Source organism: Bacteroides sp. Marseille-P3684 (genome assembly GCF_900291465.1).
GTDB lineage: Bacteria > Bacteroidota > Bacteroidia > Bacteroidales > Bacteroidaceae > Phocaeicola_A.
Genome location: NZ_LT985808.1, coordinates 3,649,494 through 3,706,277 on the forward strand (window position 1 = coordinate 3,649,494; position 56,784 = coordinate 3,706,277).

At 51.1% G+C, this 56,784-nt stretch carries 42 protein-coding genes and 1 tRNA gene; 5 read left to right on the forward strand and 38 right to left on the reverse strand.

The window, feature by feature from the left end; genetic code table 11:
* Window positions 1-92: 92 nt before the first annotated feature.
* The 6 genes from ltrA to C8275_RS14320 all read right to left on the reverse strand — a co-directional run bounded on the left by ltrA (window position 93) and on the right by C8275_RS14320 (window position 11,929).
* Complete coding sequence (gene ltrA / locus C8275_RS14295; RefSeq protein ID WP_106484112.1) at window positions 93-1,499, reverse strand: group II intron reverse transcriptase/maturase; 1,407 nt, start codon at window positions 1,497-1,499, stop codon at window positions 93-95.
* 516 nt (window positions 1,500-2,015) lie between these two features.
* Window positions 2,016-3,692 carry a RagB/SusD family nutrient uptake outer membrane protein gene (locus C8275_RS14300; protein WP_106625854.1) on the reverse strand — a complete coding sequence of 559 codons (1,677 nt, stop codon included), beginning with the start codon at window positions 3,690-3,692 and terminating at the stop codon, window positions 2,016-2,018.
* Between the two features lie 42 nt (window positions 3,693-3,734).
* Window positions 3,735-6,872, reverse strand: a complete 3,138-nt coding sequence (locus tag C8275_RS14305) for a TonB-dependent receptor (RefSeq protein ID WP_255413996.1) — start codon at window positions 6,870-6,872, stop codon at window positions 3,735-3,737.
* A 65-nt stretch (window positions 6,873-6,937) separates the two neighbouring features.
* Complete coding sequence (locus C8275_RS14310) at window positions 6,938-7,942, reverse strand: glycoside hydrolase family 43 protein (RefSeq protein ID WP_106625855.1); 1,005 nt, start codon at window positions 7,940-7,942, stop codon at window positions 6,938-6,940.
* Between the two features lie 116 nt (window positions 7,943-8,058).
* Window positions 8,059-10,545, reverse strand: a complete 2,487-nt coding sequence (locus tag C8275_RS14315; RefSeq protein WP_106625655.1) for a glycoside hydrolase family 9 protein — start codon at window positions 10,543-10,545, stop codon at window positions 8,059-8,061.
* A gap of 55 nt (window positions 10,546-10,600) precedes the next feature.
* A complete protein-coding gene (locus C8275_RS14320) occupies window positions 10,601-11,929 on the reverse strand; it encodes a family 43 glycosylhydrolase (protein WP_106625656.1) in 1,329 nt (442 codons plus the stop codon).
* Window positions 11,930-12,189: 260 nt separating this feature from the next.
* On the opposite strand from C8275_RS14320, the gene C8275_RS14325 reads away from it, so the two are divergent.
* Window positions 12,190-12,262: transfer RNA gene (locus tag C8275_RS14325), tRNA-Lys, on the forward strand.
* Window positions 12,263-12,408: 146 nt separating this feature from the next.
* On the opposite strand, the gene asnS is transcribed toward C8275_RS14325, so the two are convergent.
* The 3 genes from asnS to purB form a co-directional block, all read right to left on the reverse strand.
* Complete coding sequence (asnS, locus tag C8275_RS14330; protein ID WP_022384060.1) at window positions 12,409-13,812, reverse strand: asparagine--tRNA ligase; 1,404 nt, start codon at window positions 13,810-13,812, stop codon at window positions 12,409-12,411.
* A 107-nt stretch (window positions 13,813-13,919) separates the two neighbouring features.
* Complete coding sequence (locus C8275_RS14335; protein ID WP_022384059.1) at window positions 13,920-15,446, reverse strand: pseudouridine synthase; 1,527 nt, start codon at window positions 15,444-15,446, stop codon at window positions 13,920-13,922.
* Window positions 15,447-15,501: 55 nt separating this feature from the next.
* Window positions 15,502-16,848, reverse strand: coding sequence for an adenylosuccinate lyase (gene purB, locus C8275_RS14340; protein ID WP_106625657.1), 1,347 nt, complete (start codon window positions 16,846-16,848; stop codon window positions 15,502-15,504).
* A gap of 891 nt (window positions 16,849-17,739) precedes the next feature.
* On the opposite strand from purB, the gene C8275_RS14350 reads away from it, so the two are divergent.
* Window positions 17,740-18,873 (forward strand): Fic family protein, encoded by a 1,134-nt coding sequence (locus C8275_RS14350; RefSeq protein WP_106625659.1) that lies wholly within the window; start codon window positions 17,740-17,742, stop codon window positions 18,871-18,873.
* A gap of 4 nt (window positions 18,874-18,877) precedes the next feature.
* On the opposite strand, the gene menA is transcribed toward C8275_RS14350, so the two are convergent.
* From menA to C8275_RS14415, 13 genes are all read right to left on the reverse strand, one after another.
* Window positions 18,878-19,780, reverse strand: a complete 903-nt coding sequence (gene menA / locus C8275_RS14355; RefSeq protein WP_106625660.1) for a 1,4-dihydroxy-2-naphthoate octaprenyltransferase — start codon at window positions 19,778-19,780, stop codon at window positions 18,878-18,880.
* A 174-nt stretch (window positions 19,781-19,954) separates the two neighbouring features.
* Entirely contained in the window at window positions 19,955-21,433 is a 1,479-nt protein-coding gene (locus tag C8275_RS14360) for a DUF4876 domain-containing protein (RefSeq protein WP_106625661.1), read from the reverse strand.
* Window positions 21,434-21,495: 62 nt separating this feature from the next.
* Window positions 21,496-23,034, reverse strand: coding sequence for a DUF6850 family outer membrane beta-barrel protein (locus C8275_RS14365; protein WP_157948297.1), 1,539 nt, complete (start codon window positions 23,032-23,034; stop codon window positions 21,496-21,498).
* Between the two features lie 13 nt (window positions 23,035-23,047).
* Complete coding sequence (locus C8275_RS14370; protein ID WP_106625663.1) at window positions 23,048-23,455, reverse strand: hypothetical protein; 408 nt, start codon at window positions 23,453-23,455, stop codon at window positions 23,048-23,050.
* Between the two features lie 9 nt (window positions 23,456-23,464).
* On the reverse strand, window positions 23,465-26,266 hold the full coding sequence (locus tag C8275_RS14375; protein WP_234395785.1) for a TonB-dependent receptor plug domain-containing protein: 2,802 nt from the start codon (window positions 26,264-26,266) through the stop codon (window positions 23,465-23,467).
* A gap of 139 nt (window positions 26,267-26,405) precedes the next feature.
* Complete coding sequence (locus C8275_RS14380) at window positions 26,406-27,434, reverse strand: DUF4857 domain-containing protein (protein ID WP_022383382.1); 1,029 nt, start codon at window positions 27,432-27,434, stop codon at window positions 26,406-26,408.
* Window positions 27,435-27,462: 28 nt separating this feature from the next.
* The gene (locus C8275_RS14385) at window positions 27,463-28,131 is read right to left on the reverse strand and encodes a hypothetical protein (protein WP_022383383.1); all 669 of its coding nucleotides are present in this window, start codon (window positions 28,129-28,131) and stop codon (window positions 27,463-27,465) included.
* Between the two features lie 23 nt (window positions 28,132-28,154).
* A complete protein-coding gene (locus tag C8275_RS14390; RefSeq protein ID WP_106625664.1) occupies window positions 28,155-29,042 on the reverse strand; it encodes an ABC transporter ATP-binding protein in 888 nt (295 codons plus the stop codon).
* Between the two features lie 94 nt (window positions 29,043-29,136).
* The gene (locus C8275_RS14395; RefSeq protein WP_022383385.1) at window positions 29,137-29,706 is read right to left on the reverse strand and encodes a PepSY-associated TM helix domain-containing protein; all 570 of its coding nucleotides are present in this window, start codon (window positions 29,704-29,706) and stop codon (window positions 29,137-29,139) included.
* A complete protein-coding gene (locus tag C8275_RS14400; RefSeq protein ID WP_106625665.1) occupies window positions 29,693-30,277 on the reverse strand; it encodes a hypothetical protein in 585 nt (194 codons plus the stop codon). The genes C8275_RS14395 and C8275_RS14400 overlap by 14 nt, the downstream gene beginning before the upstream one ends.
* A 208-nt stretch (window positions 30,278-30,485) precedes the next feature.
* Window positions 30,486-32,243, reverse strand: a complete 1,758-nt coding sequence (locus C8275_RS14405; protein WP_106625666.1) for a RagB/SusD family nutrient uptake outer membrane protein — start codon at window positions 32,241-32,243, stop codon at window positions 30,486-30,488.
* Window positions 32,244-32,262: 19 nt separating this feature from the next.
* On the reverse strand, window positions 32,263-35,346 hold the full coding sequence (locus C8275_RS14410; RefSeq protein WP_106625667.1) for a TonB-dependent receptor: 3,084 nt from the start codon (window positions 35,344-35,346) through the stop codon (window positions 32,263-32,265).
* Between the two features lie 14 nt (window positions 35,347-35,360).
* Window positions 35,361-37,907, reverse strand: a complete 2,547-nt coding sequence (locus C8275_RS14415) for a zinc-dependent metalloprotease (protein WP_106625857.1) — start codon at window positions 37,905-37,907, stop codon at window positions 35,361-35,363.
* Window positions 37,908-38,066: 159 nt separating this feature from the next.
* On the opposite strand from C8275_RS14415, the gene C8275_RS14420 reads away from it, so the two are divergent.
* Entirely contained in the window at window positions 38,067-38,903 is an 837-nt protein-coding gene (locus C8275_RS14420) for a metallophosphoesterase (RefSeq protein ID WP_022383387.1), read from the forward strand.
* Between the two features lie 338 nt (window positions 38,904-39,241).
* On the opposite strand, the gene C8275_RS14430 is transcribed toward C8275_RS14420, so the two are convergent.
* From C8275_RS14430 to C8275_RS14500, 15 genes are all read right to left on the reverse strand, one after another.
* Window positions 39,242-39,871 carry a hypothetical protein gene (locus C8275_RS14430; RefSeq protein ID WP_106625669.1) on the reverse strand — a complete coding sequence of 210 codons (630 nt, stop codon included), beginning with the start codon at window positions 39,869-39,871 and terminating at the stop codon, window positions 39,242-39,244.
* Window positions 39,868-40,455 (reverse strand): nicotinate (nicotinamide) nucleotide adenylyltransferase, encoded by a 588-nt coding sequence (gene nadD / locus C8275_RS14435; RefSeq protein WP_106625670.1) that lies wholly within the window; start codon window positions 40,453-40,455, stop codon window positions 39,868-39,870. The genes C8275_RS14430 and nadD overlap by 4 nt, the downstream gene beginning before the upstream one ends.
* Window positions 40,455-40,610 (reverse strand): hypothetical protein, encoded by a 156-nt coding sequence (locus C8275_RS14690; protein ID WP_022383391.1) that lies wholly within the window; start codon window positions 40,608-40,610, stop codon window positions 40,455-40,457. Before C8275_RS14690 ends, nadD begins: the two co-directional genes overlap by 1 nt.
* A 7-nt stretch (window positions 40,611-40,617) precedes the next feature.
* Window positions 40,618-41,181 (reverse strand): guanylate kinase, encoded by a 564-nt coding sequence (gmk, locus tag C8275_RS14440; RefSeq protein ID WP_106625671.1) that lies wholly within the window; start codon window positions 41,179-41,181, stop codon window positions 40,618-40,620.
* Window positions 41,182-41,206: 25 nt separating this feature from the next.
* The gene (locus tag C8275_RS14445; RefSeq protein WP_022383393.1) at window positions 41,207-42,082 is read right to left on the reverse strand and encodes a YicC/YloC family endoribonuclease; all 876 of its coding nucleotides are present in this window, start codon (window positions 42,080-42,082) and stop codon (window positions 41,207-41,209) included.
* A gap of 101 nt (window positions 42,083-42,183) precedes the next feature.
* On the reverse strand, window positions 42,184-42,732 hold the full coding sequence (locus C8275_RS14450) for a DUF4240 domain-containing protein (RefSeq protein ID WP_106625672.1): 549 nt from the start codon (window positions 42,730-42,732) through the stop codon (window positions 42,184-42,186).
* Between the two features lie 797 nt (window positions 42,733-43,529).
* Window positions 43,530-44,615, reverse strand: a complete 1,086-nt coding sequence (gene buk / locus C8275_RS14455) for a butyrate kinase (RefSeq protein WP_106625673.1) — start codon at window positions 44,613-44,615, stop codon at window positions 43,530-43,532.
* Window positions 44,596-45,549, reverse strand: coding sequence for a phosphate acyltransferase (locus C8275_RS14460; protein ID WP_106625674.1), 954 nt, complete (start codon window positions 45,547-45,549; stop codon window positions 44,596-44,598). Before C8275_RS14460 ends, buk begins: the two co-directional genes overlap by 20 nt.
* 781 nt (window positions 45,550-46,330) lie before the next feature.
* Entirely contained in the window at window positions 46,331-47,764 is a 1,434-nt protein-coding gene (locus C8275_RS14470; RefSeq protein WP_106625676.1) for a lipopolysaccharide assembly protein LapB, read from the reverse strand.
* Between the two features lie 34 nt (window positions 47,765-47,798).
* Window positions 47,799-48,749, reverse strand: coding sequence for a PstS family phosphate ABC transporter substrate-binding protein (locus tag C8275_RS14475; protein WP_106625677.1), 951 nt, complete (start codon window positions 48,747-48,749; stop codon window positions 47,799-47,801).
* Window positions 48,750-48,917: 168 nt separating this feature from the next.
* A complete protein-coding gene (locus C8275_RS14480; protein WP_106625678.1) occupies window positions 48,918-49,739 on the reverse strand; it encodes an energy transducer TonB in 822 nt (273 codons plus the stop codon).
* A gap of 26 nt (window positions 49,740-49,765) precedes the next feature.
* Window positions 49,766-50,419 carry a biopolymer transporter ExbD gene (locus C8275_RS14485; RefSeq protein ID WP_022383401.1) on the reverse strand — a complete coding sequence of 218 codons (654 nt, stop codon included), beginning with the start codon at window positions 50,417-50,419 and terminating at the stop codon, window positions 49,766-49,768.
* A 17-nt stretch (window positions 50,420-50,436) separates the two neighbouring features.
* Entirely contained in the window at window positions 50,437-51,039 is a 603-nt protein-coding gene (locus tag C8275_RS14490; protein ID WP_022383402.1) for a biopolymer transporter ExbD, read from the reverse strand.
* 30 nt (window positions 51,040-51,069) lie between these two features.
* Window positions 51,070-51,876 carry a MotA/TolQ/ExbB proton channel family protein gene (locus C8275_RS14495; protein WP_022383403.1) on the reverse strand — a complete coding sequence of 269 codons (807 nt, stop codon included), beginning with the start codon at window positions 51,874-51,876 and terminating at the stop codon, window positions 51,070-51,072.
* Between the two features lie 609 nt (window positions 51,877-52,485).
* On the reverse strand, window positions 52,486-54,309 hold the full coding sequence (locus C8275_RS14500) for a fimbrillin family protein (protein ID WP_106625679.1): 1,824 nt from the start codon (window positions 54,307-54,309) through the stop codon (window positions 52,486-52,488).
* Between C8275_RS14500 and C8275_RS14505 the strand changes: the two genes are divergently transcribed.
* Together C8275_RS14505 and C8275_RS14510 are read left to right on the forward strand one after the other, a co-directional pair.
* On the forward strand, window positions 54,295-54,681 hold the full coding sequence (locus C8275_RS14505; RefSeq protein WP_106484096.1) for a hypothetical protein: 387 nt from the start codon (window positions 54,295-54,297) through the stop codon (window positions 54,679-54,681). The two genes, C8275_RS14500 and C8275_RS14505, sit on opposite strands and share 15 nt — an antisense overlap.
* Window positions 54,647-55,639, forward strand: a complete 993-nt coding sequence (locus C8275_RS14510; protein ID WP_199881879.1) for a transposase — start codon at window positions 54,647-54,649, stop codon at window positions 55,637-55,639. The genes C8275_RS14505 and C8275_RS14510 overlap by 35 nt, the downstream gene beginning before the upstream one ends.
* Here the strand turns inward: C8275_RS14510 and C8275_RS14515 are convergent.
* On the reverse strand, window positions 55,627-56,082 hold the full coding sequence (locus C8275_RS14515; RefSeq protein WP_106625680.1) for a fimbrillin family protein: 456 nt from the start codon (window positions 56,080-56,082) through the stop codon (window positions 55,627-55,629). The two genes, C8275_RS14510 and C8275_RS14515, sit on opposite strands and share 13 nt — an antisense overlap.
* Window positions 56,083-56,784: the final 702 nt, after the last annotated feature.

Consider the following 56,784-nt stretch of genomic DNA (forward strand, 5'->3'; position numbering starts at 1 on the left):
ATCGAGTAGGAGGAAAACGACGTAGTTTTCTTCCTACTTTCGTTTTCCGTCCTCTCACACCACCGTACATGCGGTTCCGCATACGGCGGTTCCTATTTTGGGTACCATTCGAGATATTCACCCATTAAAGTAGCATACCCTGCTTTGCGCAAGTTCTCATTTGTGATTGCCCTGTGCATTATGTGGCTGTCTGCTATGCGCCAGCAGCCCTTGCGAGTATTACCCCATTCATATGCCTTGTACTTATCGATACCGCATCTAATGAGGTTTGCCACTTTTGTCTTGACTTTCTTCCATGCTTTCCATATACACATACGTATTCTACGCCTTAACCATTCGTCAGTGGTAAGTAGAAGACGTTTCATATTGGCAAGATGATAATAGCCGACCCATCCTCTTATGTATTCTTTGAGCTTTTGCTTTCTCTTGGAATATCCCCATCCATTGCTGCGACTTGTCAGTTCTTTTAGTCTTGACTTCATCTTGGCTTTGGATGTCGGGTGTACCGTAAGTTGGCATTTACCTTTCATTACATTAAAGGAATAGCCGAGATATTTCACTCCGCGCACATACGACACTACGGTCTTCTCCTGGTTGACTTTGAGATATAGATTGTTCTCTATAAATCGGGTTATGCTCTCCTTCACTCGCATTGCTGCCCTTCGGGACCTGCAGAATATCATCGAGTCATCCGCATAGCGCACAAAAGGGAGGCCTCTGAGTTCCAGCTCTTTGTCCAGTTCATTGAGCATAATGTTGCTCAACAAGGGACTTAGCGGACCTCCTTGGGGAGTTCCTTCCTCGCTCGCTTCAAACAAGCCTTTATTCATTACACCGCTACGGAGATACTTATGTATAAGACTGACCACTCTGCCGTCTTTTATGGTACGGCTGAGGATTTCTATGAGCTTGCTGTGGCACACCGTGTCGAAGAAGAGTTCAAGGTCAAGGTCTACAACATATACGTAGCCTTCATTGATTATCCTCTGCGCTTCACGTAGTGCGTCATGGCATCCTCTTCTCGGACGGAAGCCGTAGCTTGTCTTGGAGAATTGGTTCTCATAGATGGGAGTCAACACTTGGTTTATGGCTTGTTGCACCAATCGGTCTATCACGGTGGGGATACCTAAAAGGCGCATCTTGCCATTGTCTTTGGGGATTTCTACCCTTCTTACCGGGTTCGGACGGTAAGAGCCGTCCATCAAGGAACTAAGGAGCATTTCCCTATTGGTCAGGAGCCATGGGAGCAATTGCTCGCACGACATCTTGTCGATACCACCACATCCCTTGTTTCTCACCACTGTTTTGTAGGCTCTGTTGAGATTTGACGGACTGAGAATTTGCTCGAAAAGGTGTTCCTTGTCGAATGGTACTTCCACGATGTTGTCTTCACACATCCACATAAAGGTCTGCACTCCCCCATATCTTTCGGTTTCCGACCTATTCCTTTGAGGGCAGCCATTAAAACGTGATAATGTTTTCTGCATTCTGTCCTTCATATGGTATGTTTCAATTACTATCGTTTAATTGTTAGGTTCTGCCCTTCATGCAACTCTATCGACAGCTGCACTACTATGGCGTCTGCTGACTTCTCACGACAAGCTTTACTCCACTTCTTTCGTAAAAAAAAAAAACTATTCGAAGTGTCCGTGAGACCTCCTCGGATAAGGGCGTTGTCTTTCCATCTTATACCTACTTCATCTACACCGACCGTTCCGAATAGCTATAGGGCTTCGATTTGTTTAGCAATCTTACCCACGGTCATATGCCTTGTATGAAGTTTCTGTTCGTTAGGCCAGATGTTTGCCGACGGCTTCCTTCAGATTTCACCTCGCGATGAACACCCTTGCCTGGGGCTATGTAATTCCCGCTATTAGGGCTTACTCGGGACTTGCACCCGTTAGACAACACTCATGCCGAGCGTACTAAGACAAGGAGGGTGCGTCGTAATTGACACACCCTCCAGACATTTGTGTTTGGCAATTCAAACACTTGTGCTTCATCCGTTCTACAACTTATTTATCTCCTCCACTCGGGTTCTGTTTCAGATTGATATTCACGGAGGTGGCATCATAGGGGAAGGCGAAATATTCATGCTTTCCCTTCACGAATCCGGTCGGACCATTGTTAGGGTTGGAATATTCCACATAGATGCGGTGCTTTGCTTCTCCCTTTGTGAAAAAGGCATCGTAAGTTGTCGGTATGTTCTTCCCGTTATCTTTGACGTTCTCCGTGTCTCCCCAGCGCACCATGTCCGGGAAGCGGACTCCTTCCAGCCACATTTCGAAACCTTTCTCATTCTTAACTTCCTCCAAGGTGAGTCTCTCAGAGATGTGTTTTGAACCGGCACGCCGCTGGATATCCTGAAGACATTGCAATCCGAGCCCGTCCGCATCATCCGTCTGTGCACAAGCCTCAGCATACATCAAAAGGACTTCGGCATAACGGAATATAGTGAGATTCTTGAATCCCCAACTGCCTTTCACGTTATCCTCCTTCCAAGCAATGAACTTCTTCCCGAAATATCCTCCAAATCCATAAAGCCCGGTCTTGTTCTTGATTCCAATCTGATCGGATGTCTCCAGCTGCTCCCGGGTCATCCCCTTGCCTTTAGTCCCGTTCCACTCCATTTCATAGAGGAACTCGTCACCGGTCAGGAACGTCGCCTTACGACGGGGAGAATCACCATCGTTGGCCAGCATGCGTTTGGCAAAGTCCGCACGGATAGCATGACCGCCCCAACCATCAGCCCCGATAAAGGAAGGCATGGAAGCCAGTTTGTCTGTCCTCCAGTTCCAGAACTGAATGAACATCCATCCTGTACGCTGGATATAGTTGCTCCATTCCCCGATATTGGGATTCTCCACTACGTTTGCCTGGAAAATCATTTCCTCACAGAGGTCACCTGACGTATGGAAGAGATTTGCCCAACGTTCAGTCGGAACCAATTCATACTTTTTAGAATCAATCACCTGTCTGAGGTCTTTCCTGGCACCGGCATAATCGCCCATAAAGAGGCGGGCTTTCCCTGCAAGTGTGAGAGCAAACCCCTTGGTGACCTTGGAAGCGCCTACCTTGTCAGCAGGACTGGTGCGTTCATCCAGGTCACTCACCGCAGCTTCGGCTTCCGATGCACACCATTCGAGGAGTTTGTCATGCCCGCCTTCATAGTTCGCCGGTTTGGCATCTCCCGGAAGGATATGGTCCACCAAAGGAGGGCAATTCCATCCGATAGTCAACATAAAGTGTGCCCAAGCACGGAGTGCACGCGCTTCGGCGCATACACGTTTCTTGACATTCGTTTCAGGTTCTACGTTATCAAGAATGAGATTGGTATCATAAATGACACCGTACAGTCCCCAATAGGCATTTTTAATCACTTCGTTCTGCGAGTCATAACGGAACTCATTCAGTTGTGCGCCAAAATCATTGTCACCGTATTGACTGCCTGCCGCCAACATGTCGTCTCCCGGTTCATTGAAAAGCACCGGGAGTGCAATATAGATGCCTTCATTGCCTGCTATGTTCAGACAGAAGGACTGATAAAGATTGTTGAGCGCATTCTGCGCATCATCGTCCGTACGGTAGAAATTTTCAAATGGGATGACACCCTTCTGCTCGATGTCAAGGCAATCCTCGCAAGCACCGAAAAGGAAAGCGGCACCCAAGAGTGAATATAGAATCTTTTTCATAATGAACATACTTTTGAGGTTTTCAAGTAATACGTTACCCGACTAGAATGAGAGGCTTGCACCAAAGGTACATTTCCTCATCGTGGGATAGGAACCGATGTCGAAACCAGCCCCTCCATTCCGGCTGGTCGTTGCCGTTTCAGGGTCCATACCCGGATAATCGGAGAATGTAAAGAAGTCATCCAACGACACAAAGAGGCGGAAGTTCTTGACGGCCACTTTCTGTGTCAGTTTCTTCGGCAAAGTGTAGCCTAACTGAAGTTGCTTGATTTTGAAGTAGGCACCGCTGAACATGGAGGCACTTGAACCCCAGAAATTGAGATCGGTTGCCACTTGACGCGGGTCCGGCATGGAGGCTCCCCGATTCTCCGGAGTCCAGGCATTGTCCATATAATACCTCAGGGAGTTACGTAACGGACTGTCTGCACGGTAGAGTATGTTGAAAATCTTATTGCCTGCCACACCGGTTCCAAATGCCGTAAAATCGAAACCTTTATATTCGAGATTGATGGTAATGCCATAAGTGAACTTCGGAATGGAACTGCCGATATCCGTCATATCCTCGTCGGTCAACTCTGAGGAATTCACGATTTCACCTTCATGATTACGGAATCGGGGAGCACCGGTCTCACTATCAACCCCTACATAGTCGAATGCACGGAAATACCAGATGGAGTGTCCCTCCTCAAATGCAGTATGCACTTTGTTGTTTGTTCCGTCCACTCCACCTTTGCTGGCTGTGATGCGCGGAAGGTCATCATACAGATAGGTCACTTCGTTCTTCAAGGTCGAGAAATTCGCATTTACACGGTAGGTAAGGTCACCGATATGGTCTCTCCAACCAGCTTCAAATTCAAAACCCTTGTTGTTCACCTCACCGGCATTCACCGTAGTCTGGTTGGTATACACCTCAGGCACCGGATTGATGTTGATCAGCAGGTCTTTGGTGTTTTTGTTATAGTAGTCCAGACTGACTGTCAGACGGTCATTCAGGAAACGCATGTCAAGACCAAGGTCCAGCTGCTCGGATTTCTCCCACTTGAGATTCGGATTGGCAAGTCCGGAAGGATAAGAACCATAATATTGTTCAGGACTGTCTCCATACTGATACCAGGCTGCATTGTAGCTGATAGGTGCAGTATAGGGGTAGTTATTAAGCACATTCACATTACCGTTAATACCCCAGGAAGCACGAAACTTCATGAATGAGAGGATGTCTCGGCTCACATTTTCCGCGATAAACTTCTCATTGCTGATGTTCCAGCCTACGGCTACAGAAGGGAACTTTCCCCAACGTCTGTCCGCTGGGAGCTTGGATGTATCAAAGGCATCGGCACGGTAATTGAACTGCAGACTATAACGATTGTCAAACGTGTAAAGCAGACGACCGAAGTAAGAAAGACTGGTCGAAATACCCGGAAGGTTACCAATACTTTTTGTTGTGGTTGAGGCTGAATTTACGTAATCGAGGTATTTGAAGTTGTCAGCATCGCCGGAGAGAATCTTATTGCCACCCGTTCCTGTAGCCGAAGCCGATACATTGTCCGAGCGGAACTCTGTATAGGACATACCGAGCATCGCACCCACATTGTGCTTGTCAAACAAGGTCTTGTTGAAATTCACGAAGTTCTCCCACTGGTAGTAGTGGTTGTTGTTGGCGTTGGCAGATATGGAGTAGTCATCCGCTTTGGCCTGACCGTTCATGTAGTAGGGTTCGGAATACTCATGGCTATTGTTTTGTGAGATACGGTAAGAAAAACGCGACGTCATGACAAGGCCGTCCAGCGGAGTCAAGTCCAGGAAAGCCGTCCCACGGATAGCGAAGCCCGAATTCTTCTGATTCCGTCGGTCACGTTGGAGCAGCGGATTCCCGTTATCATCCATTTGGAATTTGGATGTCGCATAGAATTTGCCATTCGGAGCCACAAGAATCTTCTCAGGATTCGTAGCATAGACTTCTTTCATTCCGGTGGTGAAATCATCGGTACTATCCCAATAGACAGGAGTCAGCGGATCGAGCAAGAGTGCCGGTGCAAGCATGGAACCATAAGCACTTTGGTGAGTAATGTTACGGGTCGCCCACCGTTCAATCGAGGTATTGGTACCTACCCTGATCCACTTGTAGAGCTTATAGTCCGCATTGAGCTGTGCAGAAAGACGGCTATACGTATCCTTCTTTCCACGTACGATACCATCATTGTCAATGTAGTTCACCGACGTGAAAAAATGCCCTTTATCGTTGCCATCCTGGAAAGTCACAGCATGCTGAGTCGCCCAGCTCGTACCGAACACTTCCTTGATCCAGTTCGTTTCCAACGGGTTGTCGTAGTCCACACCATTAGCCTCACACATCGTCTTCATATCATAGCCGGACATCTCTTTGTATCGAATCCAGTCTTTCGCGCCAAAAAGCTCCGGAGTCTTGCCCAAACGCTGGTTAATCGCCTTAAAAGAATAGGTAATCTTAGGCCTGCCATTGGCGCCACTACCTGTCTTTGTCGTAATCAGAACGACACCATTACCTGCCTGTGCACCATAGATTGCTGCAGATGCCGCATCCTTAAGGACTTCGATGGACTCAATCATGGACGGGTCAAGATATTGGATATTATCCACCTTCAAACCATCCACAATCAACAGAGGCCCCAGCTGGTCAGAGTTGGACGAATAACCGCGGATACGGATCTTCGCTCCTTCGCCGGGAGCACCGGATGTGTTCAGAATCTGAATACCCGCAGCTTTTCCTTGAAGGGCAGCACCGGCATCAACGGTCGATAAATTCTTGATGTCATCGCCGTTGACCGAGGCGACCGAACCTGTGAGGTCACTCTTACGCTGTACACCGTAACCTACAACAACAACTTCATCGAGCGTCTTCAGATCCTCCTGCATACGGATGTCTATTTTCTCACGCCCGTTCACTTTGATTGTCTGCGTCTTGAAACCGACAAAAGATACGGTAAGGGTTGCGTTGCTATTCTGCACCCGGATAGTGTAGTTACCATCCAGATCGGTGATGCAACTGTTGGTCGTTCCTTCTTCACGAATTGCAACACCAATCATTGGCTCAGAATCGTTAGCTGAGACAACTGTACCCTTAACTTGGATTTGTGCCATTGCCGTTGTGCAACAGAAAATCACAAATACCAGTAACAACTGAATTCTTGATTTCATAAGCATGAATGGGTAGTTTAAGTTAAATGAATATCATAAGTCGAGCTTGCAAAAGCTACATTGTCATGGAATTACTCCGAGACTCCCTGTTTGGTCTGTACGACTGTCTGCATCGTCCCATCCGGATTATAATGCAGTTCGTCCACACATACACTACGCCGTCCGATGGCTCCGGGATGTCCATCCAGCGTCAACGTTGCATTGTGATAGAACAAGTACCATTTCCCCTGAAATTCAATGATTCCCGGATGAATGGTGAAGCTGTTTTCCGCCATACCCGTCAGTTCGCCTCGCGGTGTCCATGGACCTTCCATGCTGGGAGCAGTGGCATACGAGATGGCTTCCCGTCCTTCTCCGAGGGATGCATACGTCAGGTAATACAGGTCACCATGTTTATGCAGCCAGGGACCTTCCACATAACGCGGCAGATCGACGACCTGAATATCACCATCTATCTCAATGAGGTTCGGCTTCAGCTTAGCCAGGAAGCAGGTTCCGTTTCCCCAGCACAGCCAGGCTTGTCCGTTGTCGTCAATCAGGGCGGTAGGGTCTATGTCGTTCCACCAGCCACGCGGACCATTGGACGTCATGTCATCGGAAACAAGAGGCTTGCCGATAGCATCCGTGAAAGGACCAAGCGGTGTATCGCCGACAGCCACTCCGACAGCTTTTCCGGTATAAGGTTCACCAGCCTGTACCGTCGTGTAGTAATAGAACTTGCCGTTGTGCTCTATCACTTGGGATGCCCAGGCCTCTCCTACTCCCCATTTAAAATCCGTAGGTTTCAGGACAACACCGTGGTCAGTCCAAGTCTGCATGTCTTTCGTTGAATAGCAGAGCCATTCGGTGATATTGAATTCTTTCCCGCCGTGAGCCGTGTCCTGACCTTCATAATACTCATCGTGGCCCACATAAAGATACAGAGTACCGTCATGCACCAAGGGAGCCGGGTCTGCCGTAAACTTGTCTTTGACAAGCGGATTGCCGGTATTTCGGAAAGTGGGCAATTGCGGACGTTGTGCACATCCTGCCAACAAGACAAGGGCACTGAGAATAAAAAGCAATTTCTGTTTCATCATGGTATGTTTTTAATGATTGAATGCGGATGCAATATTACACGCGCAACACACTTTCAAGCTTCTATTTTCAGGTATTTCATTTATAAAATCAGATATATGAAAGCAAATCACCCTCATTTCAGCAGCCAATCTACCGCATTTACCAAATAGATGTACTCGGGCGCCAGAGAGATGACATACTCATTCTCACTCCAATGGAACTGATAATCGTCGCGATTCTCCGGGAAATCCGGCTTCAGGAGGCGAACACCCGGTACAATGCCACCGGGAATAAAGGAATGGTCAGCCCGGTTATTGCCATAACCTATCTTCTTGGGTTGTGCCCCTACTCCTGACACGAAGGAACGGTTATGGTAAGGATGGCAACCGTAGATATAGTTCAAATTACGGAATATTAACTCAGGATTAACCATTTCAGGGAAAATCTTATGTATCTGGTAATTGGTGATGCCCGTACGAAGTATCATGCCATTACCTGCCCAGTTACTCAAACTGATGCTGATGCCAAAAGGATTCCGAGTGTCCAATTTCTCCAGTTGTGCCACGTAGGCTTCAAGTTGCGGCTTTACCTGCTGCCTGAAGGCATCCTCCATGAATGGCAGTATGCGAACGATAAACGACAAGTTCCAATTGAACTGGCTGGTCACTTCCGGAAGCAGTTCATCCATACGTGTCTTGTAGACTTTGTCACCAGTCGTACGCCAAAGTTCAAAAGCTGCACGGCTCTCGTGCACAACCGAGCGACGGAACTGGTTGAAAGGAGGAGTCGCTACCTCCTCTGTCTCCGGCTCACGGCTGTGTTCATCCTTCCAGATAAATTCAGCGGTACGTAACGCATCTCTGGCAAGCTCAGGATTGATGTCGGGCAACACCCGTGCTGCAGCGGCAAGCGCTGTGGCAGTACCGTAATTGAGGGCAGCTGTACGGTTCGTGAATGCCATGCGGTCGTCCTCATTACCGGCTATACCGTCGGTTTTGGTAACCGCATCCCCCAAATGCCGGTATTGGTAAAGGTGTGACTCATTGATGCCGGGGATGGCATACCCCACAGCATGGACTTGCGCCACAAGCTGCAAGATACCATGTTCGATTTGTTGCAGGATGTCTGGTTTGCCGTCAGGCAGATGCATTTCGGTATAACGTGATTCTTGGCTGACAGTCGTTTCATCGTGGGCGAGGGCGAACTCTTCCCAGATATCTACCAGTGATAGTACGGTCTGCTGCTGCGAGGGAGTCTGTATATCAAAGTCGCCCGCGTCGAACCAGCCACCCACATTCAGTCCTGGAATGTGCTGTCCGGGTTTGAACTTGTTGTCTGTCGAGGGTCCCTGTCGCCAACCGTCCCAATGCGCATAGTTGACCGGAGCCTGACGGGCATCGTCAAGATGTGCTGCACCATGCCATACGCGGTAAGCCTCCCGAACAAACATGTGGTCCATCTGTACCGGCATGAAGACATCCAACGTCGGATACCAGGCACGCCGATACACATCCGTGCCAATCGGAAACGGACCACTCAGCTGCTCACCGTAAGCAATCTGATAGATACCAGGCTCCTTCACTTGCGAAAAGTCGAACTGCAGGTAGTTATAGCGAGTATACATGCCCCATACAGCAGGTTTATCCGACAAGGCAACCGTCAGAGAGCCATCGGAACCAACCCGGTAAAGGGTTACATCTGAAAGCGGCTTGTCATTCTTGTCCAATTCGATTACGGCGATTTTCTGCTGCGCCGGATGATAGCCTACCTGCGAATAGCTGATGACAGGCGTACGCAACCAATGGATGTCGGTTTCGGCCTGTATGAACCATTCAGCTATTTTCCCGGTTCTATCAGCTGGCAGCAAGGTACGCACGACGAAGGTGCCATTCTGCTGCTTGTTGCGTCCGTCAAAAAGCATCAGCTTGCTATCTTTCTGTGTGGTGCGGATGGAGACATGCCTTCGGGGATCATCCGGGGCAATCTCAACTTCAGTTCCAACAGCCATCGGAGTCGGTTCGACCGTACCGTTGATAACAGTCATGTTGTCGGCAGCAGAAGTCGGGAATAGACCGGGCCTGCCGTCCATCAGGTAGGAGTGCTCGACGAATAAGGGCGGGAAGAACTCCAGATTGAGTCCTGCCACTCCCACCAATGAATCGGGGAGCGCCTTGTCCGTTGAAATACTGAGATAGAACCCTCCGTCTCGAGCCTCTCCACTCAAGGTATAAGCAAATGCATATTGCGGATATTCCAGCTCAACCTGGATGCGTTTGGCTGCCTTGTCTACCGTACGACGGATGAATCTAGGCAACTTGTCCCATTGTCCCGGTGTCGGATTGAGACGGACATCTCCGTTGGTTGCTATTCGAATTCCGTGCTGGATGATTTCTACGGCACTCACCTTGGAGTCATCGAACATGTCATCGTAATTATTGCTGAAGACAAAATAGTTCAATCCACGGGTCTCGAAATAACTGGAATCATTGAGGAACAAATCATTGGTTTGTGTAAAAGACGGGGAGCTGTCCTGTCCGCAAGCATGAAGCATCAGCATACCGACCAAGGTCAGGACGGACTTGCGGCAAAAGGATGCGAAGTGTAAAAGGTATGTGTTCATAGGGTAATGGTATTAGTGTGCATGAGTATGCGTCCCGATTGTTAACAGGACAGAGCTATTCAAAACAGAGCCAATCGATGGCGACCGGAGCTTGTCCGACTGATTCGACCCTCAGGTTCTGCACACCGGAAGGTGCATGGAGAATATCCGTATCTAAATCCGTCCATTGTTCCGTCGGTTCGATCAGTAACCGGGAAAGGATTACTCCTTTATCACCGGTAGTCCGCAAAATAATCTCTCCGCCTTTCTCCGAACGGACACGCGCTTTAAGCCGCTTGACCGGAATGGCGCCAAAGTCCACACTGTTATAGACCAGCCAAGTGTCTGCCCGGAGAAACAATGCCTGCCAACCGTCGAATGGATTGGCAGGATTCAGGTAGTCAATGGTTACTCCGTAGGGACTGATTGCAGTATAACGGTCGACCTGAATCCGGTTCCGTGCAGGGGTTACTCCTACACCGCGCAAGGTGGGTCTCACTTTCCTGATGGTGCCGTCCGCATTGAAAGACAAAGAGTCGATACGCACCGAACGGTTCTTGTCAAACTGTGGGGAGTAATCATTATGATGGTAGAAGAGGTACCACTGGCCGTTGTATTCCGTGATGGAATGATGATTGGTCCAGCAACCGACGGGAGATTCGTCCATGATGACGCCTTGGAAGGTAAACGGTCCCATAGGGCTGTCTCCCATGGCATACGCCAATGTTTCAGTCTTGTCCTGTACCCAGGGAAACGTAAAATAATACTTGTCCTTGCGCTTGAATACGTAAGGTCCCTCCTTGAATCCGTCAGGTAATCCTTGCACCGGTACCGGCTCAGACGCCAATTCGGTCATAGTGGGTTTCAGCCTGGCAACCGACATGCCTCTCCCAGACCAGTAGATGTATGCTTCCCCATCGGTGTCGATGAGTACACAAGGATCGATACCGAAGATTCCGGCTATGGGTTCTGTTTCGGGAGTAAAAGGACCCTCCGGGTGGTCGGCAACGGCCACACCGATGTTGAAACCACGCCTGCCTTCACCCTTGGGAGTACTGGGAAAGTAAAGGTAGTATTTACCATCCTTGCATACACAATCGGGAGCCCACATGGAATAGGAGTCCGGCTGTACCCAGGGTACTTCATTCTGGGTGAGGATGACTCCGTGGTCGGTCCAGTCGGTCAGGCTGGTCGAAGAGAATACATGGTAATCCGCCATGCAGAACCACTCTTTCAGACGGTCGACAGGACTGGGGATGTCGTGTGAAGGATAAATGTATACCTTCCCGTCAAAGACCCGCGCTGTCGGGTCTGCCGAGAACTGGTCCCTGATGACCGGATTTTGTGCCTGAAGGACACCTGCCGCGGTCATTGCAGCTGCAAGCAGAAGGAAACGTGTGTTCATGATATTGAATTTTGGTACGTGGACAAATATAGCCCGATTCCCCTTCCTGTGCCTTACACTATTGGATATTACTTTTGCATTTTCAGATAAGATTGTCCCCCTCAAACCTCCCCAAACTGCCAAACATCCCGCAAAACAAAGGAAATGCGGCTTCATGGTACCCTGCAGAGGGGCTTATCTGAAGAAAATTGGAAAAAAGTTGCGCCGATGTTTTGGTACTTTCAAAAAAAGCTCTACCTTTGCAAGCGCAAATGAGAAATGCACTCTTAGCTCAGTTGGTAGAGCAATTGACTCTTAATCAATGGGTCCAGGGTTCGAGCCCCTGAGGGTGTACAAAAGAAGGAGACTTGCAAAAGCCTCCTTCTTTTTTTTATGCCCTATCCTGCAAGTCCCACACAGAGCTACAGGAACAGCAAAGCCGTGCCCATTCCGTCAAGTGGAACCGGGCACGGCTTTGTTTATATCAGTCTCTGAAAATATCAGAACTCGGCATTACGCGGGGTACGCGGGAACGGGATGACGTCGCGGATGTTCGTCATACCTGTCACGAAGAGCAACAGACGCTCAAAGCCCAATCCGAAACCGGAGTGAGGACAGGTACCGAACTTACGTGTATCGAGATACCACCACATGTCCTTCATCGGGATGTGAAGCTCGTTGATGCGGTTGAGCAACTTGTCGTAGTCTGCCTCACGCTCCGAGCCGCCGATAATCTCGCCAATCTTCGGGAACAGCACATCCATCGCACGCACGGTCTTGCCGTCTTCGTTCTGCTTCATGTAGAAGGCCTTGATGTCCTTCGGATAATCCGTCAGGATGACAGGACGCTTGAAGTGGTCTTCCACCAGGAAACGTTCGTGCTCGGATGCCAGATCCACACCCCAGTATACGGGGAATTCGAACTTATGGCCTTTGGCTACGGCATCTTCCAGAATCTTGATACCTTCGGTGTAAGGCAGGCGGACAAACTCTTCCTTCAGCACACTCTGCAGACGCTCGATCAGTCCCTTGTCGAACATGTCGTTAAGGAACTTCACATCGTCATAACAGTTGTCAAGTGCCCACTGCACGCAGAATTTGATGAATTCTTCCGCCAGGTCCATGTTGTCGGTGATGTCGTTGAAGGCCACTTCCGGCTCAATCATCCAGAACTCTGCCAAGTGACGCGGCGTGTTCGAATTTTCAGCACGGAACGTCGGACCGAACGTATAGATGGCACCGAGTGACGTAGCTGCCAACTCACCTTCGAGCTGTCCGGAGACAGTCAGGCTGGCCTGCTTGCCGAAGAAGTCGTCGTCATAGATGATGGAACCCTTCTCATCCTTCTTCAGGTCATACAGGTTCATGGTCGTCACCTGGAACATCTGTCCGGCACCCTCACAGTCAGAAGCCGTGATGATGGGTGTATGGAAATAGAAGAAGCCCTTGTCATGGAAGAACTTGTGAATGGCATACGCCATGTGGTGACGGATGCGGAACACCGCACCGAATGTGTTCGTACGCGGACGCAGGTGGGCTATCTCCCGAAGGAATTCCATCGAGTGACCCTTCTTCTGCAAGGGATAGGTGTTGTCGCAAGCACCCAACACCTCGATTTCCGTAGCCTGGATTTCCACAGCCTGACCGGAACCGACGGAAGCCACCAGCACACCGTTCACGCTCAGACAGGCACCGGTCGTGATGAGTTTCAGCATGTCGGCGTCGAACTTCTCCACATCGACCACCACCTGTACATTATTGATAGTAGAACCATCATTGATAGCCACGAAGTTGACTTGTTTACTACCGCGGCGGGTACGTACCCAGCCTTTCACATTGACTTGCGCACCGACGTCGGTACGCTTCAGCAGGTCGACAACCTTTGTTCTACGAATTGTTTCCATAATATATCATGTAACTAAAGTTCCGCATGCACCCGGTCTGACAGTGGACAAGGCATGAGTCGCCCTCTCCTCCCACCACCTTGCGCATGCGAAAGTTGAAAAATGTTTTACTCGAAAGCACCCATGCGGAGCATGTTGACTTCCTTCTCTGTCAGGTATCTCCACTGTCCGCGACGCAGGTTCTTCTTGGTCAGTCCGGCAAAGAACACACGGTCGAGCTTGGTGACACGATAACCCAGCGATTCAAAGATACGGCGCACGATGCGGTTCTTTCCGGAGTGGATTTCAATGCCCACCTGCGACTTGTCGGTGTCGGAAGCATAGCTGATGGAGTCAGCGTGGATTTCACCGTCATCGAGCGTGATGCCTGCGGCAATCTTGTCGAGGTCAGCCTGAGCCACGTTCTTGTCACAGTGTACGTGATAGATTTTCTTCTTCAGGTACTTCGGATGGGTCAGCTTCGAAGCCAGGTCACCATCGTTCGTCAGCAGCAGCACACCGGTCGTGTTGCGGTCCAGACGGCCCACCGGATAGATGCGCTCCTTGCAGGCACCCTTCACGCAGTCCATGACGGTCTTACGTTCCCGCGGATCTTCTGAAGTCGTCACACAATCCTTCGGCTTGTTCAGCAGCACGTACACCTTGCGTTCGATGGTCACCGGCTGGTCGTGGAACTTCACCTCGTCGCTGCGCTTGATCTTCGTACCCAGTTCAGTCACCACTTCACCGTTCACCGAAACGACTCCGGCAGTGATGTATTCGTCAGCCTCGCGACGTGAACATACGCCGGCATTGGCAAGATATTTGTTCAGACGGATCGGCTCGTTCGGGTCGGTCAGCACATCCTTGTATTCAAACTGCTTCTTGCGGCTGTACTTCGCATTCGGGTCATAATCGGCCGTCCGACGACGGAAGCCGCCCTGACCGCGGTTGTTGTTGTAGCCACCCTGACGGTATCCTCCGCCCTGTCCATAAGAGTTTCCACCCCGGTTGTAGCCACCGCCATTGTTATAACCACCGTTGTTGTAGTTGTTCTGCCGACGGAAGCCCGAGCGTTGTTGCGGCTGCTGTCCGTCTCCGTTTTCCCAGCGGTTGCCGTTCGGCTCGTAGCGGTTGCCTCCGTTATTGTCATAACGGTTGCCATTGTCGTAGCGGTTGCCGTTGTTATAGTTGTTCTGACGCCAGGGACGTCTTTCACCGTTGTTCGCATTGCGGAAGTTCGGGTTGTAGCTGCGCTGACGGTCATTCTGACGGTTGTAGTTGTTCTGACGGTCGCCGCCACGGTATCCCTGATTGCCGTCGCTGTGGTAAGCGGGCGCATTTCCTCCGCCGATACGCGGACGACGCGGGCGCTGTCCTTCATTGCCGTCAGCACGGTATGCCGGTTCACCTGCAGGGGGTGTCGGACGGCTGATGCGCGGACGACGCGGACGGTCCTGATTGTATGAGTTTCCTCCACCTTCACCTCCGAAGCGGTTGAACGAAGAAGGACGGAACGCACGCCCCTCGGCGTTGTTGTTTTCGTCGCGGTTGTAATTCACCTTTCTATACTCTCTATTAAACGAACGTGATTCTTCGCGTGCATTGGAATTCTCTTCCGAATTCTCCTGCCAGTTTTCTTGATCTGTACTCATGTTTTTACGGTTTATGGTATATTAAAATGTTCGCCCTCGCGGGCTAATGTTAACTTTACATGCCTGTGTAGTTGTGCGGAGTGATGGCACGCAACTCCTTCTTGATGTCCTCACTTACATTGAGCTGCTCGATGAACTCCTTGATGGATGCTTCGGTAATCGCCTGGTTCGTACGCGTCAGAGCCTTCAGCGCCTCGTAGGGATGCGGGTAAGCCTCACGACGCAGGATGGTCTGAATGGCTTCTGCCACCACGCTCCAGCAGTTGTCCAGGTCACGGTAGATGGCAGGCTCGTTGAGCAACAGCTTGCGGAGTCCCTTCAGCGAACTCTGGATGGCGATGACCGTGTGTCCGAAAGGAACACCAACGTTACGCAACACCGTGGAGTCGGTCAAATCGCGTTGCAGGCGGGATACCGGCAACTTGCTCGACAGGTGTTCGAGCACGGCATTCGCCATGCCGAGATTTCCTTCCGCGTTTTCAAAGTCGATGGGGTTCACCTTGTGCGGCATGGCACTCGAACCGACCTCGCCGGCCTTGATACGCTGCTTGAAGTATTCCATCGAGATGTATTGCCAGAAGTCGCGGTTCATGTCAATCATGATGGTGTTGATGCGCTTCATGGCATCGAAGATGGCGCCCAGGTTGTCGTAGTTGGAAATCTGCGTCGTGTACTGCTCACGCTCCAGCCCCAGCTTTTCAGCCACAAACTTGTTGGCAAATGCCTTCCAGTCATATTGCGGATAAGCCACATGGTGTGCGTTGAGGTTTCCCGTCGCACCGCCGAACTTGGCAGTGATGGGTGAAGCCTTCAGCACGGCAAGCTGACGTTCCAGACGGTAAACGAAGACCATTATCTCTTTTCCCAGACGGGTGGGTGATGCCGGTTGTCCGTGAGTCTTTGCCAGCATCGGGATGTCTGCCCACTCATCGGCATACGTACGCAACTGGGCAATCAGCTCCTCCAGCTGGGGATAGTAGACGTCGTTGAGTGCATCCTTGATGGAAAGGGGCACCGACGTATTATTGATGTCCTGAGAAGTCAGTCCGAAATGAATAAACTCCTTGTAGGCTTCCAGCCCTCCGATGCGGTCGAACTGTTCCTTGATGAAGTATTCAACGGCTTTCACATCGTGGTTGGTCACGCTCTCTATCTCCTTCACGCGGGCAGCATCCGCCTCCGAGAAATTACGGTAGATATTTCTGAATGTTTCAAACAGGTTGTGGTCGATGCCGTCCAATTGCGGCAGAGGAAGTTCACACAACGTGATAAAATACTCTATTTCAACCTGCACACGGTATTTGATAAGTGCATATTCTGAAAAGTAAGAAGCCAAAGCTCCCGCTTTGCTCCTGTATCGTCCATCAATCGGCGAAATCGCCGTGAGAATATCAAGCTCCATAAAAAATTTAATTCGATAATTATCAGATTGCAAAAATAGTGGTTTTTATCGAGACCCATCCAAACATCGGTCGATAATCTTTCTTTAAAAAGTTATAATACTCAACCGCTTTGAGAAGTCTTTCGGCTTTTATCCGGAAAGCATCTGCAAAGGAAGTAATACATCCCTTCCCCCCCGTTTACCCCACAATGCATTCAGGAGCCTGCACCCGCCCAAAGCAATTACCGGAAGACAAATAGAAAGCAAAAGCCCTTATTTGCTTTCACAATTTCCCAAATCCCGTTTTTCAGCTAACGCGTACTTCGAGAATATGCGGCAAACTAGCGAGCAAATGCTAAATCTGCTTCACATTGACAAGCCAGACCGCCTATGATTTTAATAGTTGTTCACACAAAACGCTTCTTTTTCATGCGCGAAACAATATTGTTTGAGACGTCAAACACTTGTGTTTGGCACGTGAAACAATATTGTTTGACGAGTGAAACAATATTGTTTGGTCCGTCGATGTATAAAAAAGAGAAAAACGAAACAAAAATCTTGACATCCGCTCTCCAGAAGAAGTGAGAGCAGGCAACTTTTGCAACTATTAAATCGTACCCAACGGAAAGCCTCATCTTCTCAGAAAGTCATCGTAGCAGACACTCTTCCTCTCCCGGAGCAACCATTTTCCATCAAACGCCGACAATGTGTATTTTGCGAATCGCTCCAGAAGGACATTTTTGCTCACCGAATCGTCTTCGGGTACAAGGAAGCCCTTCTCAAACGATTCGTTTGACGTTTTGACACTTTGTCAATCCGGGGAGAAAGAGACGGAATACCTGCCTGAATGTTGTATCTTTGCTTGGAGATTCCAAGATATTTTGCGAACATTGCAAAACCTAAAAGAGGCCTATGATTGATTTTGACGAATACCTGCATCAAAGTGAACCGGACAAGCGGGCAAAAAGTTATGCCTGGCAGACCGCCATCGGTCTTCAAGCCGTCGATGGACTGAAAACGTCCGACTATCTGCTGGACACCGTCCGTAAAGACATCGAAGGAGAGATTGACATCGACGAAGTTTCCCGACTGATACACAGCTATTATGAATCAAAGGGAATCCATACTGAGGAAGACGAAGAACAGCATGAGGCAGACAAGGCTTCCGTCAATATCCGACGACTATTGACGGAACAGACCTTTGCGTTCACATTGGTGGGACTGACTTCCATCCACCGACGGATTTTTGACGGGATATTCAAATTCGCCGGTCAAATCAGAGACTACAACATCTCCAAAAGGGAATGGGTATTGCGAGGAGAAAGTGTCCTCTATGTTTCTGCCCCGGATATCCGGATGGCCATCGAATATGACCTGGAACAGGAACGGCAGTTCGACTATTCCGGAGTAAATCCGGAAGGCTTCATCCGGCATTTTGCCCGGTTCATTGCAGGACTGTGGCAGATACATCCTTTTGGAGAGGGAAATACCCGGACAACAGCCATATTCGCCATCAAGTATTTACGTTCCATGGGATTTCACATCGAAAACGACCTGTTTGCCAAACATGCGTGGTACTTCAGAAACGCATTGGTGCGTGCCAACTATCAGAATATCCAAAAAGGCATCACGGCCAACCGCGATTATCTGGAACGCTTCCTTCGCAACCTGCTGATGGGTGAACAGAACGAACTGCGCAACCGTTATCTCTTGGTCAATGCCCCTGAGAAACTACCTGACCCGACAAGTAACCCGACAAGCTACCCGACAAGTAACCCGACAAGTAACGACAGTCAGTGGAATATCCCCAATGAAAACGTCCATCGACTAATCGAGGTACTGGACCGTCAGCAGTTGTCCGTCAAGAGCATGCTGGCTGCCCTGAGACTGAAGAACCGGGAGAGCTTCATAGACACCTACCTGACGCCTGCCATGCAGGAGGGAGTTGTCGCCATGCTTTATCCCGACAAGCCCAAGCATCCCCGTCAGAAGTACCTGCTGACAGCCAAGGGACTCGCCCTGCTGACAGAGAAGACGAAAGGCTAATCCTCTATCCCAGGCACTGCAACAGCAACCCGACGGTGAGCAGCAATCCGAAAAGGAAGATGTTGCGTGCCGTCATGCCCAGCACCCGGTTGAGCGCACGGCCCTGATGGAGGCTGACCATGAGCTGCCAGGTCCTGATGTGGAGGAGCAGGTAGAACTGCGGCAGGATTGCTGCCCACAGATAACCGCCTGCCACAAGCGACAGGCAACCTACGCAGGAGAGGAAGCCCAACCACAAGTAACCGGTGCTGCCGGCACGTGCCCCCCAACGGACCACTACGGTACGCTTGCCGCTGATGCGGTCCTGGTCGCGGTCGCGGAAATTGTTGACCATGAGCAACGTGTCAATGACCAGTCCGCAGGCTGTAGCACAGACCACGGATGCCCAGGTCCAGCCCCCCGTCTGCAAATAGTAGGTGAAGCAGACCGGCACCCAACCGAAGAACACCAGCACGAGCACGTCGCCCCATCCGCGATAGGACAACCCGAGGGTATAAAGGAAGGCGAACAGCACACAGACGGCTCCCACCAGCAACAACTCCCATCCGCCAATCCACAGCAACGGCAAGCCTGCCACACAGGCAAGCAGCGTAGTCACGACAATGCCTCCCTGCATGGCACGGGGCGTAATCCATCCCTGTGCACAGGCACGCTCGGGACCGAGCCGGTCGGTGCGGTCACTCCCTTTGCGGAAATCGAAATAGTCGTTGATGAAGTTGGCGTCAATCTGCATGATGAAGGCAAACAGGAAGCAGAGCACACAGGGCAGGACCTGAAAGTCTGCACTCAGGTCGGCGGCTGCCAGTGCCGAACCGACCATGACCGGGACTGCCGCAGCAGAGAGGGTCTTGGGACGTGCGGCAAGCAGCCAGGCACGCGGAGAATTGGTCTTTACGTCGTTTTCCATTTGTTTCTGGTTTTACCGGAGAGAAGGCTTTGGGGAGAAAGGATGACACTGCCTCTCCGCCTTCCGCCTGCAAAAGTAGGCATATTCCGGAAAAGGCAACGCGGGCGCTGCCGGCTTTTTATCGCCGGAGCGTCCGCGCTGACAAGCATCGGAAACCAATGACAGGGGAAGGGATTATTTTGCCAATGAAGCGGCAACGGCCGGTTCGAAGTCATTGGTCGAGTTGTTGGTGTCGACCAGGGTGCCGTCGGTGTTGGCCTTGCGGCGCACGGCTTTCCCATAACGGCTGGTATCGTCGCTGTTGACGGCACAGTAGGTGAAGCCGGCATCGAGCGCACTGCCGAAGGGATTGTAGGCAAAGCCTTCCTTCGTACCGATTACAACCGCATCAATCACCCAGTCATTGGGAACAGCCTGGTAGTTGAACTTCGTCGAGAAGTCGCGTCCGGTCGAAGCCACCTGCCAGGAGCGTGTGCCGCTCCAGAGATAGGCCTCGTTGTCCACAAAGGTGGCGGCGGTCAGGTCGGCAGGAAGGGATACCAACACAAAGCCGTGGTTCATCTGCACGTTCAGGATGTAGATGGTCATGGAGTTGGAAATCCATACATCCATGTTCGGCACATCGGGGTTGTCGACATCCATCATCGAGCTGACGGTCGACTCGTTGTACCACTCGAAGTCGGCTCCCGTCAGGTCGAACGAGGTGGCATTGGTCGCCTTGTAGTTCTGTGCATTGTTGACAATGAGAACGGATTCACGGGCGGCGAGAGTATGCTTGCCGCGGTCCTTCGGAATCACGTACAGCGACTGGATGGCAGCCACGTTGTCGCGGTTGTCCGGTTCCCATTTCTGGTTGGTCATCGTGGTGCTGAGCGTCGTGATGGCACTCTCGGCGAAAGCCACGCCCCCGATTTCCAGCTCTTCGTCGGTGTTGTTGGTCAGGATGAAGTACTGCTCCATGTTGCGCGAGTCGGTCTTTCCGGTCTCGGCTATCAGGTTGCTGGTAAGGAAGACCTCCTGGAACAACAGCTCACCCGGTTCCACGTTGCGCCAGCTCTGTGACAGGTTGAGGGTGGCGAGGTGCGAGCCGTCGGTCTTGCTGACGGTCACGGCAGCCGTACGATAGTGGTCGCCCGCCTCGTTGGCGGCAAGCGTCAGGACCACACTCCCCGACTTCTTCTCTTTCAGCTTCACCCAATCGGCATCCGTGGGGATGGTCACTTCATAGCCTTCGTTTGCCGGCAACACGATTTCCCGGTCACCACCCTTGGCACGCACCTTGATGGTCTGGTTGCTCGGGTCGGCAGGATTCTCCGTACCTGTCTGAGTGACCACCAGAGTAGCCAGGGCACTTCCGCTGCGCACCACCAGATTGGCACTGCGCGAAGCCACTTCCCCGGATGCTTCAGCTGTCACGGTGACTTCCGTCGTGCCGGTCCCCTGCTGGGGTGAAACGGTGTACCACGACTGTCCGTCGGTTTCGATGGTCCAGTCACCGACGGTCTGCACGGTGAAAGTGGTCGTTCCGCCTGTCACTTCGAGGTTCACCTCCCGGGTCGAGAGGGTGACTTGTACATTGTCGTCATCGTCGCTACATGCTGCCAAGCCTACCAGAAGGAGGAGCAGCAGCCATACGTTCTTAAGTTTTTCCATTGCTTTGTGAGTTTATGAATTTGTTGGTTTGTAATATTCCATCATCTGCGGAAGGGCACAGCCTAGAAGCACAACCCTGCCGCTACCTGCAGCCTGCCGTCGCTCATGCCTTCACCGTAGAACTGCCTGCCGTAGCAAGCTGAAAGGAACAGCGCCGTGGTGAGCGACAGGCGGCGTTGGACTCGCACCCGTGCCTCCACCATAGTCCGGCTGTCGGTCCGCCGACGGTAGGACGTTTCGAGATAACGGTAGATGCGCAGGTCGGTGTCGTCGAGCGGGATATCGAAGGTCCCCGTCAGGTTGACGGCATGCCAGCCGCCTACCGAAGCATCCAGGAGCCATGCCTTCTGCAAGCGGGTAAACCCGACGGCTGCCCCGGCATTCACTTCCGCCACCTCCAGCCGACGGCGCGGATAGACATACTCCTCATTGGTCCACCGGAAGTCCGCCGACGGGCGCAGCGACCATCTGCCTGCCGGACGTTTCCACTCCACCAGCCCTTCCACCCGGGCGTCTGCCTCGCGACTCTTGTAGAGTTGTTGCCCGGCAAGGGGTTGGTTATCGTTCACATCCCCGCTGCCCATCACGTGCTCCGTTCCCTGACGGACGCTGTAGGCTCCGATGGCCTTCACTGCCCAGTCGACGTGCTGCCCGGGATGCTTGCAGGCAAGTCCTCCCGTCAGCGTGTGGACGGTCAGCGTGGTGAGTGTCGCCGTGTTCAGCCCGTCGAGGTTGCGGTCCACCGTCCAGTGGTCATAGTCAGCCAGAGCGTACCAGCCAGCCCCGTCATGGGGTACCAACGTCAGCGCGGCGTGATAACCCGTACCGCGATACTGCGTATCGGTGAACGAGGTACCGGAGTAACGGCGATAGAACGTACCCAGTCCGGTGAAGTGCAACTCGGAGGTGTTCGCTCCGTTGGGGTCGTAGAAGTCCACGCTCTGCTGCTGCTTGTACGTGCGGATGCCGCCTGCCACTCCCAGCACATAAGTGCCCGACCGATAGCCGGCGGACAGGTCGGCAGACAGCTCGGCAGTGATGTTCCGCGGACGGGGGTCCACCTGACGATAGGCTTGCGAGGCACGGTAGCCGGCAGTGATGCCGTAGTTGAAGCGTCCGTCCATACGGGTATAGCCGCCATAGAAGTGATACTGTTCCTGCTTCAGGTCGCCCCCGATGGAGTCCGCCAGGATGTAGGGATACAGCAGGCGGTAGTCCGACGTGGAGTTCCAGCGGACGTTGCGCAGTGTCCCGTTCGTATAATCTGCTCCGGCAAAGACTGCCGAGCGGGGGTCCAGGCGGAAGTAGGACTCCACACGGAACATGCCGCCAAGAGCTCCGTCCCCTTGTGCCGGGTCAAATGCCTCGTCCTCGTGACGCCAATCCAGCTGTCCTTTCAGCTCGGTGAACGCATGGTCACTCCGAAAGAAGGCTGCCGCTGCCGAGCGGTCGGACACGAAACGTCCCGTCTGTGCGAAGGACGACAGGTGTTCCACCGTACGGAGATTGATATCGGGCTGTGCCTTCTGTTCCTGCGCCTGAAGTTTCAGGACGGGCAGTACGGCAACGAATAGCAGTCCCAATCGAAAACGTCTGTTCATGAGTGTGCTGGGTTTAGTTGAGTAATGTCAGTTGGAGGACGACCGCCTCGGTATCGTTGAGCAGGGTGACAGCTTTTTCGGGGTTGGCATGTTGCGAACTGCGTACCCGCGCCGTCGTCCCGTCGGAGAATGTGGCACGTGCATCGAACGAGATGAGGTAAACCCCCTTCTGCACACGGACCGTCCCGCGGTTGTTGACGAAGAGGGGAAAATCATACTCCTGCCGGTTGTTCACGTTGCGCAGGAAGGTCCCTGCCAAGGAGGCATCTGCCTCCATCCGCACGATGGAACGCCCGTCGGACAACGAAGTCATCAGGGTGACGTCGCAAAACAGGTGTTCATCGCCCCGGTCCTCGCAGGCGGTAAGCACCGTCAGGAGTACCAGCAGACAGGGAAACAGGAAGTGGACTTGTCGTTTCATAGGCTATCGTTACAGTTTAAAGTTCAGCTCCATGCCGAAATAGGGCTGCACATCGCGCCGCACCAGGGAGCCGTAACGGGTGCGGTAGGAGGGCGTGTAGTCCAGCAGCTTGTTGGCAAACACCGCCAGCGCAATGCGGTCGCGGTAGAGTGTCTTGGTGACTTTCAGGTTGATGTTCATGCTGAACGGTACCCGGTTGTAATCATAGGATGTCGTGTTGAACTCGCGCACCAAGGCAGAAAGCAGGGCATTTGCCGCCGACTCTTCCGTAAAAGGGTGACGCTCGTTGTTCTTGTCGATGTACTCCAGCGGATACAGGCTCCGCGGCTTGTTCCGGCTCCCGGTGAACCACAGGCACTGGAACGAGGTGGAGAAGATCAGCCCCAGACGGGGTATCTGTGTGTCGGCGGTGAAGTTGGTGTTGAACATCTCGCGCACGTAGCCGTCCTCATCCTCGTAGTAGCCGATGTAGGGATAGGACTTCCCGTCGACCACCATCGTCGGCTTGTAGTATTCGGGCAGGCTGTTGCTATAAACAGTCTTGAACCAGGCTCCCGTGACGGTGAACTTCGTCAGCAGCGGACGGATGCGAGGTGTCGTCAACGTGAACTCCACACCGCGCTTCTGCGTACGGCTGCCGTTGACCGTACTCGAACGGGTGGTCAGCAGGGTGTCGGTCACGTAAGGGGTAGTCTCCAGGGAGGGCGGTCCCGTCAGCGTCGACGCGTCGATTGCCGACTCGTCATAATCCTTGTAAACCATCGTCACCGGCTCGGAGGAAGAGCGGAAGCCGGACTTCATGTCCTCCTGGAAGTAGGTGACCGAGAGCGAACAGCCTTTCCAGTCCACATCGCCACGCACCTCCCACTTGAAGTTGCGGGCGGCACGAAGCTTGAAATTCGTCGGGTCGAGCTTGAACACCCGCACGTTGATGCGCCGTTTCGCCGCGTCCGCCGACCAATAGTTCAGCTGGGTGATGTCGTAGTAGACGGGGTCTGGATAGAGCTGGTCCATCGTGGGCATCTTGGTGTGCCAGCCCGTACCGCCTGCCACCGTCAGCCTCATCTCATCGCCCGCCACCTGGAAGCGCGGCAGGTCCAGACGCACATTCAGGCGCGGGTCGAGATAGACACGCCCCTGCAAGTCGTAACGGCTGTCCAGGTTCATCAGGGTCTGGGCGCGCAGTCCCGCCATCCACTGCAGGCGGAAGGCACCCAATGGCAGCGTGGAATTGCTCTCCACAAAGAGGGCGCCCTGGTGTTGCGCAGGTATCTCGTTAAAGGCACGCGGACGCAGGTTCATGTCGACCGAGAACGGACGAGTCGGGTCAAACACCGTGCCGTCGCCGTAATTCTTGCTCATGCTCCAGTCGGCACCGGCCTTCAGTCCGTAGGATGCCTCGCCGCGCAGACGTTCAAAAGAGGTGACCACCTTTGCGTAGCCATAAAACGGACGTCCCTCCACACGCAGGGAGGCTTCGTACCGGGAAGGGACGACCGTGACGTCGTATTCCCCTTCACCCAGGTTCGTCGAAAGCGGGACCTCGCCTGTCATGGCAACGTACTTCCAGCGGTCAATCAGGTCGTTCTCCATGGTGAAGGAGAGCGTCGCGTCGAGGCTGCGGAAGAAGCGTTCCTCGTCCTTGGCAGCCATGCGGAAGTTCGTGCCGAATGCCACCCGGTTGTAGGAGGACTTGTAACGTTCCAAAGGGATATCGCCGTTGTCCAGGTTCTTGTCGGACTTCTCGTCATCGAACGAACCGGTATAGTCCACGTTGCCACCCCACGTATAGCGGAAGGGCGAATCCGTCAGCCAGCGTTTATCCACACGGACGCTCCCCGTCAGTCGGTTGTAATTCTGCCGGTTGTTGCGTGGGTCGGACTTGGCGTCGAGGTAGTTCAAGCCGACGTTGAGCGACAGACGATCGGGGGCATCGCCCCACTCCATCCCCTTGCCCACATACAGAAGCTTGCTCGACATGTCCGCCTTGAAGCGGGCATTCAGGTCAGTGCCGCCCCGCTTGCGGTTCACCTTCACCATGCCGCTCGTCAAGTCGCCGTATTCCACCGACGGGATACCGCGGACGACTTCAATCGACTCGATGTCGTCCGTCGAAACGGAGCGCATGTCGACGCCGCTGTTGACAAAGCTGCTGCCGTAGTTGCTGTACGCCGGGGTGGACTGCAGGTTGGCATCGTTGCTCATGGGTACCCCGTCGATGAGGAACTGCGTCCCTAACGAAGAGGTGTTGTAGTTGCTGCCCACGGGAGATGCTTCGCGCAGACGGATGACCTGGGGTGTGGCAAAGTTGGGATCGGAGGACCGTCCGCCGGGCAACAGCTCCAGCAGGTCGGCAATGCTCGACGGCTGTATGTGGCGGATGGCGTCCAAACCGATTTTCGAAGCTGTAGAAAGGGACTTCGATTCGGATGCCGTCACCACGACTTCACCGATGCGGATGGGGTTGTAGTTGACCCGCAGACGGACGGTGCGTTGCGAACGGTCGTCCACCGTAAGGTCGGGCTGACGAAAAGTCTGTCCCATGTAGAACACCTGCATCCGGTACGTGCCCGGCGGCAGGTTGCGGAATGTACACAGTCCGGCTTCGTCGGCTGCCACCGTATAGGTCCTGCCCTCCCCTGCTGTCAGCGAACAGGCGGCGTAGGATAGAGGTTCCTTCCCTTCCGACTCAGTGAGGATGACACGAAGCCATCGTTCCACCGGGGAAGCCTGTCGGGCACGGGAGGCGGAGCATGGGACTCCGACAAAAAAGAACAACATGAGATAAATGAGGTACGTCTGTTTCTGCATCCTGAATCCTTTTAATAGTCAAACAAAAGTAGAGGAAGCCCTCCGGCGGCACAATCACCATTTTTAGGTATTTTGTTATACACCCGCCAGCCGAAGGTTACCTATCGGACGAGCCGCCTGTACGGACATCCGCACCGTTTCAGAACCGCGGACGAACGTAGCGGTCGTAAGGCGACGTGAAGCTCAGGCCGGGCACCTCGTCCGAGGCAGTCTCCACGTCCAGGCTCTTCACGAGCGCATAGTCGTCCGCCCGAAGCGCATAGTAATGATTAACACCGGGCGATGAAACACAGACCGTCCAGTCAAACAGGTTTCCGAAAATGGTGAGCTGGTCGCGTGCCGGGTCGTAGGCGGGAATGCCCGTGCGGACAATCGTCCCGTCCGCCCGGATGACGTGAAAGCGATGCTCCGTGTCAATGAGGAAGCCCAACAGCTGGCGGTCGCGGAACTCCGTGAGGAACACATGCTCCGCCTCTACCCCGTCGGGCAACGGGAGGGGCTTCACATAGGGTTGACCCACCGTCTGCTTCAGGTGGAAGAGCTTGCCGTCGGCATCGAGCAGGAGGTAACCGTTGTCATACTCCTTCATGGTCGTCGGGTTGCCCGACACTTCGCGGGGAGGGAAGCGGAAGCCCTTGTCCGACAACATACGGGTGTAGCGGGCACTCTTCCCGGCATCGGGCGTATTCGTGTCCATGACGATGAATTCCACCCCTTCCCCGGTAAAACGGAAGGCGTCCGCAGGCATCTCCAGGTCGACACGCTTCGGCATGGACTCCAGCAGGAAGTACAGCCCCGTCTGAGGAGCATTGACCGCCGACGGACGCATGCGGAAGTTGAACGACGTCTGTTGCACCTCGCGCGGACTGACCGCGACGCCGAACAGACTGTCCGGGAAACGTTCGTCGGCTACCAGCTGACGCATGTAGAACAACGGCAACAGGCTGTCCACTTCGTGTTCGGAATAAGTGTGCCCGGCAGGGTCCTGACGGGTGATGCCCACACCTTCGGTATACCCCGTGAGGATGAAATCGTCCAGCAGCGAGCTGTACATGACAAAACGGGAGGGAGCCGCCTTTGTCGTCAGGAAGGCATAGCACCAGGGCAGTTGCCACACTGCCAGCACGGCAAGGGTGACAAACAGGAATATCTTGCTAATACGTATCATAGATTGGTTGAGTTTAGTCCGTTATCAATCATTGTTTCCCGGCTTTGAAGCGCGACACGGAAATCCACGCCAACAGCGACAGGGCAAACGTGTAGAGCGCCAGCCAGGGCAGGAACCCGTTGTATGCCTGAGGAACGGGGGCAAGGTAATAGGCACGCACCACCAAGGCACCTATCAGGAGATTGCACACGCGGAGCTTCCACGTCGGTTCCAGGCAGACCCACGCCGTCAGCAGGTAACCCGCAAAGCCTGCCAGATACCAGGGGGCAGCGGCAGACAGGATGTTACGTGTCAGCTCGGCAGGAAGGACCGTCGGGAGGTAGGCGAGCATCACCCCGATGTTGACGGCAAAGCAGCCTGCCAGCAGCACTACGCCGGACGCCAGCATACTGAACACCATCCGCTGTTGCGGACAAGGCAGATGCAGCGTCAGCTTCAGGCACTTGCGCTGCATCTCGGGCATGAACTGCACCAGAGCGGCAAGGATGCCTGCCAACAGGGGAACAAACTGCATGTAATCGATGAACACGGCGTCCTTCAACACCATGACTTCCCAGATGTGCGCGGCTCCTTTCAGCTCGATCGCACGGTCCATGCGGAGCAGGCAGTAACCCGCCACTCCGCTCGTGACCAGCACCGCCAGCAGGAAATACCAGCGGAGCTTGATCCACTCTTTATAAAAGATGGCTTGCAGCATTTTTTCTTCGGATTTTAACTGTATCAATACTTTCCCGTCAGCCCGATGAAGGCATCTTCCAGGTTCACTTTCTCGGCTTTCAGCTCACTGTAGGGCACTTGCAGCTCGGCGAAGACCCGTTCCACCTCGGCGGGAGGCAGGAAGGAGCAGGTTTCCATCACGCCACGCACGACCGACGGATGATGGAACGCCTCGGGAAGCCGGGGCACGTAGCCTTCAGGTACACGGCAGGTGTAACGGCGCAGCGTGTCAAGCAGCTGTCCGACGGGCTGCTGGGTGAGGATGCGCCCGTAGTCCATGATGATGCAGTCGTCGATGAGCCGCTCCATGTCCTGGATGATGTGCGACGTCAGGAAGACCGTCTTCCCCTCTGCCCGGGCATAGTCGCGCAGGTAGTCGGAGAAGAGACGGCGGTAGCCCGGGTCAAGTCCCAGCGAGAAGTCGTCGAGGATGAGCAGTTCGGGGTTCTGTGCCAGGATCAGCCCCAGCGCCACCTGCGAACGCTGCCCGTTGGACATGCGCGAGATGATTTGCCCGGGAGCGACCTTCAGCATCCGCATCAGCTCATAGTAGGCCTCTTTCTTCCACTGACCGGGATAGAATGCCGAGTAGAAACGTTCTATCTGGGTGATGTTCATAAACTGGTACTGCACGTGACCTTCGAGCAGCAGCCCGATGTTGCGGCGCAATGCCGGAGGCATCGTCTGTATGTTCTCGCCGAAGATGAGGCATTCGCCGGAACGAGGCTTCAGGTATCCGCTCAGGATGTTGATGGTCGTCGTCTTGCCCGTACCGTTCTTGCCCAGCAACCCGAGGATACGTCCGCGGGATACCTCGAAGCTCAGGTCTTCATAGATTTTCCGTTTCCCATAGTAATGGGTCAGGTGTTTGCATGCTAAGATTGGAGACATTGTGTTGGAGTAAAGAATGAATTGTGAAGTCAGCCCGGAGACAGACGTACGTGTGCCCCGGGCAGTCGGTCCAAACTCTAAAGACCGATTCGGATTAAAACAGCAGGAAGCAGAGGGGGATGAGGATGCCCACAAGGAGCTCGATGCCTCCGCGTCCCCACAAGCCCTTCGGTCCCTTCACCATCCACAGTCCGGTGAGGGTAATGAGGATGAGGCACACCGAGAAGGCGTCGGCGAACCACGTCCACCAGCCGCCGGGATTGAAGTGCAGGCGCACCATCGGCGCAATGACCGGACGGGGCTTGACCGACTCATAGACAGCCTGTCCCGTCGCAACATCGACCACCAGCGAAGAGCCTCCCTTCAGGAAGACCTTCAACTGCCCGGGCTGCGGGAAGTAGAACTGCGTGAAGTTCTCCTCCTCATCCAGCGGACGGAGCAGCTCCAGCACCCGTTCGCGCGTCATCCCCTCCTTTCCGGGCAAGTTGTCAGCGACCCGGAACTCCGTCCGTCGGACCGTGTACTGAGGGTCGATGTCGTTGCGGTGGTTCATGAACAGCCCCGAAAGGGCGTAAATCAGGACCATCCCGGCAAAGAAGAACGACAAGTCGCGGTGCAGCCACCGGCAGAGCTTGCGGAAGGCAGCCCCTCTACTTGATGGCATAGCTCTGCGCTTCTACGTAATAGAATGAGAGATAATCCTTTCCGGAGTCCGCCTTACGCTTGGCTATCTTCTCGCGGAAATCGGCGATGCGCTCCTCGGGAGTGTTTCCCGTTTCGCCGCGCGCCTTCTTCTCTGAGTCACATCCCGCCTCGCCGTCGCCGTGCGTCTTGGCTGTCTGTGCCTTCAGCTGCGCCTCCCAGTTCTGCAGGTAAGCCTCATCGATGCGCTGCTCTACGAGTGTTCCCGTCACCTCCACCATGGAGTTGATGCACTTTGTGTCGAACGCCCCCAGCTTTCCGGCTTCCACACGGATGGTCTTCGTGTCGTCACTTCCCATCATGAACATTTTCGTAGCTCCGTGCTTGCACGTGTGGGTACATACCCCTTGGAAGTTCACCTGTTGTCCCACCAACGAATCGGCACGGGCGAGCAGGTCGTCCACACTCATCACCGCCGCTGTCTGCACTTCCGTGTTTTCAGCCGACGCCGTGTTTTTACTGTTTCCCGAGCATGCCGAGAGAGTCAGGGCAACGAGAGCCATCGATGCCACCAGTAGTTGTCTTGTTTTCATGCTTGTTTATATTAATTGATTGGTATCTCTTTCCGGCATGCAAAGCTACGCCCGATAAAAAGGTGGGGCAATACCTAAAAGTAGGTATATTTACTTCAGGATTATTCAATGAGAACAAGCACATACAAAAATACACGGGCCGTGCCTCTCCCAATATAAGAGAGATACACGATCCGTGTAATTTATAAGTTGAATAGCTACCGCAGACTCAAAGCTCCACCCACCCCGGGTTCTGCTCAATGTTCTGGTAGCGTACTTCGTCCCAGGGAATAGGCCAATAGTACTGCATCGGCTTGAAGACGCGTACAGCTTCAGGCTTGGCATTCATGTTTGAAACGGTATAGACGTCGGGCTTACCCTCCTCCTTGACTATCTTCATAGCCTTCAGCGGGTTGCTGGAACCGTTCATACGTTCTTCTGCTATCCCCCAGCGCAAGAGATCCCAATAGGTGCTCTCTTCGAAAGCAAGCTCCACACGGCGTTCATTCACTAAAGATTCCCAATCAAGGGACGTGAGAGCGTCCATGTGCACACGCCGACGTATCTCGTTGACTTTGGCGAGTGCCGTCTCTGTATCACCCAAGCGGAAAACCACCTCAGCATAGTCCAGCAACGCCTCGGCATAACGCCAGATAATATAGTTCTGTGAACTACCATAAGTATCATCGGTGTCGATAGGCTGCTTCTCGTTGACAAACTTGCCCAAGTAATAACCGGTCCGTGTCACTCCAGCGTTACGCGACGTACCGTAACGGGTCAGATCAGCACCGGCTTGTTCTTTGCCGCCGAAGAGCGTGTAGTGAATCTCCATCACATGGTTGCGGAAGGTACAGCCGTCATAAAGGATATTGGCATAGAAGCGATAGTCGCGATTCTCGTACGGATGTGCCGGGTCAACAACAGTCTTTCCACCGCGCATGCCGTACTCGTCAACGTGATTCTGCGTCGGCGTATAAGCGGCATAGATACCACCGAAAGAGGGCGCACTGGCTTCGCGATCCAGTTTATGTCCGAAACCAGTGTCAAAGTTTCCATCATTGGAATGCTGTACTTCAAAAATAGACTCTACACTATTCTTTGTCAGGAAGATGGTCCGGTATTCCTCTTTGATTTCATCCAGCGTGGTACCCTCTATGGTCATCAACTTATAACCCAGAGTGAACAGCTCCTCATAAGTAGCTTTCGCCTGCCGGAGCATATCTAGAATACGATCATCTGTGAAACCCAGGAAATCTTTCTCCTTACGCTGGAAGACTGGAGAAGAAGCCCACTGGTAGGTCTTGGCTTTGAGCATCAATGCAGCACCACGAGTGACACGCCCGGCATCAGCCTGCTCATAAGCCACAGGTAACAGTGTGGCTGCCTGTGAAGCCTCATCAGCAATAAATGCCACCATGTCAGCAAACGAAGCACGGGGGAACTTCGTCTTGTCGTTGAGCGGATCATAAGTCCGGTCGATGAGCAGGACACCGCCGTAACGCCGCAGAAGCATGTAATAATAATAGGCACGGAAGAAGTGCGCCTCACCCAGGATACGCTGTTTCTGACTCCCCTCGGAAATCTTTCCGGCATTCTCCAACAAGAGATTGATAGATTGAATGCGCGTATAGCAGTTAGTCCATTCGTTGAGGCTTCGACGCATTATTTCGTTCTCCCGACATTTCAGGACATCACCGTAGGAATTATTATACCAGTCATTACGGCTCACTGTAATCTGGTCGCCATACCAAGGCAAGAAATCTCGCGTCATGGACTTCAGCCATGAGCTGGTAGGCATGTAAATGGAATAACCATTACTCATATTGCGGTACCAAGGCAACACATATTCATCCAGTAGAAGCGGATCTGCCCAAATGGATTCTTGGGAGAGCCGATTGTAGGGAGCATCTCTGAAGATATCATCACAACTGCCCAGTAACAAGACCGAGGCAATCATGCCGAAAAGGTATTTCTTTATTTGTATCATACGTTCACGTTTATAGAAATTAGAAGCCAAGATTCAAAGTTACGCCATAGGAACGTTGCACGGGATAGCCGCGCAAAGTCTCAGGGTCCATGTTCTCCAATGACGACCAAGTATGCAGGTTGGAACCTTGCAGTGCAATAGAAGCCGAGGATAGTTTCACGCGGCTCAAAAGGTGGCGCGGGATAGAGTAGCCCACGGAAAGTGCCTTCAGACGTACGAAGTTGCAAGACTGCAACCAGAAGGTAGATGCCTTGCGGTTATTGTCATTCTTGTTGGCAAACTTGATACGCGGATAATGTGCGTCACGATTATCCTCGTTCCAGGTATCGGTCAGATGATAGTCCTGAAAACGTTGCAGGGAGTTATTCTCCAGCGTGTAGAGGTCACTGATATCCTGTTTGTAACCCGAGACCCCCTGAATGGTTGCATTAATGAAGAATCCCTTGTACTCCACGCCCAGACGAAGGCTCATGGTCATGTCGGGCATCGAGGAATTCTTCACGGCAATCTTATCAAGATCGGTCAGTTCGTTATCACCATTCTGGTCCTTGTACCTAATGTCACCAGGAGCAAGAGTTGCATTTTTCTTACCGTCCTGATCAAGAGGATGGTTCTTGATTTCCTCCTCTGTCTGAAAGAGTCCGTCAGCTTCATACATCCACCACACAAGACTGCTCTTTCCCACCCGTCGGCGTAAGGGATCGACGGATGACTCGTCACCATAGTCCTTCACTACATCATCGGTCTTCGACAAACGCAGAGCTGCGTTGTACTTCCATGCGCCAATGGTATTGAGATGCGTCAAAGTCAAGTCCCATCCCCACGCTTTCACCTTACCAAAATTCATACTCGGCACATTGCCTTCCACTCCGGTCGAAGGCGGATAAAGGTAGGCAGGTGCAGAGGTAATCATATTGGTATTGTAGCGCCAGTAGTATTCATAGGAGAGGCTGATACGATTATCCCAAAACCCAAGGTCTATACCGAGGTTGTAATCCCGACTCTTTCCCCACTCCAGTTTCGGATTGGGATAGTTTCCGGTACTCATTACGATGCCCGGCTTCATGTTTCCACCAATATTGTAGCCCTGCTGAGTGGTGTACATGTAGTTAAGCAGGTAGGCATAATCAGCGATACTTCCGTCATCTCCCAAGATTCCCAAGGAAGCGCGAAACTTCACATTGGACAATACCCGTTGTTGCCAAGCCTTGAAGAACGGTTCGTTCGACAATACCCAGGAAGCCGACACTGTAGGAAAGAAACCCCAACGATGGTCCGGATGGAATTTCGTCGAACCGTCGACACGGAAGCTGCCTTCCACAAAGTAACGGTTTCCATAACCATAAGTCAGACGTCCAATCATTGACGCACGTTCATTGTAATACTCATCGCCACTCAACTTTGCCGACACAGCTGTACCTATAGTCTCAGGATAAATACCCGGCATATCAAGATTTGTACCCGACATATAGCGATTCTTGTAGTCCTGATAATTGAGTATGAGTAGCGCCGACACATCATGCATCTCGGCAAAGGTACGATTGTAATTGATTCCTAACTCCACCAGTTTGTTGTCAACAAAGCGATCGGTCTGTTCCAATGAAATCTTCGCCTTGGGATAGGTAGTCTTGGAATCTTCCTTGAAGGTATCTTCGTTTTCATCGTAAAGATAGAGTGTTACAGGCTTGTCAAAGGTCTTATTAATGATACTGTTATTGTCGAATGTACCACGCAAGTATGCGGAAAGTCCTTTCACCCAAGGGATCTCGTAACGAAGAGTGGCCGTAATGGTGCTCATGTTGAACTTATCTTCCACGTAACCGCCCAATCCATCGACGGCAATCAGCGGATTACCTCCTTCAATGCTTGCCAACTGCCCGTTGGTGAAACGCAGAACCTGCACGGGCGAGTAACTGTAGGCAGCTTCGAGTGTCGTGTAACTGGTATTCTTGTTTTGTGAACGGGACCCTGTGACATCAAGCGAGAGTGTTAATCCTTTAAGCAGAGTAGCATCAAGTTTCATTGAGTAATTGTAACGGTCTCGTCCGATACCGCTGTAGAGTCCCCTCGTATCAGTATATCCACCGGACAAGTAGTAGCGCACGGCATCATTGCCTCCGCTGACCGACAGACTGTGAATCATCGAATAACCGTAGTCGTCGAGATAATCAAGCAAATTCTCGTCACCAAACTTGTTTGGAGCAGCATGCGTACGTATCATCTCCAGCTCCTCATCCGTATAGGCTTCATAAGGCGTGGAAGGTGTATTTGCCACAGCACGGTTATAAAGTTTGGCAAACTCATAGGCATCGAGGAAGTGAGGCAGCTTGGTCGCCTGTTGCAGGTTGAACTGTCCGCGGTAATTGACCGACACTTTCTGCGGTTTACCTGCGGCACGCTTAGTCTGCACAAGGATAACCCCATTGGCAGCACGTGCACCATAGACAGCCGCAGCTGCTGCATCCTTCAGAATAGAAATGCTCTCAATATCATCCGGATTAAGATCGGACAACAACATCTCACCGTCGGATGTATTTGTACCGAAGCGGGGCACACCATCAATAACCAGCAAAGGTGCCTTATTGATACCCCGGATATGGATGGATGCTTCCTTGCGTGAACTAGGGTCTCCCGTAGTACTCATCACCTGAAGACCTGCAGCTTGTCCGCTCAATGCCTCATCGAGATTTACCGTTCCCATCTGCAAGAGGTCATCCGCCTTGACCATCTCTACCGAACTGGTCAATGATGTCTTCTTCTGTGTACCATAACCCACCACGACAACCTCGTCCAGCTGACGGAGATCGTTCTGAAGCACGACACGCAGGGAGGTCTGCCCCGGTGTCACCGCCACAGTCTGCGATTGAAAGCCAATATACGTCACCTGCAAAGCACGTACAGAATCGGGCAATTGCAACGTGAATGCACCGTCGAAGTCTGTTATGGTCCCCAGCTTCGTTCCTTTCACACTGATGTTAGCTCCTATGACCGCTTCCCCATTGGTGTCAACCACAACACCCCGAAGCTCCCGACGATGGTTCTGCGCCATCACCAATCCGGCCACACAACACCACACGATTAAAAAATGGATTATCCTGTTCATAAGTTAAGAGTTTATTAGTCTGCACTTAGCGTTCGTTGAATCATTGTAATCTGATAATCATAGAAATCACGGTCTGTACCCGATGCTCCGAGACGACGTGATTGATAGAGCCTCAACACTCGGTGCAGGCATCCGCTCATCATCGGTTCCAGCTTCTCTTTCGGCAGTGAGGGTAAACTGAAATTCAGACGGACAAATGAGTGTGCATCGTCTGCATGACTACATACAGGCTCTGAGGATACTGTTTCCTGCATCAATTCTTCATACGCATCCAACGCCGAGGAACTGCTTTTCTTTGCAGCATTCACAGCCAGTCCGCTGTTGCGAATCATCAAGTTTATAGCAGCGGCCTCAATACTCCGGTCCGCATCTGTCAGTCGGCGTCCGGCATAGGTCTGCTTGAACAGCTCCTTCATTACGTCATCAATATAGGCAGACAGGGTATAGTTGCCTTCAGGGTCATATTGTCCACCTTCCTCTATGCGATAAAGCGCCGTCGGACTCAGCAGACAGCCCACGACCGAGGAACGTAACTTATCGTTCATATTCATTCCGGCTTCAAAGTTAACAAACAGTTCCTTGGGAGTGAGCCAGGCATCATACGTCCGTGCCTGCTCCAGCAACCAGTGCATAGCCGCCTGCTGATGCGCCTTGTCAACATAGTTCTTTCCCATTGCCCCATCACCCTGGCGAACCTCCCGGTAACGTATACCACCTATATAAGGCATTACATGACGCAAGTGACGAGTATACTGCTGCACAATGGCATTGTACATCTTCTCCATATCATCGTAACGTGCCCCCTGTTCGTGCATCCACTCAGGAAGATGCGCCATAATGAGCTTCAGATTAGCGATGGCAAGGTTACCCGATTTAATGTGGTCATTGCCCAAGTCCTCTGTCTGGTCAGTAGGATCGACCGTAGCGAAAGCCTGCTGTGCCCCGAACTCATACATAGGGTCTGCTGCCTTTTCCGCAATCCAACGGTCCAACACGGATTTTTCATCATCAGGAGTATCTGCATCGGGAATCAGTCGATAGCCCCAGTTGATAGCATAGATATCATAAACACCCAGTACCGGTGGGGTAAGTTTCACGCCACGCTCCACATCGCCCGGCTGCGCCACGAAATTGTTGCGCGCATAGTCCATAACACTAGGAGTAGTACCATACTTTTGAGTAAACGATGGGCTACGCAAAGAATCTACCGGAAATGCATAACTGGCACCCATGTTATGCATCAAGCCCAATGTATGTCCGATTTCATGTACTGCCACATAACGAATTGATTCACGCATCACTTCGTCATCGAACACAGACTTACGCACCCGTGGGTCAACTGCCCCCGTCTGCACGAAACGCCAGTCATGGAGAAGTGACACCACGTTATGATACCAGATGACGTCGGCTGTGAGAATCTCTCCCGTCCGCGGATCAACATAGCTGGGTCCCATCGCGTTTGCAATTGGGGTAGCTGCATACTTGACACAACTGTAGCGCATGTCATCAGGATCGAACGAAGGGTCGTCCGTAGGATAATCTACCGCACGCACCACATTCTTGAAACCCGCGGCTTCAAAAGCCCGGTTCCAGTCTTCGATCCCTTGTTTCACTGCACTCCTCCATTTGTCTGGAAAGGCAGAATCTACATAAAACACCAGCGGTTTCTCCGGTTCGACCAGTTCGCCCCGGAAATAACGCTCCATATCCTCCTGTTTCGGACGAATGCGCCAGCGATTGATGTAGGTCCTCTCCACAATGCGATCATGCCCCGATGTGTAAAGCTCCTTCATGTCGTTAAAAAAGCCCACCCTATTGTCCTGCAAACGGCGAGGCATCGGGTCATCAGGCAACACAAAAAGCGAGCGGTGCACCACCACAGTGTACGGACGATTGAGTGGCGTAAGATTGTAGGACAAAAGGCTCTCCACTTCGATGTTCTTCGGAAAAGTCTTCACTTGCATGATATTCGAGCCATCTGCCTGAAACGTACCTTTTAGTGACTTACTGCCACCCAGCAACTTTTCCAATGGATTATCAGGTTTTATGGGACTGATGATGCGTTCGTTCGTCCCAAAAAAATCTGTCATGTTGATAACCACACTACCCTTATTCCGAGCCACAATCTTGAAGCCCTTCAACACTGGATCAGCAAAGTTCCGGTGAAATGCCGCTGCTATCGGATCAGCCGCATCCACTTCATTTTGATATTGCACCTTGTGCATATACACCTTTTGGTTATCTTTCGAGAAACGAATCATCAACGGCGCAGACACCATCTGTCCTGCTACAAAATCCTGCGTATCACTTGTTCGAGCGATGCGGTTTGCCAACATGTACGTGTGATTGAATGCCGAATCCGGTAATTCAAAATAGAGTTCATTCTTGTCCGTCTTATACCAGGTCATGAAAAGGCCCGGCTTACCCACGGCACCTCGTGTCAGCTTTGCATAGTCAGAATTTGTGGAATCTTTTTTCTGAACAATGTCCACTTTCTTCTTTTTCTTCAACCAGTATCCCTCTATGACGGACGAAGAGGCTGTTATACCCCCTCCCCACATACACAGAGCGACAAACACTACTGTTTTCGCCTTCATTCCTTAATTTTTTAGTCTGTTAATATCCTTTTTCTTGTTATACTATCAAATTAAGCTATTTTTGAGCAAAGAATCAACTAATTGCAAGTTCTCTTGCAGGAGACCGCAGCAACCAACAGACAAATGAAAATACTTTTTCCCTTACTGACGTCAATACTTTTTCTCACCTCGTGCGCTTCGCTCAGCCACTATCCCGGCATCGGACGAACGCGGAAGTACACGTTCGAACATCCGCAGGTACCACAGTCCTTCGACGGGTTCCGCATCGCCTTTGTCTCAGACATCCACTATCCGAGCAAGTTCAAACGGAAGCACCTGCACAACCTCGTCCGTGCCCTACGCGACTTGCAGCCGGACCTATTGCTTCTCGGGGGTGACTACCAGGAGGGATGCGAGTACGTGGAGGAGTTGTTCACAGAGCTGGGACGCGTGCATCCGCCCTACGGCACAGCGGGAGTTTTGGGAAACAATGACTATGAACGTTGCACGGAGCAGATACGGGAGTGCATGGAACGTCACCAAATCCGTGTGCTGGAACATCGCAACGACACCGTGTGGCGCGACAGCTCCTTCATCATCGTCAGTGGTGTACGCAACCCGTTCGACCTGAAGGCGAACGGCATCTCTCCCACCCTCGCCCTGCATGACAGCGACTTCGTCATTCTCCTGACGCACACGCCCGACTACGTGGAGGATGTGCCCGTGCCTCACACCGATTTGGCTTTGGCAGGTCATACACATGGCGGACAGGTCTCCTTCTTCCGTCTGTGGACGCCGCAGACAGGTTCCAAATACGGCAGTCGGCTGCTCACCGGACGGCGTACCGACAGCCACGGACTCCCCGTCATCATTACCAACGGACTGGGGACATCCCGCCTTCCCGTCCGTTTTTGCTCACCCAGTGAAATTGTGGAGATTACGTTGAAGAGGGAGTATTCTGATAACAGGAATGGCTTATGAGAAATAAAGATTACAAAAAGAGTGCATGGAAGAAAAGCCGCAAGTTTGGCGACAAGAGAGCCCCCTTCCCCTCGCACCATAAAATGGTATAAGGGATATGCGGATGTCCGTATGGACAGAGATGGATGGGTAGCCCAGTTCACAGAAGTCTCAGCACACAGATATTATCTGGAAAGGTTGTTGCCCCATGAGATTGCACACTGCATTGCGTTCAGCCAAAGTCTGATGCAGCATTCCACATCCAAGAATGAAAATTATGCAGATAACTTCGCGTACAATCACGAAAGAAGGAAGGCCATCAACAAAGATGTTCAGTAAGCCTCCGCCCCTCCCGACAATCACTCCTTCAGCTTCTCATTGTCAAACCACTTCCCGATGAAAATCTTGTTGTCCAGGTCAAACTGGGCACCATAACCGCAACGGACGTTGTGGCGATACTGTCCGTACCAGAAACGTCCGTCATTCCAATAATAGATGCCATAACCATGACGCTCGCCGTTCCAGGTCTCACCCACGTAACGGTCACCGTTGGCATAGGTCATCGACTCGAAACGGTAGGCCTTGGCTGTCGCGGCATCGGGTGCCGACACTCCGTCGGGAGTCTGGATGCGGAGCAGCTCGCCCGTGGTGAGGTCGTAGAGCGAATAGAATGTTTTCGAACCGACATTGGCAGTCTTGTCATCCATCAGAATGCCGAAGATGCACTCCCCGTCGCGGTACTGCCCCACCCACTGGGAACCATTGTTGTTGATGAATATGCCGTAGCCATAGAGCACGCCGTCACGCGACTGCCCCCAGTACTGGCCGTTGGCAGTATTGACCAGGCAGGTGACACACTCGGCAGCCACGTCGTTGAACACTTGTTGGAAGGCATCGGGGATGCGGTCGTAACGGTACAGGTTGTCTTGCTGTGACCAGGCGCAGAGTGCACACAGGCAGCTCAGCAGCGAGAGGTAGAGTCGTTTCATAAATACCAGTTTTCTTGTTTGATACGTTCGTAGACAGCCGGGGGAAGGAAGAAGCGTATGTCCTTGCCTTGCCGCAGACCTTCACGGATGAAGGTCGAACTGACATCGAGCAGAGGAGCCTTGACCAGCCGCACCTGGGGCGGAAGCTCTTCCGTGTTGACGTCAAAACCCGGACGGGGATAAATGATGAGCTTGTTTTCGGCAATGAGCCGCTGTGGGTTGAACCACAGGTTGAACACCTTCCAGTTGTCGCTCCCGATGATGAGGTGGAACTCGTTCTCGGGGTAGGCACGCTTGAGTGCCTGGAGGGTGTGGACGGTGTAGGACGGACGGGGCTGGTGAAACTCGAAGTCGGACACGTAGAACTTCTCATACCCCTGAGTGGCAAGCCGTGCCAGCTCCAGCCGGCAATGGTCATCGAGCAGGTCGTCGTGCTGCTTCAGCGGATTCTGGGGTGTGACAAGAAACCACACGGCATCCAGACCGCCAAACTCACAGAGGTAGTTCGCCAGTGCCAAGTGGCCGATGTGTATGGGGTTGAACGAGCCACCGAAGATGCCGACTTTCCGGGGGAGCGTGTCCATCAGCGCTTCTTCCGTTTCTTGGCTCCCAGGAGGTTCACCACCTGAAGGAAGATGACGAACACCATGGCAAAAGCGATGACATACTCCTCCTTGTAGACGGCATAGCCGCCTACACCCAGTGCTGCCAGTATGATGACAATGAAAAGGATACGCATAGAGATTCTATCTGTTTAGAAATTTACGGATTACGTCGTAGGCGCGCTGCTGGGCTTCCTCCAGGTTGTCGTTCACCACCACGACATCAAACTGCGGAGCAAATCCCAGTTCATACTCAGCCTTCGCCACACGGTCTTCAATCACTTCAGGGGCATCGGTGCCGCGTCCGACCAGCCGACGGCGCAGCTCCTCGACGGATGGCGGCTGGATGAATACCGAGAGGGCGCGTTCGCCGTAATACTTCTTGATGTTGCAGCCTCCCACGACATCGACATCGAACACGACGTTCTGTCCGGCAGCCAGTTGCTTCTCAACCTGTGACTTCAGCGTGCCGTAGAAACGTCCGGGATAGACCTCCTCGTACTCGAGGAACTCGCCCCGGGCAATGCGTTCACGGAATTCGTCGGGAGTCAGGAAGAAATATTCCACACCGTCCCGCTCCGTTCCACGCGGAGGACGGCTGGTCGCAGAGATGGAGAACGCCAGGTTCAGGTCCTGCTGCAGCAAGTGGTTGATGATGGTCGACTTGCCGGACCCCGAGGGGGCGGAAAAGATAATCAGTTTACCCATAAGACGTAAGTTTGTGTATTCGACATCACATGACATTCAGCACCTGCTCCTTGATTTGCTCCAGCTCATCCTTCATCTTCACCACGATGTTCTGCATCTCGGCATGATTGGACTTGCTTCCGGTGGTGTTGATTTCGCGGCCCATCTCCTGAGCGATGAACCCGAGCTTCTTGCCCTGCCCGTGTCCGTCGTGCATGGTCTCGCGGAAGTAGCGCAAGTGGTTTGCCAGGCGCTGCTTCTCCTCGTTGATATCCAGCTTTTCGATGTAATAGATGAGTTCCTGCTCCAGGCGGTTCTTGTCATAATCGACGCTGAGCGTCTTCTCCAGCGCGTCGGTGATGCGTTCGCGGATGCGGGTGACGCGCTCCGTCTCATACACTTCGATGGATGCCAGGAGGGAGGTGATGTTGTCGAGCTTCTCGTTGAACTTGCGTTCGAGCGCTTCGCCTTCCTGCCGGCGGAAGTCCACCAGCCGGTCGATGGCTTCATGGATGGCGTCGTTGACTACCGTCCACTCTTCTTCAGAGAGCTCCTGGATTTCCACCTTGGTCAGGACGTCGGGCAGACGGAGCAAGGTCTGGAACCAGTCGGCAGGGAGAGGGATGCCGGTCGTCTCGGCAATGGTGTTTATCTGTTTGTAGTAGTTCTCAAGTACTGCCATGTTGATGGGTGTCGCCGTGTCGGCAACATCTTTCTCCACCCACAGCATGAAGTCCACCTTTCCACGCTCCAGCCGCTTGGCTATCAGGTTGCGTATTTCCATCTCTTTCTCACGATAGAGTGGCGCGATGCGGGTGGACAGGTCGAGGGCTTTGCTGTTGAGCGACTTGATCTCGACATTGATTTTCTTTCCTTCGAATGCGACTGTCGCCTTGCCGTATCCGGTCATTGATTGTATCATATACTCTGCTATTTTTTGCAAAAGTAATTCATTCTGCCTAGTTGACCAACACCGCATTTGAAGTTTTATGGGCTTCTGCCCAGGAAGCGGAAAGCCGGGGTTCAGAATGTGTCGTCGCCCCACCAGCGGTCGAAGGTGCGCGGACACACACGGTGGATGGACTCTTCGTCGTCTTCCTCCCACTGGAAGTCAAGGTGGGGCAGCACATCGGCAGGCCATTCATAGCGTGCGGCTTCTTCGTCAAAGTCCTTGCCGTACACCTCTTCCAGGATGTTCATCACAGCATAGTCCAGCTCCTCCTGCTGCGGATATTCACTGCCCGACGGGTTGCTCAACCGACCGAAGACATCGCACAGGGAGTCTGCGTTTTCCAGTGCCGCATAGAAGATGTCCCGTCCGCGTGCCATGAGCCAGAAACGGAAATTGTCAAACCCGTCATCGCTGCATCCTCCCAGCACGACATAAGCCACTGCCCACAAGTCCTGCCGGTAAGACAGACGTCCGAAATATTCCCACCAGTAACGGAAACCCATCAGCTCCTCCACCGGGCATCGGCCCAACACTGCCTCCAGGTTGCGTCCGCCGTGAGACTCCTCGATGAGCTGCCAGAAGCGGGTCTCTGTAATCAAGGTTGCTACATCCTTTTTCATCTTTTCATGTTTTTACAGGATTGTCATCGTGAAACCAAACTTCTTATGATACACAAAGATAGGGAGAATCTGACAATGTACAACTTCTATTTCCCTTTTTATGGACCGGCACATGAAAAAGAGGGGACGAAGGGAAAGAAATGTCATCCGACGCTTCTCTCCGCTTCGTCCCTTGTCAACCACGACTAGTTACAGAAAAACTCTTCCTGCACACAGAGCCGTCCAGAGGGGAACCGGCTGCCGTGTCCTCTTTCTTGTGCCTGTGTCCGGATAGTCGCTACCACGGACACAGACAGCAAGACAAAGAGAAGAGTCAAAAAGAATGATTTATCCTTTGTTCGTCAGGCCTAGGTCTCATCATATATGTGTCACAGAAATCACAGACATCCTAATCACAAAGGAGACTGAATATGGGAAGAATCATGCGAACCGTCAGAGGAACTGTCGGTCCGCATGACCCATACCCAATTTCCCTCATAACATTTTTACAATGCAAAAGACGCCATTTCTGATGACATCTACACGACAAAAAGTCCGAATACACATGCAATTCGTCCTAAAGACAAGTAACCGAGGACAAATGGACACAGCTGCCTATACACAGTGAGACCGGCCTCACGACCGGTCTCACCCGCAAAATCATATCCTGAAAACGACTCTACTGTTTGTGAGAAAGTATCTGGCTGTTTCGTTGGCCCGGCAACGTGCTTGCACATCATTGCCTGAGACAAGCCGCGGAAAACCCCTGACGGCTCACAAACACCTCAAAAATCTCGGTAGCTCAATATCGTTGAATCCTAAACTGTTGCCGTCGTCAGCTTCTCGCCGGTATATTCCCGACAAATCAGCGTCCCGTTCAGGGCGCCCAGTGCATTCTCAGCCAATGCACCCATCTCATCTTCACCCGGAATCACCACCACAGGTGCCAGGTAGCTGATTTGCTCCCGCAACAGGTCCACGCAGTAATCACTGTAGGCGATGCCGCCTGTCAGGATAATGGCTTCCGCCTTCCCCTTCAATGCCACATGCATGGCGCCAATCTGCTTGGCGACAGTGTAGAACATGGCTTCGAGGAAATCCCGGCATGCCACATCTCCCTCCAGGGCACGGTCTTCCACCGTCTTCAGGTTGTTCGTGCCCAGATAGGCGACAGCCCCGCCACGGGTTGTAATCATCTTCTTGACTTCCTTCAAGGTATATTGTCCGCTGAAGCACAGTTCAGCCAGTTCGTAGGCAGGCAATGTCCCGACCCGCTCGGGGGAGAACGGGCCTTCGCCGTCAAGGGCATTGTTCACATCGATCACTCTTCCGTGCCGATGTGCACTGATGGAAATGCCGCCTCCCAGATGTCCGACGATGACATCAATGTCTTCGTATGCCACTCCCCGACTTGCCGCATAGCGACGGGCAACCGCCTTGCTGTTCAATGCGTGGAAGATGGAACGGCGTTCAATCTGCGGCAGTCCAGTCCGACGCGCCCGCTCGTCCAGCTCGTCCACCACGACAGGGTCGGCAATGTATGCCGGACAACCCGTCCGGAAAGCCCAGTCGTCTGCCAGAAACGCTCCGAGGTTGCAGGCATGTTCGTGCTCGGCATGAATCAGGTCTTCCTTCATCTTCGCATTCACCGGATAAACGCCTCCGGGTGTGGGATGAAGCAACCCGCCGCGACCGATAACTGCGTCAAACTTCGTATCAATTCCTGCCTCCTTCAGCGCCTCCGCAATCCGGTGACGACGGAAATCATACTGCTCGTTGATGTGGACAAAGCCCGCAAGTTCCTCCGTGGAATGACGGATATTGTGCACCCACACTTGCTTTTCGTTCTCATAGACCGCTATCTTGGTCGAGGTGGACCCCGGATTAATAACAAAGATTCTCATGGTTGACTGGTATTTGGGATTTACAGGTTTCAGTCAGGCAGGCTAGTGCCAGGCTGTAATATTTGGAGAGTCCCGAGTCACTGCGCGATGTCACGACCACGGGACATATCGGTCCGCGCAACGTACCTGCCATGTCGGCATTGGCAAAGAGCGTGATGGACTTGTAGAAGGTGTTTCCGGATTCGATGTTCGGGAAAATCAGTATGTCCGCATTGCCCACCACCGGCGAGGAGAGCCCCTTGATGTTGCCGCTGTGGATATCACATGCCGTCTTCACATCCATCGGACCGTCCATCTGCACACGTCCGAATTCTCCCTGGACGGCACATTCCTTCAGGACAGCATAATCGAGCGTATGGGGAAACTTCTCGTTGATTTTTTCCGAACAGTGGAGCAAGGCGATACGTGGCTCCTCCACCCCACAACAATGTGCTACTCCGACGGCATAACGTATCATCGCCTTGAACTGTGCCAGTGTGGGACGCGGGATTACCGCGGCGTCCGAGAATATCAGCAGCTTGGGGTAAGTCGGGACATGTGCCACCGTGACATGCGTCAGCACTTCCCCCTTGGGCAGGATACCGGTTTCCTTATTAAGGACTGCACGCAGCAGGTTATCGGTATTGATCAACCCCTTCATCAGGATATCCGCCTTCTGCTCACGGACTATCTTCACCGCCAAGGCGGCTGCGTCGTCAGGAGTAGCAACGACCAACACGTCCACATGCTCCGGACAACGGCTGCGCATCTCCTCGGCATGTGCGGCAAAACGAGCATCGGCCACCAATACAAAATCGGCAATTCCTTCCTCCAAAGCACGCGAAACGGCATACTCTGTATGAGGGTCATTCGGGCAGACCACCACAACGCGCTTCCTGTGGGAGAGCGATTGCAGGTGTGCGGTCATCTGGGCAAAGTCTCTAATCGGATTCATATATCATATTTTTAGCAAATATGGTAAAAATCCGGTGTAATGCAATAGTCTGAAGGAACTTTTTGCACACAATCCAGCCGTTTGAGAACATCTTGTCAATCATTCTTTCAAGAGAGCTTTCTTTCAAGAGGAGAGCAGATTCCCATTTATAGCTGTCAGACGCCTTAATGAAGAATTTTAGAAAGAGAAAACGAAGGTTCAGATTACAATTCGACAGACTTCTCTGCATACTGTTAATTAAACCCAAATCGGGACATGAGGAATCATGCATCCAAGATGTACTAAACACACTTGTTCATAGGATTGTACGGGACTCGACACTACCTGATTGTTCCTCCTCAGGCTTCCGTTACTCCAGATTCCGGCGAACGGAAAAGGCCGACGCTTCTTGCGGAAAAGGTTGCCATCCTCTTGCTGAAGAGCCTGTCCACGTCTTGCTCATCTCCTTTTGCCGAGATGCGCATGAGGATACCAGGGAGATGCGCAAGACCCTGTGTCCTCTTGCGCAAGACGCTCCGGGGAGAGCATCATGGCTATTTTGAGGGAAAATACTAAACCCAAATCGGTCATTAGACCGCTCAAAGTTCTCTTCACTTCAAAAGGGCAAGTTCCTTGAGCAGTCTAATGACTGACTTGGGCTAAAAAAAAATTCCCTTCCTCCGTACCAGGTACCGAGAAAGGGAACAGTTGAAAACATTCGAAAAAATCAGACAACACATAAAAAAGGAGGAGGAAGAATCACTCTTGCTCCTCCTTACACGTAAACAACTAAAATTATCCACTATTTAATACCTTCCAATGCTTTCGTAGCGATAGCATCTTCGGGATCGATAGCCAAGATTTTGTTCCAGTACTCTTTTGATTCTTCGTACTTTTCAGCCACCAGGTAGTAGTAACCCAAGTAGCGGTAGCACTCAATCAAGTAGCGGTTGTAGCGACTGTCTTCCTTAGCCTTGTCAGCCAACAAGGTAGCAACCTGTTCGTAGTAAGGCTTAGCCAGACCAGCCGTAGTTTCGGGGTCAAGTGCAGAGTTCGTACGTGCACGCCAGAAATTACCCAGGTAGTTATCGGGAACCAGCTCAGCCAACTTGCCGAAAGTAGAATCAGCCTTATGCAAGGCAGCCGTCTTCATCTCCGGAGTATAGTTGATGCTGTCCGTGGTAGTACCTTCACCGTAATACATACGTCCCAATTGGAACACGAGGTCCGGAGTTTTCTTGTCTTCCGGCAGTGTCTCTACATATTTGTTGAACGCATTGATTGCCTCTTCATATTTACCGGCACTTTCATAGCACGATGCAATCTGATTGAGGACTTCGCTGCGCTCCTTGTTCATGTCGTATGCCTTTTCCAAAGAAACAACTGCATCCTCGTATACCTTCAAAGCCTCCAGAAGAGTACCATGGTAAAGGTAATCCAGGTAAGTCAGGTCTTCCACCTTGCATGCACCAAAGAAAGCATTGGCAGCTTCCTTCGCTTCGTCGTAACGCTTCAAGTCAATGAAGTTGTACATACGCAGACGGTTGAATACAGCATGTTGAGGATTCTTTTGCAAACCAAGATTTGCCACTTCCAAGGATTTCTCAAAGTTGTGATTGAGGAAGAGAGCGAAAGAGTATTTCACCAAGTCGTTCTCAGTTGCCTTATCGCCTTCAGCAAAACGTGCGTAAGCATCAGCAGCCTTATCGAACTGGTTGGCAGAATAATAGATTTCAGCCAACTTACGGTCTACTTCCACAGCCTGGGGGTCGATGGCTCTCAGCTCTTCCAGCTTTCCGGTAGCCAGACTGGGATTGGCAGCTTTGTAGATATCAGCATACTTCAGATATGCTTCCTTGCAATTCGGGTCGAAGTAAATAGCCTCTTCGTAACGTTGGCTGGCAGTACCCGGGTCCTTACGGGCCACAGCGATGTCTCCTTCAAAAACAGAGACGATTGCCGATTTGGAATCGGCCTTCTTAGCCAACTTTGCGTAGTCATCAGCCTGCTCCAGTTGTCCGGCATCCAAGTATGCACGGCCAATGGCCAAAACCAATTCTACATTCTTTTTATTCTTGCCTTTCAACAAATCGTCTGCTTGCTCTTCTGCCATTTCAGGATTGGTCTTGATCAAATCCTTCACTTTGGCAACGCCTGCTTTCCAATCTTCTGATTGTGCGTAGAGTGAGCTTGCTGCCACACACGCTCCTAATAAAAATAGATTTAGTCTTTTCATAGAGTGTATCAAGATAATTTTAGTCTTCTACTTATTATTGGTCATTAACTCTCACAGAGATATATCCTCTCAGAATCTCCGGCAACAGACCGGCCTTCAGGATAATGCGTTGTCCGCGATCGCTCTGCATGAAGTTGGAGAAGCCCCACGACAGTCCGTTACGGGGGTCATTCAACAGTATATAGATTGGCCGTGCCAATGGATAATCGTCATAATACAAGTAAGCCTGATAAGGCTTGTAGGAATTGTCGGGACGTGCCTGATTTTCGGCAGAGACCGACATCACCCGAATCTCATCACGGAAAGAGAGCCGTGTCGAGTCACTCCGGTTTGTCAACCAGTTTACGCCGACGACACCGATTGCTTCGGGTGTCTTGGCAACAAAATCAATTACTTCCAGATTGTTGTCCAGTGCATAGACCTTCTTGTTGTCCAAGGGCTTTCCACCACAGATGGAGTCCATGGCGTAACGCACCGTACTTGAATTCTTGTTATCAAACACAAGACAGATGTCGTCCAGCTTTGACGACGGATAAATATCTTTCCAGTTTTGCACATCACCGGTCAGAATCCGGCGTATGTCTCTGACTGAAATGAGCGTGTCAGGATTGCTTCGGTTGACAATCAACGCCAACCCATCGACAGCAACCTTGATAGCACGCGGCTGAAACTTGCGACTTTCAAATGACTGTAATTCTTGGGGTGTAAATGTACGGGTGGCAATTGCCAAGCGCACACTGTCCTTCAACAACAGGCTGATGGCTTCTACTTCCGTTGTATAAATGGGATTTATGGTAGCTGCGGGAGTCAGTCCTTCGAACACATCAATCTCTTCCTGAATGATCGGTCGGAAGCTTTCGTCGGCAGTAATATACACCGAACCGGTATTGAACGTATCCGTACGACCGTCTTTCGGCTTGGGCTGGCATGCAGCCAACAGGCCTAAGAGCATAAAGCTAATGAGATATGTAAAATGGGTTTTCATTCTAATTATTCGAAAGGCTAGAGATGCTGTAATTCCACAGGAGCCATCCAGTCTGGCTGCTATTCAGAAAAGAAACAAAACTGAAGTGCTATCGTTTTTGGGATGCCGGCATCAACCGGCAATCCCAAAAACATCGCACTTAATAGAGTTGGAATGAGACAAGTCTCATTACTGTAATCTAAAGACAATAGGCACGGTATATTTTACGGACACAGCCTTACCGTTCTGCTTACCCGGAATCCACTTGGGCATTCCGCTCAACACGCGGATAGCTTCCTTGTCGCAAGAAGGATCCAATGTACGTACAACGACAACGTCGCGTACCTGACCATCTTTACCAACTACGAACTGACAAATAACACGTCCCTGAATACCGTTCTCCTGAGCAATAGCAGGATAACGAAGGTTCTTACCGATGTATTTCATCAACTCTTCCTGTCCGCCGGGGAAGGTAGGCATCTGTTCTACCATATCGAACACCTGATCCGGTTCCTCTTTGGCCTGGACAACGACTTGCTTCAGGTCGGCAATATCCGCACCATGTTCTTCGTCGTTACCCTTTACGTCAGCGATAGAAATACTGGTCTTACTTGCATTCAACTCATCCTGGCTCTTCATCTGGTCTTCATCAGGCACTTCCTCGTCCTTTTTGATGACCGGAGCAGTAAACTTGATGGTACTCTTCAAGGCAGGAGGGGGAGGAGTTGCTTCCACCGGTTTTACAAAGTCCTTCTGCTTAACTTCGGGTTCATCCAATTGTGAAAGCGTTGTTACTTCCGTCATTGCTTCATCCACAGTCTGTTCAGGAGTAGCCAATTTTATCAAAGTCGGGAGAGCACATGCAAGAGCCACTACAAGAATCACAATGATCATTGCGCGGGTGTGACGCTTTGGAGAGTCGGCACGCATCTTATACGCACCATAAGACTTATTCTTATCTCCAAAAACGAGATCACACCATTGTAAAGAAGTCAAATCTATTTTTGCCATATCTATATTATTTTAGGTGTGATTCATTATTGTTGTGCTGCAGCTTCACTGGCCAACGTACCCTTGGCATCAAAGTTCTTGATCAAGAACTCATCACCTTCTGTAATGTCAGTGATCACATACTTACCGATATTGCAAATCTGCATTTCATCGAGAGCATCAATCAGATTCTTATAAGAAGCATCATCTGTAGCTTTGATGATGACAGTCGGGGTGTTCTTTCCACCCTTAATGTCGCTCAGTTTCTCCTTATATTCATCCTCAGATATTTTCAAATCAATCTTATCTTGCTTGAGTTTGTTTACTTCATTCACGGCTGCCGCATTTCTCTTCAGCAACATAGCACGCAAACCATCTGCATTATAAGAAGTCTGCTTCAACGATGTATAATCCTCATAGTTGGGTTGTCCGTCATAATAGAAGACCCGGTCATCACCAGCCAACAGCAAAGTAATGGCTTCAGATGCCTTAACTTTTGATTTCTGGTCATCGGTCAAGTCTTCTTTCGCCGGCATACTAATCTCCATCGTCTGAGGCTTACTCATCGTGGTACACAGCATAAAGAAGGTAATCAGCAACATGTTCATATCCACCATCGGAGTAAAATCCACGCGGACATTCATCTTTTTCTGTTTGCTTTTACCTCTTTTTTCATTTGCACCTTGTTGTACTTCTGCCATATTCCTTAACCAGTTTTTTATTCTTCAACTTCCTTCAAGTTCGTAATCAAGTTGTAACGATTCTCTCGAAGGTCCTGAAGTGATGACATTACTTGTTTAATTACAGAATAGGGAGTAGTCTGGTCTGCCTTGATAGCAATACGTAAATCCGGATTAGCGGCACGCGCTTGACGTACCCAAGCTTTAAATTGATTATCAACGCTGTCACAGGGGATACCCTCATTCTTCAAAATCTCGTCCTGCTTGTCAGAGGGCAATGCAAGGAATTGCTTCATCTTGCCAATTGCGACACCAAAAGTAGGAGCAAGTGAGAACTTATGTATTTCCGTCGGCGTAAATGCAATACCATACTCATTACCTACCGCCTCCAAAACAGCACGCATGTCCTGCTGTTTATCCAGGCTCATGAATATTTTACCTTTCGGGTCGACCAGTATCTGAAGGATATCCGTCTCCGGAATCTTAATTTCAGACACAGAAGCAGGAGTGGAAACCATTACCGGCTCTTTCTTAATGAAGGTTGAAGTCAACATAAAGAAAGTCAGCAACAGTACGGTAACGTCACTCATTGCCGTCATGTCGATGAAAGTATCTTTCTTTTTAATTTTAGCTCTAGCCATAATTAAAATGATTTAAAAGGTGAGCCGAAATTATTTATGAGTAGCAGCAAAAGTCTGTACGATAGAGAAACCTACTTCGTCAAGGCTATAAGTCAACTTATCAATTTTGTTAGTGTAGTAGTTGTAGGAGATAACAGCCAAAGCACCAGTCAAGATACCGAATGCAGTGTTAACCAAGGCCTCAGAAATACCGGTTGACAATGCAACAGAGTCAGTACCACCACCGGCACCCAGAGCCTGGAATGAACGGATCATACCAACAACGGTACCAAGCAGACCGAACAATGTACCCAGAGTAGTAATGGTAGCGATGATCGGCAAGTTCTGCTGCATCATAGGCATTTCAAGAGCTGTAGCTTCTTCCAATTCCTTTTGGATAGCCAACACCTTTTGTTCTTTTGTCAAGCCATTGTTGTTTTCAACTTCGGCGTATTTAACCAAAGTAGCAGTTACTACGTTTGCAACAGAACCGCGTTGTTTGTCACATACTGCGTGAGCTTTCTGCAAGTCACCTGCAGCCAAAGCGTCCTTGATGTTAGCAACGAATTTCACCAAAGAACCTCTACCATAAGCAGAACGCAATGCGAAGTAACGTTCAACGCTCAATGCGATAACAGTCAGCAACAAAGTTTGGATAACCGGCACGATCACACCACCTTTATAGACAGTACCCAACAAGTTTACCGGGTGGTTGTTCGGGTCATTGTTAACAAAGTTAGAGCCATCGCCCAAGAAGAACCGGAAGATACATACTGCTACGATGAAACAGCAGATAATAACTATACCAGCATTTTTGATACCCCAAATCTTCGTAGATTTTTTCTTAGTTGTTTCCATAATAAAGCTTTTTAGTTTTTAAAGTATTTGTTTGTTTAGTTAATAAATTTCAGTTCTGTTGCCGCGGACCGAATCCAAAGTACAGATAAAATATGAGGCATTTATCCCAAAATATCCCATCAGCTATCGTCACAAGAGGGTCATTCAATTCTAATCATTACAGATACAACTAGATAAACATTATAAACTCTTGTAAAAAGACTTCGATTTCTTTGAAATAAATACCTGCAAAAATTGCGACAACAAAAATAGTAAATTCTAGGAGATAGATAATATAATTCACATCTTTTAATCAAAAAAACATTTTAGGGCAAGAGACACATTACAAAATAATCTATAATAAGGGCAATACAGGAACTTAAAGACACATCAGCCTAGCATCTGTAAATAAAGTCACTAATATGGAATGACAAAGATAATACATCCAGTAAAATATACAATAATAAATCTCGGCTATAGGTCGATCCAGCCAGCTCATCGACTTTGATAAATAATGTCAGTATCTATAAAAAGGGACCGACTCTTCCACTAAAGAATCAGTCCCTTCTTAACTAAGCTCAAAATCGCAATCATAGCCATTGGTGCACTCCAAAGACTATGACAAAGCATTTATTTCTCTTCGTGTGCGTCCATCTTCACCCCGCTAGTAGGATTGTCATCTTCCTCCGAACCAATCCATTTAGCTGGATAGCCTTGGTTCATATTACAGCCATAAACAACCGGGGTGTGCTCTTTATCCTCCAAAATCCTCATGCGACCGACAAGACCACCGAGCATTTCGTTGCATTCCACCTGGGCATTTGTATGGTGCACACTTGCGTGTAGTTCAGAATCAGTAGAGAGGTAACCTATGATACCACCGGCATAGGCGTGTATACTATTACCAATCCGCGACCGGCCAGCAGTAACTTTTCCGTAGTTCGCGCATCGGATCATCAGGCATCGTGCGCCACGTCCCACAATGCCACCTGCGTAGGCTGAAGACAATTTGCCAGTTTCCGTGGAATAGGAATACACATTACCCTTGTTCCGGCAGCCTTCGATGGAAGACCAATCGTCAATACTGCCGATGATACCACCACAATAGCCTATCAAGGAAACGGCAGGAAGACGGACCTCGCCATAATTGTCACATGCAGACAGTAGTGCCCGTGTCTTGGAAAGATTATCCGTAAAGGAATTGCGACATCCGCAGATACCGCCAAGCTCGATATTGTTGCCGTTGCATTTCAGTAAAGCGTGATTGGAACAATCGGAAATCGAACCGGATTTCAGCAGACCGACGATACCGCCAACATGAACCTCCGGCACATTTGGCACAGAAGACGAGTAGGCAAGACGCCCGTAGTTACGACATCCGGTGATACGTCCCAAGTTAACGGCAGCAATACCACCCATATCAAAGCCACGTTTTTTCACATTAAAGGATTTCAGAGAAGCTGTCAGGGATGCACAGTTGGTGCAGTTCTCAATGCTGCCCACATTATAACCCACCAAACAGCCCATGACCGAAGGCATGTCTTCAGCAGTCAGCGAGACAGCCACGGAACCTGCAAGAGTGACATTACATATATGTCCGGCATTGTTACCGAAGAGTCCCACATAAGTATCAGTCACGTCCGGAAGGTAACCTAAGATGTGGAAGCTCTTACCGTCAAAAGTACCAGCAAAGACATGAGTACTATCGCCGATGGAAGTGAAAGGATGACCACCCAAATCCAAATCTTTGCCAAGCCTGATAGTCTTACCCTCAAATGTTACGCCCGAATTCACCAGGTCTGCAAGTCCCTTGAGTTCGCTGCCACGAGAGAGAGTGAATACCGCGTCTGTCGCTTTATACCAATGACGGTCTGAAGAGGATCCGTTCCATGGAAAAGGAACGTTTGTGCCGGGTTTGTTCGAAAGACTGTCTGCCTCTCCGTCTTTCCATGGGGAAATTTCCGCATTCAGGGAGGGACTGTTGGTGCTCCGGTCCAAAGAGAGGGTGTACTGATACTTCGTACCAGGCTTCCAATCCTCCTGGTCCGGAGAAATGAAGAAATCATAATGCCCGGAAGGCAGTACGACAGACACCGTATGGTTTCGTGCCTCACCCGGATAAACAATGGCCTCCCCCTTCGTGTCTGTAACCCGTGCAGCCAAGGAAGAAGCTGAGGAGGCTTCCGGATCGAGCCTTCTAGTTGACAGGTCGAAAGTCGCCTTAATGGGAATATCTCGTATAAATATCTGCATACCACTCAAATCCGACTCCTGCATACCTTCCTGCAGACTGACGGCAAAACTCAGTTTGCTGAGACAATGAGCGAAGTCAAGCGTCAGTGGTGTAGAAGTAGCAGAAATATCCTTCAGATTGTGGAGCAGTAGAAAATCAGTGGGGATTAGTTTTCCAATATCCAGAGGAATTCCGACCTTTGCCTTATGGAAAAGAATCAATTGGAAGTGCTTGCGCGTATCGTGCTGCCTTCAGAAATACTGGATCATTTTGAGATAGCAGGTGTGCAACAGAGTCGGACAGAGATTCATATTTATCTCGACGAGTTAATGAATGCGGGATTGTCATCAGATGCCAATTTTGCATCCAAAGGCTTCATGGAGGCTGTGAATGTAACCGATTTCCCGATACGCGACCATAAGGTCATACTGGTCATACGCCGTCGCAGGTGGACCGACCTGCGTACAGGCAAGAGTTTCAGCCTTCCAATCAGCCTTGACATAGCCTGCAAAGGAACCCGTTACTCCAAGGAGTTCGGGGCTTTTTTAAAAGAAACGTATGGAGACATCCCCTGTGACCTGCCGTACGCTTGAAACATTCTACCACATAAATGCACATACCTTTGAGAAACAGTACAAGGAAACGCTAAGCGGCTTCCACGACTGGGACCAGCTAGACCATGCCGATTCATGGCTGTTGTTTCCCGAAAACATAGGCCGGCATCTTGCCATAGACGAGTCTTCCCTGTCCAATGGGGAGCTGTATACGTTTGTCACCAACCGTGACCGGCATACAGGTGAAGGAAGTCTGGTGGCGGTCGTTTCCGGCACGAAATCGGAAGACGTGATACAGGTGCTGAAGTTGATAGACGAGGAAGAACGCATGAAAGTGGAGGAAGTGACCCTTGACCTTTCCGATTCAATGCGCAAGATTGTTTCTGTCGCATTTCCGAAGGCTCAAAGAGTGATTGACCGTTTCCACATCCAGAAACTGGCTTGTGATGCCGTGCAGGAAATCCGTGTGGCGCACCGTTGGGACGCCTTGCAGCAAAGCAATGAAGAAATGGAAGAGTGCAAACAAACCGGCAAGCCCTATGTGCCGTTCCGCTTTTCCAATGGAGACACGCGTCCGGAATTGCTCATCAGAAGCCGTTACCTTCTGTTCAAATCAGCAGACAAATGGACGGAAAGACAAAAGGAAAGGGCTAAAATCCTCTTCGAGGAGTATCCTGACATCAAAATGGCTTATGGTCTGTCCCACTCATTAAGAATGATATTCTCAAAGAACACCATCAAAGATGCAGCGCGGTTGAGCATGGCCAAATGGTACAACAAAGTCGATGATTCAAGAATGAAGCAGTTCAATGTCATTGCCTCGACATTCTATGAGCATTATGACGAAATCCTGAACTTCTACAACAAACGCTCATCAAATGCGGCAGCCGAATCATTCAACGCCAAAATCAAACTTTTCAGGGCGAATCTGCATGGAGTCGTAGACAAAAAATTCTTCCTCTTCAGAATCGCAAAGCTGTATGGTTATCCCCACTGATTTTCTACTGCTCCCAGATTGTCGCTACAAAGCAAGTCAAAGGAAGAGGGATGCTGCTGGTCAGAGATATCCAGCCCGAGCTTGTAGCCTGAAACATCCTGGAGCGGATAATAAGCCACAAAGTCCACATGCTCTTCAACCGGATAGAACAAGCGGTCTTCCTCTCCTTCGGGACAGAATGCTCCATTCTGATAGACGTAGCAAGCTGGAACTGAATTGACAACGCTCTCCTCCGACAGACCACTGCCACTCAAGTACATGAAAACACCGATGCGGTCATTGGCGTCCCAATTCAAATCGGTAACTCTGGATATCACGCTGTTAAACGAAACTTCAATATTCGAAAGGGGAATTCTGTTTTCTTCTTCAACATTCTTCTCGCATCCCAAAAGAAGTAGTAAAGATACATAGCTCAATAAGAGCTTATAGGCCGTCTTGTTCATGGTAGTTTAGGTATGGATGCAGGCAGAAGGACTTGTATCCGGGTTATTATTTTCCTTCCTTCCAAGGAATTGGTTTAAGGTTCTCATAAGGATACCGGATACACAGAAGCAGTACCTTTACGGGGTACGGCATGCATTCCTGTCAGACTCCATCATAAATGAAGTATGTGGAATGTTTAGTCGTACTGCAATATTCGCAAGATAAATCGATATAAGCAAATATTTCATAAAGATAATTACCTGAAGTTCATCCAAAAGGGAGAAAAATTCATCACAAAATGGTATCTTTTATCACCATTAAAATACAATCGAAAGACACGTTATCACCCTATACATAATACCACATAACACAGGCAGAGGATAGCACTGTAAAGAAAAGAGACCTATGTTTGTCAGGAAATAAAAATTTAAGAAGGATCAATGTCAATCATCGGTATTCAGCTCTTACTTCATATCTACCGACCTCTCACACCACCATACGTGTGTTCAGCACACATTATTATAGCTTAGTCAGAAGCTTCTCACAGCAATTCAAAAAGACCAAAACGAAGCAGAGCTTTCAAGTAGGAAGCCCGTAAAACGCAAAAAGCCTCCGCAACACTCATGCTGCGGAGGCTCTGCTTTCAAAAACGGCGACTACCTACTCTCCCACTTGCGCAGTACCATCGGCGTGACGAAGCTTAACTTCTCTGTTCGGAATGG

Coding starts and splice junctions, on each gene's coding strand:
- C8275_RS14480 (WP_106625678.1), bottom strand. CDS start 49,739: ATGGCAAAAATAGATTTGACTTCTTTACAATGGTGTGATCTCGTTTTT.
- buk (WP_106625673.1), bottom strand. CDS start 44,615: ATGAGAATCTTTGTTATTAATCCGGGGTCCACCTCGACCAAGATAGCG.
- C8275_RS14420 (WP_022383387.1), top strand. CDS start 38,067: ATGAAAATACTTTTTCCCTTACTGACGTCAATACTTTTTCTCACCTCG.
- C8275_RS14300 (WP_106625854.1), bottom strand. CDS start 3,692: ATGAAAAAGATTCTATATTCACTCTTGGGTGCCGCTTTCCTTTTCGGT.
- C8275_RS14430 (WP_106625669.1), bottom strand. CDS start 39,871: ATGAAACGACTCTACCTCTCGCTGCTGAGCTGCCTGTGTGCACTCTGC.
- C8275_RS14450 (WP_106625672.1), bottom strand. CDS start 42,732: ATGAAAAAGGATGTAGCAACCTTGATTACAGAGACCCGCTTCTGGCAG.
- C8275_RS14395 (WP_022383385.1), bottom strand. CDS start 29,706: ATGCCATCAAGTAGAGGGGCTGCCTTCCGCAAGCTCTGCCGGTGGCTG.
- menA (WP_106625660.1), bottom strand. CDS start 19,780: ATGGAAAACGACGTAAAGACCAATTCTCCGCGTGCCTGGCTGCTTGCC.
- C8275_RS14320 (WP_106625656.1), bottom strand. CDS start 11,929: ATGAACACACGTTTCCTTCTGCTTGCAGCTGCAATGACCGCGGCAGGT.
- C8275_RS14690 (WP_022383391.1), bottom strand. CDS start 40,610: ATGCGTATCCTTTTCATTGTCATCATACTGGCAGCACTGGGTGTAGGC.
- C8275_RS14490 (WP_022383402.1), bottom strand. CDS start 51,039: ATGGCTAGAGCTAAAATTAAAAAGAAAGATACTTTCATCGACATGACG.
- C8275_RS14305 (WP_255413996.1), bottom strand. CDS start 6,872: ATGCTTATGAAATCAAGAATTCAGTTGTTACTGGTATTTGTGATTTTC.
- C8275_RS14370 (WP_106625663.1), bottom strand. CDS start 23,455: ATGAAACGACAAGTCCACTTCCTGTTTCCCTGTCTGCTGGTACTCCTG.
- C8275_RS14510 (WP_199881879.1), top strand. CDS start 54,647: ATGGAGACATCCCCTGTGACCTGCCGTACGCTTGAAACATTCTACCAC.
- C8275_RS14390 (WP_106625664.1), bottom strand. CDS start 29,042: ATGTCTCCAATCTTAGCATGCAAACACCTGACCCATTACTATGGGAAA.
- C8275_RS14475 (WP_106625677.1), bottom strand. CDS start 48,749: ATGAAAACCCATTTTACATATCTCATTAGCTTTATGCTCTTAGGCCTG.
- C8275_RS14410 (WP_106625667.1), bottom strand. CDS start 35,346: ATGAACAGGATAATCCATTTTTTAATCGTGTGGTGTTGTGTGGCCGGA.
- C8275_RS14470 (WP_106625676.1), bottom strand. CDS start 47,764: ATGAAAAGACTAAATCTATTTTTATTAGGAGCGTGTGTGGCAGCAAGC.
- C8275_RS14445 (WP_022383393.1), bottom strand. CDS start 42,082: ATGATACAATCAATGACCGGATACGGCAAGGCGACAGTCGCATTCGAA.
- C8275_RS14350 (WP_106625659.1), top strand. CDS start 17,740: ATGATTGATTTTGACGAATACCTGCATCAAAGTGAACCGGACAAGCGG.
- C8275_RS14415 (WP_106625857.1), bottom strand. CDS start 37,907: ATGTGGGGAGGGGGTATAACAGCCTCTTCGTCCGTCATAGAGGGATAC.
- C8275_RS14310 (WP_106625855.1), bottom strand. CDS start 7,942: ATGAAACAGAAATTGCTTTTTATTCTCAGTGCCCTTGTCTTGTTGGCA.
- asnS (WP_022384060.1), bottom strand. CDS start 13,812: ATGGAAACAATTCGTAGAACAAAGGTTGTCGACCTGCTGAAGCGTACC.
- C8275_RS14360 (WP_106625661.1), bottom strand. CDS start 21,433: ATGGAAAAACTTAAGAACGTATGGCTGCTGCTCCTCCTTCTGGTAGGC.
- C8275_RS14460 (WP_106625674.1), bottom strand. CDS start 45,549: ATGAATCCGATTAGAGACTTTGCCCAGATGACCGCACACCTGCAATCG.
- C8275_RS14515 (WP_106625680.1), bottom strand. CDS start 56,082: ATGAACAAGACGGCCTATAAGCTCTTATTGAGCTATGTATCTTTACTA.
- purB (WP_106625657.1), bottom strand. CDS start 16,848: ATGGAGCTTGATATTCTCACGGCGATTTCGCCGATTGATGGACGATAC.
- C8275_RS14365 (WP_157948297.1), bottom strand. CDS start 23,034: ATGAACAGACGTTTTCGATTGGGACTGCTATTCGTTGCCGTACTGCCC.
- C8275_RS14485 (WP_022383401.1), bottom strand. CDS start 50,419: ATGGCAGAAGTACAACAAGGTGCAAATGAAAAAAGAGGTAAAAGCAAA.
- C8275_RS14335 (WP_022384059.1), bottom strand. CDS start 15,446: ATGAGTACAGATCAAGAAAACTGGCAGGAGAATTCGGAAGAGAATTCC.
- C8275_RS14495 (WP_022383403.1), bottom strand. CDS start 51,876: ATGGAAACAACTAAGAAAAAATCTACGAAGATTTGGGGTATCAAAAAT.
- C8275_RS14400 (WP_106625665.1), bottom strand. CDS start 30,277: ATGAAAACAAGACAACTACTGGTGGCATCGATGGCTCTCGTTGCCCTG.
- C8275_RS14375 (WP_234395785.1), bottom strand. CDS start 26,266: ATGCAGAAACAGACGTACCTCATTTATCTCATGTTGTTCTTTTTTGTC.
- C8275_RS14385 (WP_022383383.1), bottom strand. CDS start 28,131: ATGCTGCAAGCCATCTTTTATAAAGAGTGGATCAAGCTCCGCTGGTAT.
- C8275_RS14380 (WP_022383382.1), bottom strand. CDS start 27,434: ATGATACGTATTAGCAAGATATTCCTGTTTGTCACCCTTGCCGTGCTG.
- C8275_RS14505 (WP_106484096.1), top strand. CDS start 54,295: ATGGAAAAGAATCAATTGGAAGTGCTTGCGCGTATCGTGCTGCCTTCA.
- nadD (WP_106625670.1), bottom strand. CDS start 40,455: ATGGACACGCTCCCCCGGAAAGTCGGCATCTTCGGTGGCTCGTTCAAC.
- ltrA (WP_106484112.1), bottom strand. CDS start 1,499: ATGAAGGACAGAATGCAGAAAACATTATCACGTTTTAATGGCTGCCCT.
- C8275_RS14315 (WP_106625655.1), bottom strand. CDS start 10,545: ATGAACACATACCTTTTACACTTCGCATCCTTTTGCCGCAAGTCCGTC.
- gmk (WP_106625671.1), bottom strand. CDS start 41,181: ATGGGTAAACTGATTATCTTTTCCGCCCCCTCGGGGTCCGGCAAGTCG.
- C8275_RS14405 (WP_106625666.1), bottom strand. CDS start 32,243: ATGATACAAATAAAGAAATACCTTTTCGGCATGATTGCCTCGGTCTTG.